57 protein-coding genes and 1 pseudogene (2 of these 58 running past the window's edge) are annotated in these 57,671 nt (G+C 34.8%); 40 read left to right on the top strand and 18 right to left on the bottom strand.

What is annotated here, in order from left to right; translation table 11 throughout:
* The 14 genes from LF887_RS14565 to LF887_RS14500 form a co-directional block, all read left to right on the top strand.
* On the top strand, nucleotides 1-401 hold the 3' portion of the coding sequence (locus LF887_RS14565) for a hypothetical protein (protein WP_236854971.1). 136 nt of this gene lie to the left of the window's left edge; only the last 401 of its 537 coding nucleotides appear in the window; its start codon lies beyond the left edge, outside the window; the stop codon is at nucleotides 399-401.
* 280 nt (nucleotides 402-681) lie between these two features.
* On the top strand, nucleotides 682-852 hold the full coding sequence (locus LF887_RS14560) for a hypothetical protein (RefSeq protein ID WP_236854970.1): 171 nt from the start codon (nucleotides 682-684) through the stop codon (nucleotides 850-852).
* On the top strand, nucleotides 852-1,244 hold the full coding sequence (locus LF887_RS14555) for a hypothetical protein (RefSeq protein WP_236854969.1): 393 nt from the start codon (nucleotides 852-854) through the stop codon (nucleotides 1,242-1,244). The genes LF887_RS14560 and LF887_RS14555 overlap by 1 nt, the downstream gene beginning before the upstream one ends.
* A 103-nt stretch (nucleotides 1,245-1,347) precedes the next feature.
* Complete coding sequence (locus LF887_RS14550; RefSeq protein WP_236854968.1) at nucleotides 1,348-1,887, top strand: hypothetical protein; 540 nt, start codon at nucleotides 1,348-1,350, stop codon at nucleotides 1,885-1,887.
* Between the two features lie 332 nt (nucleotides 1,888-2,219).
* The gene (locus LF887_RS14545; RefSeq protein ID WP_236854967.1) at nucleotides 2,220-3,188 is read left to right on the top strand and encodes a S41 family peptidase; all 969 of its coding nucleotides are present in this window, start codon (nucleotides 2,220-2,222) and stop codon (nucleotides 3,186-3,188) included.
* A gap of 1,585 nt (nucleotides 3,189-4,773) precedes the next feature.
* Nucleotides 4,774-6,201, top strand: coding sequence for an adenylosuccinate lyase (gene purB, locus LF887_RS14540; protein ID WP_236854966.1), 1,428 nt, complete (start codon nucleotides 4,774-4,776; stop codon nucleotides 6,199-6,201).
* Nucleotides 6,202-6,251: 50 nt separating this feature from the next.
* Nucleotides 6,252-7,229, top strand: a complete 978-nt coding sequence (locus LF887_RS14535; RefSeq protein ID WP_236854965.1) for a WG repeat-containing protein — start codon at nucleotides 6,252-6,254, stop codon at nucleotides 7,227-7,229.
* Nucleotides 7,230-7,234: 5 nt separating this feature from the next.
* Entirely contained in the window at nucleotides 7,235-8,668 is a 1,434-nt protein-coding gene (locus LF887_RS14530) for a serine hydrolase (RefSeq protein ID WP_236854964.1), read from the top strand.
* Nucleotides 8,669-8,737: 69 nt separating this feature from the next.
* Complete coding sequence (locus tag LF887_RS14525) at nucleotides 8,738-9,766, top strand: YhcG family protein (protein WP_236854963.1); 1,029 nt, start codon at nucleotides 8,738-8,740, stop codon at nucleotides 9,764-9,766.
* Between the two features lie 25 nt (nucleotides 9,767-9,791).
* A complete protein-coding gene (locus tag LF887_RS14520) occupies nucleotides 9,792-13,487 on the top strand; it encodes a phosphoribosylformylglycinamidine synthase (RefSeq protein WP_236854962.1) in 3,696 nt (1,231 codons plus the stop codon).
* Nucleotides 13,468-13,881: a ribonuclease inhibitor gene (locus LF887_RS14515; protein ID WP_236854961.1), complete on the top strand. Its 414-nt coding sequence runs from the start codon at nucleotides 13,468-13,470 to the stop codon at nucleotides 13,879-13,881. Before LF887_RS14520 ends, LF887_RS14515 begins: the two co-directional genes overlap by 20 nt.
* Before the next feature lie 120 nt (nucleotides 13,882-14,001).
* The gene (locus tag LF887_RS14510; protein ID WP_236854960.1) at nucleotides 14,002-14,631 is read left to right on the top strand and encodes an SGNH/GDSL hydrolase family protein; all 630 of its coding nucleotides are present in this window, start codon (nucleotides 14,002-14,004) and stop codon (nucleotides 14,629-14,631) included.
* On the top strand, nucleotides 14,631-14,963 hold the full coding sequence (locus LF887_RS14505; protein WP_236854959.1) for a gamma-glutamylcyclotransferase family protein: 333 nt from the start codon (nucleotides 14,631-14,633) through the stop codon (nucleotides 14,961-14,963). Before LF887_RS14510 ends, LF887_RS14505 begins: the two co-directional genes overlap by 1 nt.
* Nucleotides 14,964-15,167: 204 nt before the next feature.
* Nucleotides 15,168-15,626 carry a GyrI-like domain-containing protein gene (locus LF887_RS14500; protein ID WP_236854958.1) on the top strand — a complete coding sequence of 153 codons (459 nt, stop codon included), beginning with the start codon at nucleotides 15,168-15,170 and terminating at the stop codon, nucleotides 15,624-15,626.
* A gap of 70 nt (nucleotides 15,627-15,696) precedes the next feature.
* Here LF887_RS14500 and LF887_RS14495 read toward each other — a convergent pair whose 3' ends face one another.
* Both LF887_RS14495 and LF887_RS14490 read right to left on the bottom strand, forming a co-directional pair.
* Nucleotides 15,697-16,155 (bottom strand): lipocalin family protein, encoded by a 459-nt coding sequence (locus LF887_RS14495; protein ID WP_236854957.1) that lies wholly within the window; start codon nucleotides 16,153-16,155, stop codon nucleotides 15,697-15,699.
* A gap of 106 nt (nucleotides 16,156-16,261) precedes the next feature.
* Nucleotides 16,262-16,615 (bottom strand): diacylglycerol kinase family protein, encoded by a 354-nt coding sequence (locus LF887_RS14490; protein ID WP_236854956.1) that lies wholly within the window; start codon nucleotides 16,613-16,615, stop codon nucleotides 16,262-16,264.
* Between the two features lie 262 nt (nucleotides 16,616-16,877).
* On the opposite strand from LF887_RS14490, the gene dnaN reads away from it, so the two are divergent.
* The gene (gene dnaN / locus LF887_RS14485) at nucleotides 16,878-18,008 is read left to right on the top strand and encodes a DNA polymerase III subunit beta (RefSeq protein ID WP_236854955.1); all 1,131 of its coding nucleotides are present in this window, start codon (nucleotides 16,878-16,880) and stop codon (nucleotides 18,006-18,008) included.
* Between the two features lie 46 nt (nucleotides 18,009-18,054).
* Here dnaN and LF887_RS14480 read toward each other — a convergent pair whose 3' ends face one another.
* Entirely contained in the window at nucleotides 18,055-18,447 is a 393-nt protein-coding gene (locus LF887_RS14480; RefSeq protein ID WP_236854954.1) for a helix-turn-helix domain-containing protein, read from the bottom strand.
* Between the two features lie 109 nt (nucleotides 18,448-18,556).
* Between LF887_RS14480 and LF887_RS14475 the strand changes: the two genes are divergently transcribed.
* From LF887_RS14475 to LF887_RS14460, 4 genes and pseudogenes are all read left to right on the top strand, one after another.
* On the top strand, nucleotides 18,557-20,596 hold the full coding sequence (locus LF887_RS14475) for a hypothetical protein (RefSeq protein ID WP_236854953.1): 2,040 nt from the start codon (nucleotides 18,557-18,559) through the stop codon (nucleotides 20,594-20,596).
* A gap of 458 nt (nucleotides 20,597-21,054) precedes the next feature.
* Nucleotides 21,055-21,285: pseudogene (locus tag LF887_RS14470) on the top strand (DUF417 family protein); the annotation flags it as partial.
* Between the two features lie 261 nt (nucleotides 21,286-21,546).
* A complete protein-coding gene (gene pheT, locus LF887_RS14465) occupies nucleotides 21,547-23,949 on the top strand; it encodes a phenylalanine--tRNA ligase subunit beta (RefSeq protein ID WP_236854952.1) in 2,403 nt (800 codons plus the stop codon).
* 207 nt (nucleotides 23,950-24,156) lie between these two features.
* Nucleotides 24,157-24,567, top strand: coding sequence for an META domain-containing protein (locus LF887_RS14460; protein ID WP_236854951.1), 411 nt, complete (start codon nucleotides 24,157-24,159; stop codon nucleotides 24,565-24,567).
* A 51-nt stretch (nucleotides 24,568-24,618) separates the two neighbouring features.
* Here LF887_RS14460 and LF887_RS14455 read toward each other — a convergent pair whose 3' ends face one another.
* From LF887_RS14455 to LF887_RS14425, 7 genes are all read right to left on the bottom strand, one after another.
* Nucleotides 24,619-24,858 (bottom strand): hypothetical protein, encoded by a 240-nt coding sequence (locus LF887_RS14455; protein ID WP_002977986.1) that lies wholly within the window; start codon nucleotides 24,856-24,858, stop codon nucleotides 24,619-24,621.
* A gap of 51 nt (nucleotides 24,859-24,909) precedes the next feature.
* Nucleotides 24,910-25,800, bottom strand: coding sequence for a 3-hydroxybutyryl-CoA dehydrogenase (locus LF887_RS14450; protein WP_236859510.1), 891 nt, complete (start codon nucleotides 25,798-25,800; stop codon nucleotides 24,910-24,912).
* A gap of 10 nt (nucleotides 25,801-25,810) precedes the next feature.
* Nucleotides 25,811-26,233 carry a hypothetical protein gene (locus LF887_RS14445; RefSeq protein WP_236854950.1) on the bottom strand — a complete coding sequence of 141 codons (423 nt, stop codon included), beginning with the start codon at nucleotides 26,231-26,233 and terminating at the stop codon, nucleotides 25,811-25,813.
* A gap of 44 nt (nucleotides 26,234-26,277) precedes the next feature.
* Nucleotides 26,278-27,156 (bottom strand): CGA/CIA family class A beta-lactamase, encoded by an 879-nt coding sequence (gene bla-A / locus LF887_RS14440; protein ID WP_236854949.1) that lies wholly within the window; start codon nucleotides 27,154-27,156, stop codon nucleotides 26,278-26,280.
* 65 nt (nucleotides 27,157-27,221) lie between these two features.
* A complete protein-coding gene (locus LF887_RS14435; RefSeq protein ID WP_236854948.1) occupies nucleotides 27,222-28,952 on the bottom strand; it encodes a cellulase family glycosylhydrolase in 1,731 nt (576 codons plus the stop codon).
* 41 nt (nucleotides 28,953-28,993) lie between these two features.
* On the bottom strand, nucleotides 28,994-29,734 hold the full coding sequence (locus tag LF887_RS14430; RefSeq protein ID WP_236854947.1) for a hypothetical protein: 741 nt from the start codon (nucleotides 29,732-29,734) through the stop codon (nucleotides 28,994-28,996).
* 1 nt (nucleotide 29,735) lies between these two features.
* Entirely contained in the window at nucleotides 29,736-30,698 is a 963-nt protein-coding gene (locus LF887_RS14425) for a Gfo/Idh/MocA family protein (protein ID WP_236854946.1), read from the bottom strand.
* Between the two features lie 116 nt (nucleotides 30,699-30,814).
* Between LF887_RS14425 and LF887_RS14420 the strand changes: the two genes are divergently transcribed.
* Nucleotides 30,815-31,465, top strand: coding sequence for a protein-L-isoaspartate(D-aspartate) O-methyltransferase (locus LF887_RS14420; RefSeq protein WP_236854945.1), 651 nt, complete (start codon nucleotides 30,815-30,817; stop codon nucleotides 31,463-31,465).
* A 22-nt stretch (nucleotides 31,466-31,487) separates the two neighbouring features.
* On the opposite strand, the gene LF887_RS24245 is transcribed toward LF887_RS14420, so the two are convergent.
* On the bottom strand, nucleotides 31,488-31,619 hold the full coding sequence (locus LF887_RS24245; protein ID WP_262912472.1) for a hypothetical protein: 132 nt from the start codon (nucleotides 31,617-31,619) through the stop codon (nucleotides 31,488-31,490).
* Between the two features lie 194 nt (nucleotides 31,620-31,813).
* Here LF887_RS24245 and LF887_RS14415 point away from each other — a divergent pair, with 194 nt between their 5' ends.
* The 3 genes from LF887_RS14415 to LF887_RS14405 are packed head-to-tail and all read left to right on the top strand — an operon-like array spanning nucleotide 31,814 to nucleotide 33,141.
* Nucleotides 31,814-32,038 (top strand): hypothetical protein, encoded by a 225-nt coding sequence (locus LF887_RS14415; protein WP_236854944.1) that lies wholly within the window; start codon nucleotides 31,814-31,816, stop codon nucleotides 32,036-32,038.
* Nucleotides 32,011-32,799: a 2-hydroxyacid dehydrogenase gene (locus LF887_RS14410; RefSeq protein ID WP_317207810.1), complete on the top strand. Its 789-nt coding sequence runs from the start codon at nucleotides 32,011-32,013 to the stop codon at nucleotides 32,797-32,799. The genes LF887_RS14415 and LF887_RS14410 overlap by 28 nt, the downstream gene beginning before the upstream one ends.
* A gap of 48 nt (nucleotides 32,800-32,847) precedes the next feature.
* Nucleotides 32,848-33,141, top strand: a complete 294-nt coding sequence (locus tag LF887_RS14405; protein ID WP_236854943.1) for a hypothetical protein — start codon at nucleotides 32,848-32,850, stop codon at nucleotides 33,139-33,141.
* Nucleotides 33,142-33,323: 182 nt separating this feature from the next.
* Here the strand turns inward: LF887_RS14405 and LF887_RS14400 are convergent, their stop codons facing one another.
* Together LF887_RS14400 and LF887_RS14395 are read right to left on the bottom strand one after the other, a co-directional pair.
* On the bottom strand, nucleotides 33,324-33,704 hold the full coding sequence (locus LF887_RS14400; protein WP_236854942.1) for a hypothetical protein: 381 nt from the start codon (nucleotides 33,702-33,704) through the stop codon (nucleotides 33,324-33,326).
* Nucleotides 33,691-34,236, bottom strand: a complete 546-nt coding sequence (locus LF887_RS14395) for an RNA polymerase sigma factor (protein WP_236854941.1) — start codon at nucleotides 34,234-34,236, stop codon at nucleotides 33,691-33,693. The genes LF887_RS14400 and LF887_RS14395 overlap by 14 nt, the downstream gene beginning before the upstream one ends.
* A 104-nt stretch (nucleotides 34,237-34,340) precedes the next feature.
* Here LF887_RS14395 and LF887_RS14390 point away from each other — a divergent pair, with 104 nt between their 5' ends.
* The 7 genes from LF887_RS14390 to LF887_RS14360 all read left to right on the top strand — a co-directional run bounded on the left by LF887_RS14390 (nucleotide 34,341) and on the right by LF887_RS14360 (nucleotide 42,865).
* Complete coding sequence (locus LF887_RS14390; protein ID WP_236854940.1) at nucleotides 34,341-34,673, top strand: DUF6249 domain-containing protein; 333 nt, start codon at nucleotides 34,341-34,343, stop codon at nucleotides 34,671-34,673.
* A 210-nt stretch (nucleotides 34,674-34,883) separates the two neighbouring features.
* Nucleotides 34,884-37,028, top strand: a complete 2,145-nt coding sequence (locus tag LF887_RS14385) for an outer membrane beta-barrel family protein (protein WP_236854939.1) — start codon at nucleotides 34,884-34,886, stop codon at nucleotides 37,026-37,028.
* Nucleotides 37,029-37,173: 145 nt separating this feature from the next.
* A complete protein-coding gene (locus LF887_RS14380; protein ID WP_236854938.1) occupies nucleotides 37,174-39,159 on the top strand; it encodes a urocanate hydratase in 1,986 nt (661 codons plus the stop codon).
* 23 nt (nucleotides 39,160-39,182) lie between these two features.
* Complete coding sequence (locus LF887_RS14375; RefSeq protein ID WP_236854937.1) at nucleotides 39,183-39,719, top strand: Crp/Fnr family transcriptional regulator; 537 nt, start codon at nucleotides 39,183-39,185, stop codon at nucleotides 39,717-39,719.
* Nucleotides 39,720-39,893: 174 nt separating this feature from the next.
* Nucleotides 39,894-40,655, top strand: coding sequence for an MBL fold metallo-hydrolase (locus LF887_RS14370; RefSeq protein WP_236854936.1), 762 nt, complete (start codon nucleotides 39,894-39,896; stop codon nucleotides 40,653-40,655).
* A gap of 40 nt (nucleotides 40,656-40,695) precedes the next feature.
* Nucleotides 40,696-41,466: a hypothetical protein gene (locus tag LF887_RS14365; protein ID WP_236854935.1), complete on the top strand. Its 771-nt coding sequence runs from the start codon at nucleotides 40,696-40,698 to the stop codon at nucleotides 41,464-41,466.
* A gap of 181 nt (nucleotides 41,467-41,647) precedes the next feature.
* Nucleotides 41,648-42,865, top strand: coding sequence for an IS4 family transposase (locus tag LF887_RS14360; RefSeq protein ID WP_236854934.1), 1,218 nt, complete (start codon nucleotides 41,648-41,650; stop codon nucleotides 42,863-42,865).
* Between the two features lie 107 nt (nucleotides 42,866-42,972).
* Here the strand turns inward: LF887_RS14360 and LF887_RS14355 are convergent, their stop codons facing one another.
* From LF887_RS14355 to LF887_RS14345, 3 genes are read right to left on the bottom strand one after another with little or no spacing between them, the layout of a single operon-like run.
* A complete protein-coding gene (locus LF887_RS14355; protein ID WP_236854933.1) occupies nucleotides 42,973-43,224 on the bottom strand; it encodes a hypothetical protein in 252 nt (83 codons plus the stop codon).
* Complete coding sequence (locus LF887_RS14350) at nucleotides 43,221-45,530, bottom strand: ATPase (RefSeq protein ID WP_236854932.1); 2,310 nt, start codon at nucleotides 45,528-45,530, stop codon at nucleotides 43,221-43,223. Before LF887_RS14350 ends, LF887_RS14355 begins: the two co-directional genes overlap by 4 nt.
* Before the next feature lie 15 nt (nucleotides 45,531-45,545).
* Entirely contained in the window at nucleotides 45,546-45,746 is a 201-nt protein-coding gene (locus tag LF887_RS14345; RefSeq protein ID WP_236854931.1) for a hypothetical protein, read from the bottom strand.
* A gap of 338 nt (nucleotides 45,747-46,084) precedes the next feature.
* Here LF887_RS14345 and LF887_RS14340 point away from each other — a divergent pair, with 338 nt between their 5' ends.
* Together LF887_RS14340 and LF887_RS14335 are read left to right on the top strand one after the other, a co-directional pair.
* Nucleotides 46,085-46,786, top strand: coding sequence for a DUF6261 family protein (locus LF887_RS14340; protein WP_236854930.1), 702 nt, complete (start codon nucleotides 46,085-46,087; stop codon nucleotides 46,784-46,786).
* 273 nt (nucleotides 46,787-47,059) lie between these two features.
* Nucleotides 47,060-47,647 (top strand): hypothetical protein, encoded by a 588-nt coding sequence (locus LF887_RS14335; protein ID WP_236854929.1) that lies wholly within the window; start codon nucleotides 47,060-47,062, stop codon nucleotides 47,645-47,647.
* Between the two features lie 197 nt (nucleotides 47,648-47,844).
* On the opposite strand, the gene tpx is transcribed toward LF887_RS14335, so the two are convergent.
* Entirely contained in the window at nucleotides 47,845-48,414 is a 570-nt protein-coding gene (gene tpx / locus LF887_RS14330) for a thiol peroxidase (RefSeq protein WP_236854928.1), read from the bottom strand.
* Between the two features lie 419 nt (nucleotides 48,415-48,833).
* Here tpx and LF887_RS14325 point away from each other — a divergent pair, with 419 nt between their 5' ends.
* The 7 genes from LF887_RS14325 (at nucleotide 48,834) to LF887_RS14295 (ending at nucleotide 55,610) form a co-directional block, all read left to right on the top strand.
* Nucleotides 48,834-49,967, top strand: coding sequence for a PCMD domain-containing protein (locus LF887_RS14325; protein ID WP_236854927.1), 1,134 nt, complete (start codon nucleotides 48,834-48,836; stop codon nucleotides 49,965-49,967).
* A gap of 1 nt (nucleotide 49,968) precedes the next feature.
* Nucleotides 49,969-50,757: a porin family protein gene (locus LF887_RS14320; RefSeq protein ID WP_236854926.1), complete on the top strand. Its 789-nt coding sequence runs from the start codon at nucleotides 49,969-49,971 to the stop codon at nucleotides 50,755-50,757.
* Between the two features lie 275 nt (nucleotides 50,758-51,032).
* Nucleotides 51,033-52,661 carry an NADP-dependent glyceraldehyde-3-phosphate dehydrogenase gene (locus tag LF887_RS14315; RefSeq protein ID WP_236854925.1) on the top strand — a complete coding sequence of 543 codons (1,629 nt, stop codon included), beginning with the start codon at nucleotides 51,033-51,035 and terminating at the stop codon, nucleotides 52,659-52,661.
* A 153-nt stretch (nucleotides 52,662-52,814) separates the two neighbouring features.
* Entirely contained in the window at nucleotides 52,815-53,327 is a 513-nt protein-coding gene (locus tag LF887_RS14310; protein ID WP_236859508.1) for an RNA polymerase sigma factor, read from the top strand.
* An 11-nt stretch (nucleotides 53,328-53,338) separates the two neighbouring features.
* On the top strand, nucleotides 53,339-54,154 hold the full coding sequence (locus tag LF887_RS14305) for a hypothetical protein (protein ID WP_236854924.1): 816 nt from the start codon (nucleotides 53,339-53,341) through the stop codon (nucleotides 54,152-54,154).
* Nucleotides 54,155-54,495: 341 nt separating this feature from the next.
* Nucleotides 54,496-54,996 (top strand): RNA polymerase sigma factor, encoded by a 501-nt coding sequence (locus LF887_RS14300; protein WP_236854923.1) that lies wholly within the window; start codon nucleotides 54,496-54,498, stop codon nucleotides 54,994-54,996.
* Nucleotides 54,997-55,019: 23 nt separating this feature from the next.
* Complete coding sequence (locus tag LF887_RS14295) at nucleotides 55,020-55,610, top strand: hypothetical protein (RefSeq protein ID WP_236854922.1); 591 nt, start codon at nucleotides 55,020-55,022, stop codon at nucleotides 55,608-55,610.
* A gap of 65 nt (nucleotides 55,611-55,675) precedes the next feature.
* Here the strand turns inward: LF887_RS14295 and LF887_RS14290 are convergent, their stop codons facing one another.
* Nucleotides 55,676-57,211 carry a S41 family peptidase gene (locus LF887_RS14290; protein WP_236854921.1) on the bottom strand — a complete coding sequence of 512 codons (1,536 nt, stop codon included), beginning with the start codon at nucleotides 57,209-57,211 and terminating at the stop codon, nucleotides 55,676-55,678.
* A 220-nt stretch (nucleotides 57,212-57,431) separates the two neighbouring features.
* Here LF887_RS14290 and LF887_RS14285 point away from each other — a divergent pair, with 220 nt between their 5' ends.
* Nucleotides 57,432-57,671, top strand: the beginning of a protein-coding gene (locus LF887_RS14285) for an MBL fold metallo-hydrolase (protein WP_236854920.1). Its footprint extends 858 nt past the window's final position; 240 of the gene's 1,098 nt are visible here — the first part of the coding sequence; it begins with the start codon at nucleotides 57,432-57,434; its stop codon lies off the right edge, out of view.

The raw sequence follows: 57,671 nt of genomic DNA, 5'->3' as shown, positions 1-57,671 counted from the left end.
AACAAAATACTCTTAATCAAGATTTTGGATTTACAAAAAAAGGAAAAGAAATTGATGAACAAGTAGTCACATATTTGGGGAATATCATCACCTCTAAAAAAGATACTCTAAAAATTTTAAACTCTGTTCATTATACAGGTGTTTATGATGACTCGAAGAGAGGAAGTGGACAAGTGTATATTTATACTGCACATAATAAGCTTTTAGGCTTTTATAATTTAGGTTCTGCAGATGCAGTACCTAGCAATATTGAGAATAAAGAGTTGATTTTTAAATACAACAATGAGAGTTGTAATCAAACTACCAAAATAAGTTTGAAAGATAGTATTCCAAGACAAATATTTATACAATGTACAAAAGAAGGCGGAGATATATATAATTTAGAAACTGCTCATAACTAAACTAAAGCCAACTCAATTTGAGTTGGCTTTGTTGTTTTATAAAATGCTTTGCAATTTAGTTTGCTTAAGAAAAGCATCAAGGAGAGCGAAGACGTGTTGTCTATCGTTCTCTTTTAGTTTTTGTATATCTAAAATTTTAGCGACAATATTTTTATCCAGTAGGATATCCGTAGACCCTACCTCTCGATTAGGACATGAGTTAATTCATGGATACAATAAATTTAACGACAGTGAATATTCTAATAGAAAAAAAGATGTATCAACCAAAGGAGATAAATCAATGATTACTCCGGATGGAAGAGATTTATCATTTAAAAATAAGGAGGAAGCATATACTACAGGTGTTGCAAATCAAATGAATGTTAAATTAGGTGAAGATAAAAGAACAAATTATGGTATAATACCTTATACCGTAGAAAGTGTAACATCAACTAAGAAAACAAAACCATAATGAACAGAATATTTTTATTATTAGTTACAATGATAGTTTTATCTTGTACCTCTAAGGAAGTTCTTATATACAAACATGATAATACCAAAAATGATGATGGAGAAATTTTTGGTTCTAATTTAAAGTCTTTTTTTAATAAGAATCCTAATATATATACAGTTTCAATTAATTCTAAAGAAATCTCGAAGAAACTTTTACTGATAAAAGAAGAAATAGAAACTGTAAATAATAATGTTAATCCAGATGATAGCTATTATGAGTATGCATTTATAATAAATAAAAAGGATACTTTGTATACAGATTATAGGTTAGAATTTTGGAGATATGGTAACAATGGGATATCATACACATTAGATGATGTGACAAAAAAAATAATAATAAGTAGTCATTAAAATACCAAAGCCATTCGTTTGAGTGGCTTTTATATTACATAATAGATTGCAATTTAGTTTGCTTAAAAGAATGAAAAGAAAAAGCACAAAAAATATGTGAATTATGATAGTCAAAAAACAGATTTTGAATAAAATATTGTCATTGTTGTTCGTGACATTGATGCTTTGCAATTGTTCCGCTCAAAAAATCAATTTAAATAATGTTGTAGATACATACATAAATTATAATTCATCTAAGAACAAAATGTTTAACCCAGCAAATATATATTTACTGATGGGCTTATTTTCCGAACAAGAAAATTTACAAAATAAAATTCTTAGCCTTTCATATAGTTGTTTTGAATGTAATGGAAATGTTTCAGATAAAGAAACAGTTGTTCAATACAAGGGATATAAAGTGGTAATAACTACAGATAATACAGATAACAAAGCAGTTTTGCTTAAATATTTTAAAAATATAACACCTGATAAAACATTTCATATGTTACCCTTTGATAAGAATATTATATATGATTCTCCTGCTCATTTGGGAATTAGGTTTGATAACAAAGGAAAAGTTTATTTTGTTTGTATGGGAGGGGAAACGAAAGAAATAAAGCAAATGTTAGGTTTTAGGAATGATTTAGAAGATTGCCAACAATAATTATTTACTCTGCTGCGCAAAGTTTGTAACTTTGAGTAGATAAAAATGAAGACTTCATAAAGATCACCTTGATAGGCAACTCTATTTTGTACACGAAAAGCTATATATTATTTTGAGAACATAAGTATATTTACCATTATAAAGATCATTTAAGAAATACAACGCTGAACTTTGAGGTACTCTTGAAACAGCTAATGACTTTAAAAACAGGTAAGTTTACAATTTTTCCAGATAAGATAAAGTTATACATTCCTGCAATTCAAATTATTAATTATACAAATAAATAGATAGATTTGCATTTTAACCGTTACATTAAAACCTAGCATTGAAATATGAAACTTTTATATACTATAATAATCTGCTTTTTGTTTTGTAATCAGCATATTAACGCTCAGGATAATCCAAAAAAGTATGTTGCAGATGCGATATTGCTTATGAAGCACCATTCAGTCAACAAAGGAAAGATTAACTGGGATGCCGTTACTGTCGAGGCAATGAATGCAATAAAAGGGAAAAAAACAAATAAAGAAGCCTATCCGGTGATTGTTAACAGTATTAAAAGTTTAGAAGATCATCATTCAGGGTTTTATCCTCCTGAAATGGTTCAGTCTTATATGAAAACGTATAAAGAATCCGGTCTTGAATTCCCGTTTCCCAAAGACAGTCTGATTAATGGAGACCTTGGGTATATCACCATACCGGCCATTGGGAATCTGAATAATGATGACTGGAATCTCTATGTGCGTGATTTTTATGAGAAAATAAAACTTTTGGACACCCATCAACTTCAAGCCTGGATTATTGATCTCCGTGAAAATGATGGTGGTATGTTTTCTCCAATGTTCAGAGCCATTGAGCCTTTCCTTGATCAGCAGAATGTGGTAGGATCCAAAGACAATGAAGGTAAAGTGGGGTATTACAAATATAAAGATAAAAATATACTGTTTGATAATACCATAATTGCCACAATTAATGTAGAAAAAATCAAGCTTAAAAATAAAGATATTCCGGTTTTTGTACTGGTAAGTAAGAAAACGGCAAGTTCCGGAGAGTTTGTGACAGCGGCTTTAGCAGGACAGAAAAATGTTAGAATAATAGGGGCTAACACGCAAGGGCTAACTTCTGATAATTCTGAATTTAGATTGTTAGACGGAGCGATATTGAAACTTACTACAGGTATTTTAATTAACAGAAAAGGAGAGGAATACCGTGAGATTGGCAAAGGAATTACTCCTGATATTATTACTAAGACCAATAATTTATCCTATTATATTGATGCTGTAAAGAGTGCTCTCAACTAAATTCAAAAAAGAAAAGTTGTTTGTTGCTTCATCATATCCGACTTAGGAATCAGGAGCGTTAATAAAATTTAAATTTAAACCGTTAAAAAATTTCCATTGTCTGAGCATGGGCTGATATATTGAATCGAAGTAGTACTGTCTGATCCATGCGAGTTTGGAAATTTTAGGATTAGATTTCAATTTTTAGTGTATGATTCCCGTCTTGAACTTTTGTATACTTTTGCTTAAATGCAAAAGTATAGTTTTAAAATAGGATGCATCTGCCGGAACAAATCTCTTTGAATACCACATACAGAACATAAATTTAAAACAGAAAAAGTTGTTTGTTGCTTCATCATATTCGACTTAGGAATCAGGAGCGTTAATAAAATTTAAAATTTAAACCGTTAAAAAAATTCCATTGTCTGAGCATGGGCTGGTAAATTGAATCGAAGCAGCACCATCTGATCCATGCGAGTTTGGAAACTTTAGGATTAAATTTCAATTTTTAGTGTATGATTCCCGTCTTGAACTTTTGTATACTTTTGCTTCAAGGCAAAAGTATAGTATAAAATAGGATGCATCTGCCGGAACAAATCTCTTTGACTGCCACATACAGAACATAAATTTAAAACAGAAAAAGTTGTTTGTTGCTTCATCATATCCGACTTAGGAATCAGGAGCGTTAATAAAATTTAAAATTTAAACCGTTAAAAAAATTCCATTGTCTGAGCATGGGCTGGTAAATTGAATCGAAGCAGCACCATCTGATCCATGCGAGTTTGGAAATTTTAGGATTAAATTTCAATTTTTAGTGTATGATTCCCGTCTTGAACTTTTGTATACTTTTGCTTCAAGGCAAAAGTATAGTATAAAATAGGATGCATCTGCCGGAACAAATCTCTTTGACTGCCACATACAGAACATAAATTTTAAACAGAAAAAGTTGTTTGTTCATATCCGACTTAGGAATCAGGAGCGTTAATAAAATTTAAACCGTTAAAAAAATTCCATTGTCTGAGCATGGGCTGGTAAATTGAATCGAAGTAGTACTGTCTGATCCATGCGAGTTTGGAAATTTTAGGATTAAATTTCAATTTTTAGTGTATGATTCCCGTCTTGAACTTTTGTATACTTTTGCTTCAAGGCAAAAGTATAGTTTTAAAATAGGATGCATCTGCCGGAACAAATCTCTTTGAATACCACATACAGAACATAAATTTAAAACAGAAAAAGTTGTTTGTTGCTTCATCATATTCGACTTAGGAATCAGGAGCGTTAATAAAATTTAAATTTAAACCGTTAAAAAATTTCCACTGTCTGAGCATGGGTTTGTAAATTAAATCGAAGCAGTACTGTCTGATCCATGCGAGTTTGGAAATTTTAGGATTAAATTTCAATTTTTAGCGTATGATTCCCGTCTTGAACTTTTGTATACTTTTGCTTCAAGGCAAAAGTATAGTTTTAAAATAGGATGCATCTGCCGGAACAAATCTCTTTGACTGCCACATATCCGGCAAAAAAAATAAATAAAAATCATAAAAACAGGATTTTCAACTCTCAATGAAAAACCGTATTTTTGTACATCTAAAAAGTAAAAGAACGAATGAATTCCTACAAAAATCCATTGGAAGAACGCTATTCCAGTGAAGAAATGTTGTTTAATTTCTCACACAATAACAAATTCCATACCTGGAGAAAGCTTTGGATTGCTTTAGCTGAGATCGAAAAAGACCTTGGTCTTGACATTTCAGACGAGCAGATTGCAGAACTGAAAGCGAATGCTGAAAACATTGATTATGATAAAGCAGCAGAATACGAAAAGAAATTCCGTCATGATGTAATGGCTCATGTTCACACATATGGTGATGTGGCACCTTCAGCAAAAGGAATTATCCATTTGGGAGCAACTTCAGCTTTTGTAGGAGATAATACAGACTTAATTCAGATCCGTGACGGACTTTTGATCTTAAAGAAAAAGTTGGTCAATGTGATGAAAAACCTAGCAGACTTTGCTATTCAGTATAAAGATCTTCCCACTTTAGGATTTACTCATTTTCAGCCTGCTCAGTTAACGACAGTGGGGAAAAGAGCTACCCTTTGGTTACAGAGTTTGGTTCTTGATATTGAAGAATTAGACTTCTTCCTTGAGACCCTTCGTTTCAGAGGTGTAAAAGGAACTACAGGAACGGCTGCAAGTTTCCTTGAACTTTTCAATGGTGATTATACAAAAGTAAAACACTTAGATAAAGAACTTTCAAAAAGATTCGGCTTCGAAAAAGTTTTCGGAGTTTCCGGACAGACTTACGATAGAAAAATTGATGCTAAAGTAGTTGCTTTGCTAGGTAACATTGCTCAATCTGCACATAAATTTACAAACGACTTACGTTTACTTCAAAACCTTAAGGAAATTGAAGAACCATTCGAGAAAAACCAGATCGGTTCATCCGCAATGGCTTACAAACGTAACCCCATGAGAAGCGAAAGAATCGGGGCATTGGCAAAATATGTAATGTCTCTGACTACAAGCTCTGCAATGGTAGCTTCTACACAATGGTTTGAAAGAACATTAGATGACTCTGCTAACAAGAGATTGACAATTCCTCAGGCATTTTTAGCTGTTGATGCTATTCTATTGATCTGGAATAATATTATGAACGGAATTGTAGTATATCCGAACAGAATCAACAAACATATAATGGAAGAACTTCCTTTCATGGCAACAGAATACATTATCATGGAAGAAGTAAAAGCTGGTGGTGACCGCCAGGAAATTCACGAAGTGATCAGAGTTCACTCTATGGAAGCTTCCAAGAAAGTGAAAGAAGAAGGAAAAGAAAACGATCTTATCGAAAGAATCTTAAATGATGATTCTTTAAAGCTGGACAAATCAAAACTGAAAGAAGTTTTAGATCCTAAAAACTTTATTGGTTTCGCGCCGATTCAGACGGAGGAATTCATCCAAAATGAAGTACAGCCGATTATAGACCAAAACAAAGACTTAATAGGATTAGAAGCTGATCTTAAAGTATAAAATGATATGCAGTCTTTTCGGCTGCATATTTTATTTCCAACCCAATGAATATGAAAAAACTGCTAGTAGCCATTCTGTTGACACCAGTCATTTCTTTTGCTCAGGTAAAAGAAACTTTATATTATTTTAAATCCAAAGATTCTCTGGTTGGAGTAAAAAATAAAGACGGAAAAATCATTGTTCCTGCACAGTTCAAAGTCTTTTCATACCTTAAAGACGGAGATCCAGTAGACGGAGAGACCATTCATTTTGATGGAACTAAAGCAGGAGAGGAGCATGAGAAATATGCATGGGGATATATTTATGACAGAAAAGGAAACTATTTGTATCAGCCATTTATGTATGATAACGGAGCGGATTATTTTTCTGAAGGATTCAGAAGATTGGTTAAAAACGGTAAAATAGGCTTTGCAGACCGAAATGGAAAAACAGTCATTCAGCCTGAACATGATTTTGCGGTCCCCTTCAACTATGGATATGCTGCATTCTGCGATGGCTGCGATTGGGAAAAGACAGATGATGAACATAAAGCTGTTGTAGGTGGAAATTGGGGAATAATGAATACCCAAGGAAAAATCGTTCAGCCACTGGCAAAACACTCTGAGAAAGATGTAGAAATTGATGGGAAATATTATCCAAATCCCTTTCAATACAACGAAAAAGAAAAAAATATTCTTAAGTTCTTTGAAAAACAAAATAAAAAGCTTTCAGACCTGTATCATGTGAATGTCTACAACAAATTGTCTGATAAAGAAAAGAAACTCTTTTTTGAAATCGTAGAAAGACCCAAAGAAAACTTTCCTTATTATCAGGTAAATACCTATAATCATGAAAAAAATGAATTGGATATGCTGTATCGATTTAAATTTATGGTTTCAGAAGATGGCAGCACATTCTATGCATTAAATAGTTATAATGAGGAAAAAATTCCTTTTGCAGAATGGCTGAAAGATGAAATAAAAAATGCCAAAGACTTTCAGAAAGAACATACAGATAACCCGAACAAATTCATGAACGAACAGAATTAAACTTAATGAAAAAAAGTATATTGGTATTTGCACTTGCTTTATTAACATTCATAAAAAACTATGCTCAAAATGATAAAGCAATTTATTCAATAATGGATGCAAACGCTCAGCAGCTTGCCCAAAAATCTGGGGCGTATTCAGTTTCTATAGGAATTTTGAAAGATGGCAAAACCTATACTAAACATTTTGGTGAAGTAGATAAAGGGAAAAGGAATAAAGCAAATGACGATACCTATTTTGAAATAGCTTCTGTGACCAAGCTTTTTACAGGCCAGCTCCTGGCTAAAGCTGTTTTGGACGGCAAGATCAGCCTGGAAGATGATATCCGTAAATATCTTAAAAATGATTACCCGAATCTGGAATATAATGGTACACCCATTAAAATAAAGAATGTTATATCTTATACAACAGCATTACCTCGAACTCTGCCTGATGATGAGAAATTATATCAAAACTTAACTGACGAGACTCCTTTTTTAATCAATAAGCTGGCAGCCGACTATTCTAAAGAACAGTTTTTTAAAGACCTAAAAAACGTTAAACTAGATACAATTCCCGGTACAAAATATAAATATAGTAACTTAAGCCTTGAATTAACAGGAGTGATTTTAGAGAACGTATATGGAAAAAGTATCGAAACAATTTTTGACGAGAATATTTTTTCAGGATTGGGAATGAAACATACTAAATTTACATTAGATAAAAATGAATCACTGGCAAATGGATATTGCTGTGGTAATCATCGTTTAATGCCTCATTTCAATTCAAATCTCTGGAGCTCTACTGGAGCAAAAACAAAATCCAGTTTGGGCGATTTGATGAAGTTCATGAAGGAAGAACTTAACCCACAAAATAAAATAGCACAGGAATCTCAAAAAAATATAGAAGGAAGCAAAGAAAAATGGCATGGGTATTTTTGGGATGATTATTATGTAACTGAAAAAGGAAAATCAGGATTCAAACATGGTGGGGCGTATGGTACACAAACCATGTTTATGATATACCCTGAATTGAATGCCGGAATTTGTATGATTATAAACATCAGCAATCCGGAAACACTTGGTATACTCCATAGTACAGCGACAAATTTGATTGAAGATCTTACCAATACTTCAGATAAAAAACAGGTATACGGATATTCCGTTAGAGGAAATAATGCTGTTTTTTCTTACGCCCATCCTGAGAAAATGGATTCAAAACTCATCCACTCTGTTTCCGTAGCAGGTAGTTTCAATGACTGGAATCCCGGAAACAAAGAATATCAGATGAAGAAAAAAGGTGAAAATCTGTTTGAATTAGAAGTTCCGCTTACCAAATTTGAAAAAGGTAAGATATATTCTTTTAAATTTGTACTCAATAAAGAGAGTTGGATGACGACTCCTAAAAATGCGTCCAATATTGACGGAACAGAAGATAATAATTTAGTTTTTATGCTTTAAAATAAAGTATTCAACCTAAAAAAGTAAAAATAAATCTAATAATATAATCTGGCATCTAATTTTTTGATAATGTTACAGAATCATAACCATCAGTTAATTACCGATCTCAAAGAGCTGGTAGACAAGACAAGAAGTCAGGTCGCGGCTCAGGTAAACTCGGCTATGGTGGTTTTGTACTGGAAAATCGGACAAAGAATCAATGAAGATGTTTTAGAAAATAAAAGAGCAGAATACGGCAAAGAGACCATTTTACAGATTTCTGACCAGCTTACTGTAGAATTTGGAAGTTCATTTTCTGAAAAAAATATCAGAAAAATGATGCAGTTTGCTTCTGTTTTTAATGATTTTGAAATTGTCGCATCAGCGATGCGACAATTATCATGGACTCATTTCTTAATTCTGATTCCAATTTCAGAAGATACCAAAAGAAACTTTTATCTGGAAGTTTGTAAAATTGAAAACTGGAGTGTCAGAATTTTAAGAGAAAAAATTAATTCTCTGCTTTTTGAGCGTACAGCAATAAGTAAAAAGCCTGAAGAAATTATTGATAGAGAACTTAAGAATTGGTCTGAAAATAATATTTTAAATCCAGATTTGGTTTTTAAAGACCCCTATTTTCTTGATTTTTTAGAACTGAAAGATACTTTTTCTGAAAAAGATTTAGAAGAAGCAATTATTGTGGAACTTCAAAAATTTATTTCTGAATTAGGAAGTGATTTTGCATTTCTTTCAAGACAAAAAAGAATCACTATAGATAGTAGAGATTATTACTTGGATTTGCTTTTCTATCATCGAAAACTAAAATCCTTAGTAGTGATTGAACTGAAACTGGGAGAGTTTGAAGCAAGCCATAAAGGCCAGATGGAACTTTATCTCTCTTATCTTAATAAATATGAAAAAGTAGAAGGTGAAAATTCACCGATTGGTTTAATTCTTTGCTCCGGAAAAAATTCTGAACATATAGAATTAATGAATCTGGAAGGGGATAACATAAAAATTGCAGAATATTTGCTTATCCTGCCCTCAGAAAAAGTTTTGCTTGAAAAATTGCATCGTTCAATAGAGATAGCAAGAAATAAATTTGAAAATAAAAAATAAATCTAATATTAAAATCTGACATCTAATGTCTAATAACAAAAGAATTTTCGTAGAAAAGAGAGGTATTTTCGATGTTGAAAGTCCAAAAATTTTTGATGAAGTAAAAGCAGTTGTTCCGGCTGTTCAGAGTGTGAAAGTATACAATGTATATGATATTTTCAACCTGAATGACGGAGAATTCGGAAAAGTGGTAAACAACACTTTTGTAGACCCGGTTACTGATATTTTACACACAGAAAACCCGGCAAAAACAATCCATTTCGGAATGGAGTTTTTACCTGGCCAGTATGACCAGAGAGCAGACTCTGCACAACAGTGTATTGCTTTGCTGACAGAAAATGAAAAGTCAAAAGTAAGAAGTGGAAAACTGATCGAATTTGAAGGAGTTTCAGAAGCTGATTTGGTGAAAATCAAAGACCTTTTGATCAATAAAGTGGAATCTCAGGAAAAGGACCTGTCTATCTTAGATATTCCAGCTGATGAAACACCATCCAAGGTGTTAATTCACGAAAATTTCATCAATTTCAATGACGCTGAACTTGAAAAATTCTATAATAATCATGGTTTTGCATTAGGATTAGATGACCTGAAATTCATTCAGGAGTACTTCAAAACTGAGGAGAGAAACCCTACAGAAACTGAACTGAAAGTATTAGATACCTACTGGAGCGATCACTGTCGTCATACAACTTTCGAAACAGAATTATCAAACATTCAGTTTGAAGGAGCATTCAAACATACATTGGAAACCATTTTCAATGACTATATCGAGAAAAGAAAATTCTTAGGCCGCGAGCTGAAGCCGATTTCCTTAATGGATCTGGCAACAGTATGCGGTAAATATTTCCATAAAACAGGAAACCTGGATAACCTGGTGATTTCTGATGAGATTAATGCATGTACCATCCAGATTGAAGCAGAATACGACGGTAAAAAAGAACCCTGGTATTTACTATTCAAAAACGAAACACACAACCACCCAACAGAAATTGAACCTTTCGGTGGAGCTTCTACTTGTTTAGGAGGAGCAATCAGAGACCCTTTATCTGGAAGATCTTTCGTATTCCAGGCAATGAGATTAACGGGTGCTGCAGATGTTTTAGAATCAGTTGACAAAACATTACCAGGAAAATTGCCTCAGAAAACTATTACTAAACAGGCTGCCAACGGATATTCATCTTATGGTAACCAGATCGGCTTGGCGACTACGATGGTTTCTGAAATCTATGACGATGGCTACAAAGCCAAGAGAATGGAAGTAGGTTTCGTTACCGGAGCCGTACCTGTAGAATGGGTAAGACGTGAAAAACCTGCAAATGGCGATTCAATCATTATTTTAGGAGGTGCAACAGGTCGTGACGGAGTAGGAGGAGCAAGCGGAAGCTCAAAAGAGCAGGACGAAACTTCTATTCACACCATGAGTTCTGAAGTTCAGAAAGGAAATGCTGTAGAAGAACGTAAAATCCAAAGATTATTCAGAAACGCTGAATTAACAAGACTCATCAAGAAATCAAACGATTTCGGTGCCGGAGGTGTTTCTGTAGCTATTGGAGAAATTGCAGACTCTTTGGAAGTAAACCTTGATGTATTGCCATTAAAATATGAAGGATTAAATGGAACGGAGCTGGCTATTTCTGAATCTCAGGAAAGAATGGCTGTTGTGGTAGATCCGAAAGATAAAGAACAGTTCATCAAATTCTGCGAAGCTGAAAATATTGTTGCCGTAGAAGTAGCAAAAGTGACAGATTCAGGAAGAATGCAGATGTTCTGGAAAGGAGACAAAATTGTAGACCTTTCAAGAGAGTTCCTTGATACGAACGGATGTTCAAAATCTCAGGAAGTGAAGATCACCCATCTTGAAGAAGTAAAAGAAGAAACAAAAGTATTCACGGAAGAAAACTTCCTGAACATCTTAAAAGATAAAAACGTAGCTTCCCAAAAAGGATTACTGGAAATGTTCGACTCTTCCATCGGTGCAACTACTGTAGCGATGCCATTAGGAGGAAAATATCAGCAGACTTTGATGGAAGGAAGTGTTCAGACACTACCTGTTTTAGGCGCAAAAGATATCAAAACCGTTTCTCTGGCAAGCTGGGGATTCGATGCTGAAATTTCAAAACAAAACTCATTATTAGGAGCATCGTATGCTGTCGTAGAAAGCGTGGCGAAGATTGTTGCGATGGGTGGCGATTACAAAAATATCAGACTGAGCTTCCAGGAATATTTTGAAAAACTGGGTCAGTCTCCTGAAAAGTGGGGGAAACCTTTAGCTTCTCTTTTAGGAGCTTATGACGCTCAGATCAACCTTGGTCTGGCTGCTATAGGAGGAAAAGATTCAATGAGTGGAACGTACCAGGATCTGAATGTTCCGCCGACATTGATCTCTTTTGCCTGTGCTAATGGAGAAAAGCAAAATATCATTTCTCCGGAATTTAAAGCAGCTGGGAACAAAATTTATTTCTTTAACCACGTTGCTCAGGAAAACGGTCTCCCTAACTATGATGCTTTAAAAGATGTTTATGAATTCATCTTCGAAAACATCAAATCCGGAAAAATCATTTCTGTAAAAACAGTGAAAGATGGTGGAGTTGCTGTAGCATTAGCGAAAATGAGCTTCGGAAACAGACTGGGTGCCGAGATCAATGCTGATGAAAACACTTTATTGGCTAAAAATATCGGTAGCTTAGTCATTGAATCAAAAGAAGAATTAAGCTCAACAGCTCTTCAGTTGATCGGAGAAGTAAAGGATTCAGGAATTTTGAAAATCAACAGTCTTGAATCTAGTATCTTGGATCTAGTATCTGCTTATACAAATACATTCGAAAAACTTTTCCCAACAGTAGAAAAAGAAAAGATTACGGTTGAAATTGATGCTAAACACAACTCCATCAACCCAAGAAATATCATCATTAAAAAACATGGAATTGCGCAACCTAAAGTTTTTGCTCCTGTATTCCCGGGAACCAACTGTGAGTATGATACTTTGAATGCATTCCAAAAAGAAGGTGCTGTAGTAAGCAGTTTACCTTTAATTAATATCAGCCACCAATTGCTTGAAGAAAGCATTGATGCCTGGGTGAAAGAGATTAGAACATCTCAGATATTAGCTTTCTCAGGAGGTTTCTCTGCAGGTGATGAGCCTGATGGTTCTGCAAAATTCATTGTCAACGTTCTGAAAAATGAGAAAATGAGAAATGCCGTTCACGAATTATTAGACAGAGATGGAATGATCATCGGAATCTGCAACGGTTTCCAGGCATTGGTTAAATCAGGATTATTGCCATACGGAAGAATCAAAGATCTGGATGAAAACTCTCCAACTTTGGCCCACAACGCCATCAGAAGACATATTTCCCAGATGGTGACGGTAAAAGTGGTGAATGACGAAAGCCCTTGGTTAAAAGGAATGAAAGACCAGACATTCACAATTCCGATTTCTCACGGTGAAGGACGTTTTATGGCTTCAGAAGAAGAAATTAAAAAGTTGTATGAAAACGGGCAGATTGCAACCCAATACATCGATTTTGATGGAAACATCGCCCACGGAATGCCTTTTAACCCCAATAACTCATTATTCGGAATCGAAGGGGTCACAAGTTCATGTGGCAAGATCTACGGAAGAATGGGACACCCGGAAAGATTTACGGATGGTCTTATGAAAAACATACCTACTGCGAATTATCACAATATATTCAAAAACGGTGTTGAATACTTCAAATAACAATACAAGAAAAATGATCGTCATCCATGGCGGTCATTTTTCATCTCTGGCGGGTTTCTATGAAGAAATTTCCAATGTCCTGATGAAAGATACAGATTGGAAAGTAGGAACTTTAGACGGTTTTGATGATATACTCTACGGAGGTTTTGGAGTCTTTGAAAATAATGAGGAAATTGAAATCATCTGGAAAGAGTCACAGAAATCAAAAGAAAATCTGGGCTTTAATGAAACTCGTGAATTTTACGAAAATAAACTCAGACAGGGAAAACCTTTCAACATAGAACTGATTCAGCAGAAACTGGATAATTTGATGGAGGGGAAAGGGCAGACGCTGTTCGATATCCTGATTGAAATTATTCAGTCACATATTAATATTACGCTGAAACTGCATTGATAGATCATAAGTGCGGGAACTAACCATTTAAGGAAAGTGAAGATTTTAAAATAAGTTAAGTTGTATCAGAAATTCCTTTATTCTTAATATTTTTACCGGAATAAAATAAGAGTTGATTACATGAAGAAAATGATTTACGGACTGTTCTTTGGCGACAGTATTACTTATGGAGAATATGACGGAGTTTTTGGAGGCTGGGTGGATATCCTGAAAAGATACGCTTTGCAGAAATTTCATGAAGGAAACGGTGATGAGTTGATTCTTTATAACCTAGGAATTGGAGGAGAAACTACAGAAGGATTGCTTAAAAGAATGCCTCATGAATTAAGTGCGAGAAATTCACCAGATGGAAACCTTGTTTTTATCAGTTATGGAGCGAATGACCTTGCCATCAAAGAAGGAGTACAAATCGTAAATCCCGAACAGTTTAGAAATAATATTAAAACAGCCGTTCAATTCGCGAAGCAATTTTCCAACGATATTTACCTGGTTAGCATTCTTCCTTTTGCACGGAAAGTGGATGGAGTAGTGGTAAGTTCTGGCAAGCTGAGAACCAACGAAGATGTCATCCTTTATAACCAGATTCTTAAAGATATTGCCGCTGGTGAGTCTTTGACATATATAGATTTCTATAGTGCTTTTGTAGAAGATAAAGAATTTTTACTTTCCGCAGACGGAGTTCATCCGAATGAAAAAGGCTATGGAATGATGGCTGAAGTCGCAATCCCAATCATTGAAAAATATTTATAATGCCTAAATTATTCTCCTACGGAACCCTGCAGAAAGAGCAGGTACAGCTTGAAACCTTTGGACGTATTCTAAAGGGAACAAAAGATATTCTTTCCGGGTATCAATTGAATATGATTGAAATAACCGATCCCGAAGTGCTTCGTAAAAGCGGACAGAAGTATCATCCTGTGCTTACATTTTCAGGAAATGATAATCATAAAGTGGAAGGGGTGCTTTTTGAAGTAACAGAAGAGGAAATCCTTCAGGCAGATGAATATGAGGTGGATGACTACAAAAGAATTGAAACTGTTTTTAAATCTGGCAATAAAGGATTTATTTACGTAGGAAAATGATTTTTTAGAAATACAAATTCTTTTCTTCAATAAAACATATCAAACATCAATAGTGGCGGGCTTTAGTCCGCCTTTAGTTTAAATTCCACCCATTGGCTTTAGCCACAACTTTTAAAAAGCTGTTTTAAAATCAATATCAAAAAGCTACTGACATACACATGTCACAATCTGTTATTATCTTTATTACCTAAAAGAAAATAAACAATGGACAACATCAAAGTAGAGCCTTTTAACATCATCGGAATCTCAGTAAGAACTACCAATGAAAATAACCAGGCGGCAAAGGATATCCCTCTGTTATGGGAAAAACTGATAAACGATAATGTTCTTAATAATATTCCAAAAAAAATAGATGATACAGTATACTCTATTTATACCGACTATGAAAAAGACCATACAAAGCCCTATACAACAGTATTAGGATGCAGGGTTGAAAATCTGGACGATATCCCCGAAGGAATGGTAGGCAAATCTTTTGACGGGGGGAATTACATTAAGTTTACAGCAAAAGGAAATCTTGCAGAAGATTTAGTCATTAATGAATGGTTTAAAATATGGAATATGGATCTGGACAGAGCATTTACAGCTGATTTTGAACTCTATGGGAAAAAAACACAAAATCCTTCAGATGAAGAAGTGAATATATTAATTGCTGTGAAATAGAACTTGATATTTAATAAAAAAAGCCTGCCAGTCACTTTAGACAGCAGGCTCTATATATTATTACAAAGATTTACTTATAAAAAACTGTTTTTATATAATCATTAATACCATCACCATTGAAGTCCTGAGTGTCCGCTGCCAGTATGGTAAGTTTATTGGCAGATAGATCCAGTACTTCTGAACTGCTGTTATTAATGGTTAGTTTCATTTGAACAGGGTCATACTGATATGATGATGTAGTTTCAGCTTTTACACAATTGCCATTAATTGTGTTATAATCAATCATATAATATTTTCCGTCATTTCTGAACTCATACGTTCCTTGCTTTTTACAATCATCAGGAAGAGTTTCTTTAATAACAGTTGTCTTGTCAGCACCTGAAATTTGATATTGAGTTTGTATCTTCCATACTCCTACAACCATTGTATTGTTGTTCTCATTATTCTCATAAGCAGGCAATTCACTATCACCCATATTGCATGATGAAAGAACGCCTGTAAATAAGATTCCTGCTAAAACCTTTTTCATAAACAATTTTTTGGCGAACTTAATGAAAATTATTAAATTATTTAAACCATTCTTTAAATTTTATAAAAAATTAAGAAAAATAAAGCCGTAGCCGTATACTACATAACTAAAAAATATATTTCCTGTAAATAAGGATTCCAGCAATAACAGAAGTTAATGCCATCAGCACTACTGCTCCGGCAGCAATATCTTTAATAAAACCTATTCTTTTGTCAAAATCGGGTTGAATGACATCACATATCTTCTCAATGGCTGTGTTGAAAATTTCAGCACTTAAAACGGCAAATGAGACCATAAGAATAAGAACGGCATCCATACTGCTGACCTGTAAATAAAAAATTAAAAACAGATTGACGAAGAAAGCCACCAGCTCAATCTGAAAATTCCTTTCTGTCTTTATCATCATGGCAATACCACGGAAAGCATTGAGAAAACTTTTATGGATAGGTGGTTTTTGCATGACTTTTTCTACTTTAACAGCAAAGATAGGTTTTGTATTTTGATTATAATTTTTAATATGCTATATTTGGAATACAGGATAAAAAAGAAGGTTGAGTGATTCCAGCGTCCATATTTTTCTCAGGAAGAATAAAAACTATAGAATCTGTACATAATATCCACTCTGCAAACAGATTGATGATGTTTGTTAAAAACTCCTCCCTATTATTTTTTTCTTTGTTATATGTATTTATTATATTTGTAGAAACTTATTTTATAAATCTATGAAATTTATTATTTCAAGTGGTGAACTGCAGAAGGCTTTGCAAACTGTAAGTGGCGTAATATCAAGCTCTCAATCGAGACCGATTTTAGAAAACTATCTTTTTGAATTAGACGGAAATAATGTGACCATTACAGCATCTGACGGTGAGACGACTCTTGTAACTTCTTTGGAGGTGAAGTCTGATGACTCAGGTAAATTTGCTGTTCCTGCTAAAATTTTTCAGGATTTTATCAAGACTTATGGTGAACAGCCTTTGACATTTGTTGTAAAGGACAATGCGGAAGGAACTGGAAGCCAGCTTGAGATTTTAGATGAAAAAGACAATTTTGCAGTAGCATTAGACAATGCAGACGATTACCCTGAGCTGCCGGAATTTGACGCTTCTCAGAGTGTAACAATGTCAGCTGGAGTTCTGTCTGAAGCTTTAACCAATACATTATTTGCTACAAGTAATGACTCTCTTCGTCCGGTAATGACAGGAGTTCTCTTCCAGTTTGGAGAAAATGAAACCAATTTTGTTTCTACAGATTCTCACAGATTGGTAGTTTACAAAAGAACAGATCTGATGAATGCTGAGCCAATGGAGTTTATCATGCCTAAAAAACCTCTGAATATTTTCAAAAATATTCTGGCAAGCTCCAATGAAGACGTGAAAATCGACTTCAATGAGAATATGGCTAAATTTACTTTTGATAAACACATCTGGATCTGTAGACTGATCGATGGAAAATATCCAAACTATACAGCGGTAATCCCTAAAGAAAACCCGAATGTATTAACGATCAACAGGAACCTGTTGTTGGGAGCCATTAAAAGAGCATCTATTATGTCTAATAAATCAACCAATCAGGTAAGATTTAAGCTTTCAGGAAATATACTTCACCTTCACGCAGAGGATACAGAATATGCAAACAAAGCAGACATGCAGATCCCATGTGACTATAACGGTGAAGATATCAATATCGGTTTTAGCTCGAAATTCTTAACTGAAATGTTAACAATATTAGGCTCTGACGATATCACCATGAAAATGTCACAGCCAAACAGACCAGGAATTATCGAACCTCTTGACGGTCTTGAAGAAAACGAAAATATTTTAATGTTATCAATGCCGGTGATCGGATTGTAACATTAAATCAATAAAAAAGAAAATAAGAGCTGGATTTTTCCAGCTCTTATTTCTTTATTAAGTTGATAAGACTTTGTAATTGCTCAATCATTTTATCTTTATCTTTGAGTCTTTCTTCATACAAAGACTCTATCTTTCCTGTTTTGTCTTTATTTTCCTGATATAAATTTTGAATTTCTTGGTGGCCAACAGAAGTATCATAAAAATTTTGCTGATTATAAATATTATTTGGAATTGTATCCAGTAATCCATAAACAGGAACTTTTAAGATTTCAGCGATCTGATATAATCTGTCAACAGTAAGTTTGGTTTCATTCTTTTCTATTTTGCTGTACGCAGCTTGGCTTATGTGTAATTCTTCGGCCATATTTTCATGTGAAAAGCCTTTCTTTTTACGGTATTCTTTTATTTTTTCGATGATAACTTCCATGGTATCCATAACTAAAGATTATAATTATAATTACAAAAGTAATATTTTTTTCGAAAAAGTTATGGTGTAAGTTGGGGTAATATCTCTATTCTTGTATCATATAAAAAATCACAAATAAATGAAAAATTTTAATTATCTGATTATTATAACATTATTGTTATTATTGGGCTGTAGAGATGAAAACCTACTTGTTGAAAATAACAAAACGGAAGAAGTTGCCAAACAGGAAAATATTCACAACAGGTTTTCTTCTTCCTTTGTAAGTATCAAAACCCTTAAAACCCTACTTAAAAACTCAAGGGTAAAATTATCTGTAGATGCTTTGGCAGAAGGAAGTAAAAAAAATGAAACAGATATTCTGTTCTACGAAAAAGTATATGATGCAGCCAAAGATGTTACTACCTTTACACTTCCTTTAACTGATTATTCTAAACAAAGTCCCTTTATACTCAAACATATTATCACCATAGAAAATGGAATAGAGAAATATGGCTTTCTTAAGATCATTCCTAATAGTACACCGAAGGGCAATATACCTATTCTAAGTGATTTTTCGGGTACTATTCAGATCTTGGGAGAAGATTTAAAAATTTTTAGCCAAAGTGAATACCTCCATGGAAATCCAGTTTCTCCCAAGTCCACTTCCACTGTTTCTTCAAAATTTGACTGCTGGAACCAGACAATAGTTATTGTTCATAATTGTAGTAACGGGGGTAATCATCCTCCCGGTGTTTCCTGTAATGCGCCAGATGTAAATGACGGATATTATGAAATTTCCACTAAAATGGTTTGTGGCAGAACACCCAATTATCTTGAAGGCCCGCCTGAAGCCCCTACTATAAGTAACGGAGGTGGTTACAGCCCATTACATAAGGTTTTAACCAACCCTAATTTTATGTATACATCATACATTACCGAGCCGAATCATCTTTATTTATTGAATCATACTGCATACTGGGCAAGCATGGTTTCTGATCCTTTGACCAGTGATGAGGTAAATATTCTGAACGAGAAAATAGGCGTATTTGTGAACAACGATAGTATTTTTGAATTGATTGATGATTATTATACCCAAGTGTATACTTCCGGAACCAATTATCTACAGGGAGTATATAATGATTCTAAAATAAACAACCTGTTGAAATATCTTTTTGATACCCCTACACAGAAAAATGCTGATTTTGTGAAATGGGGAATTCAATTCTTAGCTCAAAACCCTACCGTTTCTTGGGAACGATTTCAGTCGATGTTAACATTTGCTCAAGACTTCTTACAACAAAATCCAAATACTATTAATCCAGAACAAATTTTTTCAAGATTAAAAGTATTAGATGATGCCTTAACCCAAAATCCTAATTTATTAATAGACATTCCTTGTAGTCAATTGCCTAAATGGAAAGATGTAGCTACTCATCAAGTGCCTCAAAGTGTTAAAACAAAAATGCAAAATATTAAAAATCAAACTAACTATTATGATAATTGGGCATTAACGGATTTGGACAATGGTTTAGGTGTAAAATTAAATATGGATCTATTTCCTGTCAAAATTACAAGTCTCCCAAATAAACCGGGAACAAACGTAAAATATAATCCTGTTGAATTTTTCGATTTCTTTAGAAAAAATATAAATCTTTTTGCTGAAAAATTCAATCCAACTGTTGATAATTATTATGGAATAAATGACACAGCACTATGGTTTTCTAACAACCCATTAGGGGCTTTGATTCATATTGATATTACACCTGATGATGGAACGGTTGTGTGTTCCGGATACTGGACGAATTCATGGATGTTTACAACCGTGAAAGCTCCTAAGTCTTGGTCTTATGATGGTATACATCCCGTTGCAGGAAATAGGTTATTTAGTTATTATACTGATCCTAATGATAATACTATGTATATTTACACCCGGGGAGTTGACCGGGTTTCTTATAATTATTCAGATAATTCTACAATTTTAAATTCCATAATACAATCATTGGCATTTTTAGGTGCTGATAATTTATGGAAAGGTATGCAAGCTAAATTGTCAACATTTATTGTTAATAATGGGGGATATGCAGACAAAGTTACTCCTGAAATATACAGACCAAATTATAATAAAATAAAAAATTACATTAAAGGAAATGCTCCGTTAAGTTCGCTAGGTTGTAATTAAAAATACTATGACTAAAAGAATAATAAACAATTTATTTAAACTTGTAGTAATATTATATATATCTATAATTTTAAAAAATATTTTACAAATTTTGTTAGGTACTATTTTCAACTATTCAAAAGTTGCGAAGCCTTATGGATTAATAAATCTAAATAAGGAATTTACATTTGAAACAAAAATTGGGTTAATAGAATTGATGTTTTTATATGATTTTATATTTTTTGCCATAATATTTTATTTTTGGGTTTATCTATTGTTATATTTATTTATATCGCAAATAGGCAATAAACTTTGGTTTCACATAATATATTTAACTATTATTTATTTGATAACTATTTTGTATTTTGATCACTTTCATCCTAATATTTTATTTATCATGATTATTGGGGTTTTAGGTTTTACAAATTGGAGGATGTTTAAAAAATGGATTAAATAAGTCGGTAATTAGGTAAACTTCCCTGTCTTTCGTGACCCTATCCTTTCTGCTTACAACTCCGGAAGTATATGTTCCTGAACTTGGCGGAGACTATCCTTCACCTCAATATGGATTTCCTTATCTGTCAGGTGCTGGAAGGCTTGTTTTGAAGGATCTCATTATGACGGCTGGAGGCTTGGTACTGTTTTCTGACAGTCTGAAGAAAATAGTCAGACCAGATGGTGAATATACTCATAGCCAGAATCTATTATAATCTTAGCTTTCTTAAATTTATTTTTAAACTAACTGATGAGAAGCAGTTGAAAGTTTTATCAATTTCAGAAGAGAGCTGTTAATGAAAATTAATTATCTTAAAATCGTTTCGAAATTTCTCTATTTATCAAAAAAACACGACATTTGTAGCTCGAAAAATCATACCGAATAAAGGCGTGGAATTTCAAGTAAAAGTTTCAAAATAAAGCAGAAGAAACCCTCGGTTTCCTCTGACCAACTAAAAAAGTAGATAGATAAACAAATGAAAATATCAAACAACTGGCTGAAGGACTTTGTAAAAACGGAATTGAAAACTGAAAGAATCGGTGAATTCCTTACAGACATAGGTCTTGAAGTTGAAGGGATAGATAAATTTGAAAGTGTAAGAGGCAGTCTGGAAGGAATTGTTGTAGGTAAGGTTTTAACTTGCGAAAAACATCCTAATGCTGATAAACTGAAGAAGACAACAGTAGACATAGGAAACGGAAAAGTGTTAAACATTGTTTGCGGAGCTCCTAATGTAGAAGCGGGGCAGACGGTTCCTGTAGCCGTTGTCGGAACCAAAATCTATGACAAAACAGGAAACTTTTTTGAAATTAAAGAAGCAAAAATCAGAAGTGAGGTCTCTCAGGGAATGATTTGCGCTGAAGATGAACTTGGCCTTAGCGAAGATCATGGAGGAATCATGGTTTTAGATGAAAGCAAATATGAAGTAGGGAAGAACTTTGCAGATTATTTTGAACTTACCAATGATGAGGTTTTTGAAATTGGATTAACACCCAACAGAACAGACGCAATGTCTCACTATGGGGTTGCCAGAGACTTGCATGCCTATCTTTCTACCAATCAACTGAAGTCTCAGTTTAATAAAGTAGCATCTGAAGTTTTAAATAACGAAGGTTCTCACGATTTTAAACTGGAAATTGAAGATGCAGAATTGTGCCCAAGATACATTGGTGCTGTCATTGAGAATGTAAAAATTGCAGAATCTCCAAGCTGGCTGAAAGACAGATTGAAAGCAATCGGACTAAGCCCTATCAATAATGTTGTAGATATTACCAACTATATCCTTCACGGATATGGACAGCCTCTTCATGCATTTGATGCAGATAAAATTGCAGATAAAAAAGTAAAAGTCGGAACAGTAAACCCTGGAACGAAATTTACAACCCTGGATGGTGTGGAAAGAACTCTGAACGGTTCTGAAATCATGATCAAAGATGGTAAAAATAATCCAATGTGTATTGCAGGAGTTTTTGGAGGTGAAAACTCAGGAGTATCTGAAACTACAAAAACAGTATTTCTGGAAAGCGCATATTTTAACCCTATTGCAGTAAGAAAAGGAGCAAAAGCCCACGCTCTGAATACAGACGCATCTTTCAGATTTGAAAGAGGAGTTGACCCGAATCTTACAAGAACAGCGATCACTCATGCTATCAAAATGATTCAGGAAATTGCTGAAGGGAAACTGATAGGAGAGTTGCTGGAAGAATATCCTAAGAAAATTGAAGATAACTATGTGATTATCAGATTTTCAAAAATCGAGCAGATTTTAGGAACAAAGATCCACAGAGAAAAAGTAAAAGAAATCTTAAAAGCACTGGAAATTCAGGTTTTAAATGAAATTCCTAATGGTTTTGAAATCTCTGTTCCTGCTTACAGAGCAGATGTAACAAGAGAAATTGATGTCATTGAAGAGATTTTAAGAATCTATGGCTATAACAAAATAGATGCTCCTCAAAAATTCTCATTTACACCGGTTAAACTGAGCGCAAACGATCAGGATGAACTGGAAAACAGCTGGGCAAGAGCTTTACAAGGTCTTGGTTTCAACGAAGTAATGAACAATTCATTAACTTCTGTAAAAGATGAAACAGATGCTGTAAAACTGTTAAACCCTTTGAGCGGAGATTTGGCATTCATGAGAAAGTCTTTATTAGAAGGACTTCTTCAGAATACGGTATATAATATCAATAGAAAAAATCAGGATATCAAGTTCTTTGAATTCGGGAAAATTTATCATAAAAAAGATAAATATGAAGAAAGAAAGCAGCTTGCTGTTTTGGTATCAGGAAGAGATGTTGCTGAAAACTGGCTTCAGCCAAAATCTGCTGTAAGTTTCTACAACCTTAAAGCTTATGTAAAAGTTTTATTGGAAAGACTTGCTGTAGATTATAAAGAAGTGGCTTTATCTGATGAGAGATTTTCAGATGCTTTGGTATACGAAGCAGATGGAAAAGCTTTAGTAAGAATCGGAAAAGTAGCTTCTTCACTATTGAAAGACTTTGATATTGATCAGGACTGTTTCTATGCTGAGATAGAACTGGAATATGCTCAGGAACTCCGTTCTAAAAATGAATTGAAATTCAGAGATATCCCGAAATTCAATAAAATCAGAAGAGATTTAGCTTTATTGATTGACAAAAATATCAATTATCAGGAATTGTATCAGACTGCGAAAAAGAACAAATCCCCATTCATTAAGAGCATCAATTTATTCGATGTATATGAAGGTAAGAATCTTCCTGAAGGCAAAAAGTCTTATGCAATGAGTTTTGAGCTGTTAAACGAAGAAAAGACGTTAGAAGAAAAAGAGATTACCGAAGTAATGGATTCCCTTATCAAGTCTTTCCAGAAAGAATTCAATGCCGAATTGAGATCTTAATTGTAAACAAATATTTATTATCATAGTAAACGGACTCTTTTGAGTCCGTTTTTTGTTTTTAAAGAGGTTGGCTAAAGGGATGTTACTATTGAATAATAGTATTTAAAATAAAGTATAAATACCAGATGTTAAAGGATAATAAAATTCTTTCCAGACCGTTTAAATAATATAATTTCCGTAAATTTGGGTTAATTCAAAAAGAAAAAAATGAAAAATCTTTTTTTAAGTATATGTACAGCAGCAGTATTGGCTTCATGTGGAACTATGAGCAGCCCGTCTGCATCTAAGGTAGGAAAAGCACAGCCAGCTCTTGTAAATACAAAATGGACATTGGCTGACAATGTAAAAGGGAAAATTCCAACATTAAATATTGAAGGGGAAAAGATCACAGGAAATGCAGGATGCAATAACTATTTTGGAACAGCATCAATAGATCCTTCCACAGGAGGTTTTTCTGCAGGTCAGATGGGGTCTACAAAAATGATGTGTAATAACATCGGAGTAGAGCAGAATTTTATGGATATGATGGGAAAAGCAAACAAATATGTGATTACCGGAAATACCTTAGAGTTATATAAAGACAATCTTTTATTATTGAAATTCAATAAATCAGAATAAAAAACAAAAGGAACTCAATTGAGTTCCTTTTTTATGTTTAGAGTGTAATTATTAATCTTCCTCTTCCTCGTCGTACTTAGCCAACTCCTCGTCGCACCATTTGAATGCTGCTTCTACTACTTTCGTAGCTTCGTCTGCCATCGTTTCTTCATCATCACCTTCAAGATCATCTAACCACTCAACTTCTTCTTCCTCAACGTTTAGGATAAATCTTGGATATTCTGTATGAACTACGAATAGATCTTCTGGAAACTCCGAATTATCTGCTAATAAAAACTTTGGTAATTTCATTTTTTTAATGTTTTAACTTTCTCAAAGATAAATAAAATTATTGATTTAAAATTACTTCAAAAACATTTTTGAAACTTTTTCAGCTTTTTTGCTTTCTGAATAATCATAGAAGCCTTCACCAGATTTAACACCCAGTTTTCCAGCCATTACCATATTTACAAGTAATGGATTCGGAGCATATTTAGGATTTTTGAAACCGTCATACATTACATTCAGGATGGCAAGACATACATCAAGGCCAATAAAATCTGCTAACTGAAGCGGTCCCATCGGATGAGCCATACCTAATTTCATTACCGTATCAATTTCCTCTACACCCGCTACTCCGTTATAAAGTGTTTCAATAGACTCATTGATCATTGGCATTAAGATTCTGTTGGCCACAAAACCAGGATAATCATTAACCTCTACCGGAACTTTACCTAATGTTTTGCTCATTTCATAGATCGAAGCAAAAGTTTCTTTAGAAGTAGAATATCCTTTGATGATTTCAACAAGCTTCATGATAGGAACAGGGTTCATAAAGTGCATTCCGATTACTTTATCTGCTCTTTTTGTTGCAGCAGCGATTTTAGTGATAGAAATAGAAGAGGTATTGGTAGCAAGAATACAATCTGCAGGTGCCAGTTCATCCATTTGCCCGAAGATCTTTAATTTAAGATCAAGATTTTCAGTAGCCGCCTCTACAACAAGATCAGCAGACCCTACAGCATCAGTAAGTGCTGTAAAAGTAGTGATGTTTCCTAAAGTTTCAGCTTTCTGCTCCTCCGTAAGATTTCCTTTCGCAATGATTCTGTCAAGATTGGTAGTGATGGTTTTTAAACCCTTATCTAAAGCGTCCTGAGATACATCTACAAGATTTACTTTAAAACCGCTTTGTGCGAAAGTATGGGCAATACCGTTCCCCATAGTTCCCGCTCCGATAACTACAATGTTTTTGATCATTTTTCTTTTATTTTTTATAGATAGTTAAATTTTTTGCATTCATGAGATCAGATTGATTGACAACAGTAGCCGAATCAAAATTGACATTCCCCTTATTGCTTTGCTTTTTGTTGTTGCTCTGATTTTGGTTCTGGTTTGAAACAGTAGCCATAAGCCCGCGTATAAGACGGTTTTTTTGATTTTTTGTAAGATAATCCGTGCCTATATATAAAGCAAATTCACCCTCTCTGCCTAAACCGCTCTGTTTCAGGATTTCCAGACTCTTGATCTGGTTTTTTTTCTTAAACTCTTTCAGGTAACTCATGACAGGCTGGTCAGATGGCGGACCACAACATATGCTTGCATAGCCGATCTCTAAATAGTTTTGATTCTTCTGAGAAAAGACAAGTGCAAAACAAAACACAGCAGCAGCCGTTATTATTTTTTTCATAAATGATGGACTCAATTCTAGGCGCTAAAATTAAGGTTAATATTTTACTTATTAAAATATTCCCATACCGTCCTGGAGATATCAGAAATTATTTTGCAGTTTACAGTTTCAGATTCTGAAGAATTACTTACAAATACAGCAATTGCGTAATGTTTTCCATTGGGTAAAGTAACAATTGCAATTTCATTTTCTGCACCGGTTATACCTTCCTTATTTTTGCCTGAAGATCCTGTTTTTCTTGCCACCGGAGTGTTTTTGGGAAGTTGTTCTACCATTTTATTCAATCCCGTTGACGTAGACCACATTACTTTCATCAGATAATCTGTAGATTTCCTAGATAATAATTTTCCGTCATAGAATTTTTTAAGAACATCAACCGCTGATTTTGTAGTACTATAGTTTTCATACTGAGCATTCCAGGCTTTATGCATAGCCTCTTCATTATATTTGATCTTAAAACCTTTTATCCCCTTGGAATCCATAAACTTCTGCACAGTCTGCGTTCCACCCAATAGCTTGAGAAGAATATCACAACCATTATTATCACTTAGGGCAACAGTATATTCAATCACCTCACTTAATGGGATTTCAACATTTTTTCCTGCATATTGATCATGAAGTGGCGACCATGTGTTCTCAAGCAAGTTTGATTCATCCAATTTGATTTTCTGATCCAGAGATAGTTTTCCCTGATCTACAGCATTCAAAACTGCAACGGCAATGTGAAATTTAAATACACTTTGCATCGGGAGTTTTTTATCTGCATTTTGATCATATTTAAAACCATTTTCAAAACCCAGGACAGAAACGCCTACTGTTGCTTTTTTGTTTTTAAGAATTGAATTTATTTTCTGTTCCAAAAGCGAAGTCTGAGCAAATGAGAATGCAGAGATCAGAAGAAAAAGAAGTGCTGTTTTTTTCATAATATTAAAATTAAAAAGTTCTCTTCCGGTCTTCGAAAGAGAACTGTAATTTAAGATAATTATTATTACTTTACTTCAAAATAATTCAGGTTGACCCCGTCATTTTCAAAGAATATCCTGATTTTATTTTCTCCTTTCTGAAGAGGAATATTTTTTACAGAAAACGTTTTCCAGTTTTCTTTTCCTCCGCCGGAAGGCAGCAATACAGAGGCTAATGATTCTCCTGAAGGTTTTTCAATTCTTATTTTTGAATCCTTATCAGCAGCATATCTGATATCAAATGTATAATTTTGGGCTGCTTTGGAGTTGACAGTATATTGAAGCCATTCTCCGGATTCTGTCTTGCCTACATAATAATGATTAGTTACCTTGTCATTACATTTATAAAGGTCTACACCATCATTTCTCATCTGCTGGCCGGAGTTCCATTCTGACCTTTTAGCCGGGTCACTTACCCAGAGATTGATGAAGTCTTTATCCTCATAGGCAGCACCTATTCTTCCCAGGTCATATTCCGAAGCAAATACTCTTCCGGGAACCTGATGATTTCTGAATGGCTTTGTAGAGGCATCTGTAACCTGTCTGAACATGGCATCAATAACATCGGTTTTAATTTCCGTGTTATTAAGCTTATAATGGTCTGCAATCTTCATCAAAGCCTTCCTTGCATATTCCTTCGAAGGTTTCTCACCGCCATTTTTCCAGTAATCCAGCAGCTTCTCATATTCTGGGGTTATTTTTACATTCGCAATCCCTGCGATGTTATCTATCTTTTTCATCGGCCAGAATGCATAGCCGATATTATGCTTATCCAATAGCTGGATCAGCTCAGTGAACCAGACATTGGAATTTTCACCGGTTTCTCCAAGCCAAATCGGTATATTGTGTTTTTCTCTTAGATCCAGTACAGACTTCAGGGTAGAATCGTCATTATAATTCCAGTATTTATGAAAACTGAATGCCATATTATGATCCCAGATAGCCGGTAAACCGTTATAATTATTTCCCCAGGCATTTCCTTCTATGAAAATAATGTGTTTCTTATCCACTTCCCGAATGGCCGCTGTAATATCTTTCTGAAGCTTCCAGAGAGGAGCATTGGACATTTCATCAGTTCCGTTTGGATTCTTCCCTGTGAAGTTAATATTAGGTTCGTTGATCAGGTCATAACCTCCAATCCACGGACTGTTTTTGTAACGTTCTGCCAGTTTTTTCCAGAGTGCTATCGTTTTTCTCTGGTTCTCTTCACTATCCCAAAGTGATGGTTTGGATTTATCATTGTCCGAAATGTTAGCATCGTTTCCCTGACCGCCCGGAGCTGCATGCAGATCCAGTATCAGATAGATTTTATTATCTGCACACCATTGAAGCAGGTCATCAGTCATTTTAAACCCCTCGTCCAGCCATGTGTCTTTACCTTTTACAGGTTCTTTTTCAATAGGAAGAGTGTACAGATTATAATGCATCGGAAGCCTGATAGAATTGAAGCCCGCTTTTGCAAGAAAATCGATGTCCTGTTTTGTAATTCCGTTTTTCAGATAGGCTTTATAGAATTCATTCATTCCCTCTTCTCCAATCAGGTCAGTTATTTTTTCCTTGATTTTATACTGAGGTCCTGCAAAATCAGCTGTTTTTAGCATATAGCCCTCCTGAAGCATCCAGCCGCCAAGACCAAGGCCTCTCAACTGAATATTTTCACCTTTATCGTTAACGATTTTTTGTCCGGAGGTTTTTAATAATTGTGATGTCCCAAATTGAGACAATAATAAAGCGGATAATAGGATTGTTCTTTTCATAGTATTTCAATGGTTTAAAATAGAAGGGAAATAATTAGAAATTAATCATAATGAATGCTGACATCATAATATGAATCTACATTGAGACCATTTATTTTGCCAGGTATCCATTCGGTCTGTAAAACAAAATTTTCCAATTGTGTATTGAATTGTTTTTCAAATATATTGTTTTTTTTGTTTTGAAATTCACTATCTATTGTTAATTCTTTAATTTTTCCGTTTTTGGTAAGAACAAAAGAAGCGGAAGTATAAGAAGAATGTTCATCTTTATTCTTTTTGATGTACTTCGAAGGAGAAGGATATTTTATAAAGTAATCCTGGCTGATTTTCTTGAACTGATTATCTGCTGTAGAATTTGGGTAGCGGGATATATCATCACATTCCTGATAAGAAAATACTTCGTCCGGATGATTTTCTATAAACCTCTTGTTAGCAAGGTATTTCAAAGAGTCAATAAAGCCCTTGCCAAACTTTTGCCGGATAAGGCGGTTCATCTCAATCTCACGACAGTTTTCATACCTATCATTAGCGTATCTCATACAGGACAACGGGATGTCTATCGTTTCTATATGATTTTGGTTTAGCAGTATGATGAATTCCTCTCTACCCAGAATGTAACCGCCCTGCCCAGAGAAGATGGTCCATGTATATTTTTTATAGTTGAAGTCATTTTGAGCCTGTTTTTTTTCATACTCACAATCTATCTCGTAACCATTTTTTTTCTGATTACAAGATAGCATTGTGAGTGCTGCTAAAGAAAATAAAGCAGACTTTATGGTCATATTAACTTATAAGTTTCATAATCTCTAAGGCCACTTTCAGAGCTTCAGTTCCGTCTTCAAGAGAAACTTCTACATTTTTATCGCCTGTAATAGCATCAGCAAAAGAGTTTAATTCGTCTAAAATTGCATTATTAGGCTGAATATTAGGGTATTCAAACAAGATTTGATTCTTTTCTCCCTCAGCATTTTCAATAATCATATCAAATGGAGTAGGGTTCTCAGGTGCATCTTTCATCTTGATAACCTCTGCTTTTTTCTCAAGAAAATCAACAGAAACGTAAGCATCTTTCTGGAAGAATCTGCTTTTTCTCATCGCTTTCATAGATATTCTTGAAGTGGTAAGATTGGCAACACATCCGTTTTCAAACTCTATTCTGGCATTGGCAATATCAGGAGTCTTACTCACCACGCATACACCACTTGCATGAATATTTTTCACTTTAGATTTCGCGATACTTAATAAAATATCCAGATCATGGATCATAAGATCCAAAACAACAGAAACGTCAGTACCTCTCGGATTGAACTCTGCAAGTCTGTGGATTTCAATAAACATCGGATTCTTGATATATTCCTTAGTCGCAATAAAAGCCGGATTATATCTTTCTACGTGTCCAACCTGTGCTTTAATACCGTTTTGCTGGCATAAATGCAAAATTTCTTCCGCCTGTTCCAGAGTTTGAGTAACCGGTTTTTCAATAAAGAAATGAAGTCCCTTATCGATAGCCTTCAACGCATAATCGTAATGATAAATAGTAGGAGTGACAATATCTAGCATGTCGATCTGCCCAAGCAATTCATCAAAGTTTTCAAAATATTTATATCCGAATTCGGCTTCTAATTTCTTTCCGTTTTCAACATCCTTATCATGGAAACCTACAAATTCGTATCTATCTGACTGATTAAGAAGTTTTAAATGTATTTTTCCTAAATGTCCGGCACCTACCAAACCTGCTTTTAACATAGCTGTATTAAATTTTTGTAAAGATAAGAAAGAAGTTAGATTGCAGAAGTAGTTTTTGTGGATAATTCTTTCCCTCAATCTCTGGAATCTAAAATCTAATTTCTTACTTTTGTCCTATGCAGGATTCGTTTGTACATAAAGGAAAAAGAAAGAATTTAGTAGAATATCTCCGCTATAGAATCGGGATTTCAGATGAAAAGGTACTTTCGGCAATGAATGAAATTCCGAGACACCTTTTTATAGAAAGTATTTTTGAAGATTTCGCTTATGAAGACCGGGCTTTCCCCATTCTGGCGCATCAGACTATTTCACACCCATCAACAGTAGCAGAACAATCTGAACTGCTCCAGGTAAAAGCCGGCGAGAAAGTACTGGAAATAGGCACAGGATGTGGATATCAGACTGCCGTTTTGGTGGCGATGAAAGCTTTGGTGTATACCGTTGAGAGGCAAAAAGATCTGTTTGACTTTTCAAAAAAGAAACTCAGAGAGATCCATCTCAGTCCAAAATTTCAGAGTTTTGGAGATGGCTTTGCAGGGCTTCCTACTTTTGCTCCTTTTGATAAAATTATCGTTACCTGTGGTGCATCCACTTTACCTACAGAACTCTTGAAACAGCTGAATATTGGAGGAATAATGGTTATTCCACTGGGACCTACAGATGAACAGGTTTTGTACAGATTTACCAAAATAGGCCCTACAGAATTTGAAAAAGAAGAATTTGGAGCTTACAAATTTGTTCCGATGTTGGGAAGCACCAATCAGTAGTACCATTACTTTTGATTGAATTTTAAAATAAATTACCGGAATTGGCAGCAGTACTGGTCTCAAACACCAGTTCTTCAATAGCAGTTATCTTCTTAATAGAAACGAACTTTACTCCGTTTTTAATAAAAGATAAGATTCCCTTGGCTTTATCCAAAATTTAAAATATTTTAACCTATTTCGGAACGGAAATTGGATTCAGGTAAAACTCACTATTCAATTTTTATCAATCAACATGATGATATCCAGAACAAAACATTCGGATGAAAAGAAATATTTTTAATATTAAAGTTACATAACCTTACTTTTTGCGAGTGAGGTTTTTTATTCACCAATCATTAACAGACGACAATGAAAGTTTTTGTAAACAAAAGAATTCCGGAAATCGGAATCGAAATGCTGAAAAAAGCAGGCCTGCAGGTAATACTTCCGGAAAATGAAAATCTCTCCTATGAAGAATGGATAGAATATTGTAAAAATACAGATACCATCTTAAGTGTAGGCGGAGATTTTAAATACGATAAGAATTTTTTGATGCTTGCCCCAATATTAAAGCTATTGCTCTATATTCCGTAGGGTTTGACCACGTTGATATAAAAGAAGCCATCCACAGAAATATTCCGGTAGGAAACACACCGGATGTTTTGAGCAGGGCAACTTCTGACATAGCCTTTCTTTTGATGCAGTCTGTTGCCAGAAGAGCAAGCTATAATTTTCAGAAAGTGAAAGAAGGAAACTGGAATGATTTTGATCCTTTACATGCCCTAGGACAGGAGCTTTACGGAAAAACGCTGGGTATTTTTGGGCTGGGAAGAATAGGTTTTGAGATGGCTGAAAAAGCAAAAAAGGCTTTTGATATGAATATTATTTACCATAACCGAAACCATAACGAAGAAGCCGAAAAAGAATTGGGCGCAAAATATGTTTCCTTTGATGAGCTGATAGAAAACGCAGATGTTTTGAGTGTGCATGCCAATTTTACTCCTGAGCATAAAGAACTGTTTAATTATTCGGTATTTGAAAAGATGAAACCTGATGCGATTTTTATCAATACTGCAAGAGGCGGATTCCATAATCAAAAAGATCTTTACAGGGCATTGCTTGATAAGAAAATTTGGGGTGCAGGTTTGGATGTTACCAATCCGGAACCTATATCTCCGGATGATCCTATCTTAGAACTTTCAAGCGTATGCGTGCTTCCGCATATTGGGTCCGCTACTATTGAAGCCCGAAACGGAATGGCAAAACTGGCAGCCGGAAATATAATCGCTTTCTCAAAAGGCGAAAAAATGCCGCATTGCACTAATCCTGAAGTTTATTCTCGCCATTCATCATAACTTGGAATTATTTTTGTTCTATCTATATCAACCAAAAAACTTAAAAGTATGGCACCAGAAAATAATACCAACGAGCAAAACAAGAAGTTAGAAGAAATGGAGTACAGTCCCAGCGAAGATATATTTAAGAAAGAAAAACATATTTCGCTGGACGGAGATGGTAATCCTATTTTAGATGAAGATCTTGAAGATGACAAAATTGATAAAGGATTGGATATTCCGGGAGCAGATGACGACGATGAAATGGAAGATATTGGCTCCGAAGACGAAGAAAACAATTATTGGAGCCTAAGTGATAATGATGATGACCATGAAGAAGAAAATGATGATGTTTTAACGTAAATCCTACAAGCTTACATACATTCCTTACTGAATTTCAGTAAGGTTTTTTTATTCCCTAAACACCGATAGATGAGTAAGAACAACATTCCACCCCTCCAGAAGAGCGGAATGCAAGTTATTTTTCAAATATAGACAATTAATGAAAAGCTAGCATTGAAGAATGCCTTACGTTATTTCGGAATTCAGTCAATTTTGTTTTTTGATATCAATTGATCGCTGAAGTGAATAAGGATCACACCTGCTAATACCATTACAACCAGTAATTTATACTTCAGAAAAGTTGATAACAACAGCGTGAAAAACTCCTGATCCATAAAACCTATAAAAAATGGAATACCTATCAGTATTAAGATTGAAGCCAGACAATAGATTTTTATATTAAACCTGCGTTGTTGTTTAGCTTCAATTTTTTGAATGATATTTTTTGAAAATCCTAAAGAAAAACCATCGGTGTTTTTTTCCTCGAGACGAGTGTAGAGTAATTCATAGGCGTTCATATCATTTTCAGAAATATCCTGATATTCCTTAAGATCGTCCACTATTTTCTTTCTATTGGTATCCATCTTTTTGTAATTTTTCTTTTAATAATTTTCGTGCCCGGAACAGATAGCCTTTCACGGTTCCTTCCGGAAATTTTGTAATCTCAGAGATTTCCTGAACACTAAACTCATCCCAATGATAAAGCGTTATCACGGTTCGATATTGTAGAGGCAGTTCGGAAATCAGATGATTCAGATAATCAGTAAGCTCTTTTCCGATAAGCTTTGTTTCAGGGTTTTCCGGTGTAGAATGAAATTCAAAACGATCATCAATATCATCAAAATGATTCCTGTTTTCTTTTTTCAGATGATTGATGGTTACATTATATGCAATTCTGGCAATCCAGGTAGAGAGTTTTGACTCTTTTTTAAATTTTTTTAGGTTTTCATACACCTTTATAAAAACTTCCTGACCAATATCTTCAATGTCTTCATTGTTGGCCAGCATTCTGTTCAAAATAGAATAAACCAGGTTCTGATACTGTTTTACAACCAATTGAAAAGTATTCAGGTTGCCTTTTAGTATATCATTAATGATTTTTTCTTCATCGAACATATCCTATTAGACAGTATTTTTTTAATTCAGTTACAATTTTTTAATTTGTTTAAAATTTTGTAACCCATGCCGTATTTTTTTGTCTATTGGTAAAATCATCTAAAATGAAGCACCTTGCACCTTTTATAGTAATCATTGCCATCCTTATTGCAATCTCTGTTATTATAGTAGTAATGACGAATTACGACCTGAAAAAGAAAATTCTGAACAAAGAACATATTGATGAAAAAATGTTCCTTATTCTAAACAACCTTACCGGCCTTGGGTCTGAAATGCTGAAATGGGGAATCATTTTAATGTTTGGAGGAATAGGGCTCATCGTTCTGGAGTTTCTTCCGTATAATGAAAACTCTCCGCTCCCTTACGGGGTAGTTACTGTCTTTGTATCATTAGGTTTTCTGACCTATTATTTTCTGATGAAAAATAAAAAGAAATAACTTCAGGAAGGTCACAGGCAGCTTATCATTCGATATTCAGTAAACTATATAATACTTCGGCTACTCTGAAGCGAAACCCTTACCGGTAAGGATTGTCAGGCTTAGTAAACAAACGGAGAATTGTAACAATCAATAGTAAATTCCATCATTTTTAGGGACAGAATAATACGGTCCTTAGAATTCTTATGTCTTTTTTTAAAAACAATAATTATGAGAAAATATATCATTTCAGTATTCGTTTTCCTTTTCTTCCTTGGTCATTTAAAAGCGCAGGAAGTACAGAAAGATTCGGTTTCTTCACAACAGGAAACAAACATTAAGGAAGTTACCATCAATTGGAAAAAAGGACTTATAAAATCCAAGATCGATGGATTGGTCTATAACATCCAGTCTGATCCTGAGAGCAATTCTAAAAATCTCCTTGAAATGATGAAGAAAATGCCCTATCTGTCCGTTGACAGCAATGAAAATATACTTTTTAAAGGAACAGGAAATTTTAAAATACTGATGAACGGGAAAGAAACGCAGCTTCTTAATAACAATGCAAAAGACATTCTCAGAAACATCCCTGCGAATACAATACAAAGCATAGAAATTATTACCAATCCATCCTCAAAATATGAAGCAGAGGGAGTTGCCGGTATCATTAATATTATTACCACTAAAAAGATGAGAGATGGCTATAATGCCTCTGTAAATATCGGAGCCAGATTTCCAAAGCAGGAACAGAATCTTGGTTTTTCCCTGAATCTGAAGCAGAATAAAATTGGAATTTCTGCTTACGGTGGAGCATTTCTGAGAAACAGTCCGGAAACAGAAAATCAGAATAAACAGCAGACCAGTTCAGACAATCTTCTGCAAAATGGAAAGATAAAAGAAAAAGGAAAAGGAGGATATTTGGGCACCATTGTCAGCTATGAAATTGACAGTTTAAAATTGCTGAGCATACAGCTTGCAGGAAATGTTTCAGGGAGCAGAACTGAAAATCAATTGGATTCTTATTTCTACGGACAGGATATACCTTGGGAGAAAAGCTTTTCAGACATCCATTCAAAAAATAATGACAGAGGATTCGAAGTTTCTGCCAATTATCAGATGGGATTCAAAAAGAATAAAAGCCAGCTGCTTACATTTTCTTACAGACTGAGTGATAACAATAATCATTTTGAAAGCTCTTCAGCTATTTTTAATGATAAGGTTAATACTCAGAATCAAACTACCCAGAACAATCAGAATGAAAACAATGAACAGACTTTTCAGATTGATTTTGTGAAAAATATTAATAAAATCTTTTTAGAAACAGGGCTTAAAGCGATTTTCCGAAAAAATAGAAGTGAATACGCTTCAGTACCGGAAAATTTGAATAACTCCGATGAATATCTGAATCACCAGAATATCTACGGAGCTTATCTTTCAGCAAGATATACTTTGCTTGGCTGGAATTTTCAGACAGGGTTACGATTGGAGAATACCACCAATAAAGCTGATTTTACTTCAACCAACACCGCTGTGAATCAGGATTATTTTAACCTCATTCCGAATGTTTCCATTAATAAAAACTGGAAAGAACATCACAGTATTAATTTCGGGTTTTCGCAGCGGATAAAGAGACCGGGCATCAATCGGCTGAATCCTTTCGTGAATACTGCAAATCCTTACTTTGAAATCAGCGGGAATCCTTATTTGAAGGCTGTTATCAACAATGATATAATGACGAATTATTCATACAATAGTAAAGTGAATTTCAATATTGGGCTTGGCTATTCTTTTTCCAACAAAATTGACCTGAAGGTTTCAACTTATGACCCCGCAACCCATATTACCAAAACAACCTATGAAAATTCAAGCAAAGTAAGCAGATTCGGACTGGATTATAATCTGAATTATCCGGTGACAAAGAAACTGACCTTAGGAATTAACGGAAATTCTGCCGTTTTCCTGATCACTGGAAAAGCAGAGGGTATTGAAGTAAAGAATAATCTTTTCACCTATTATATCTACCTGTCAGCCAACTATCAGCTTGAGAACAGCTGGTCAGTCAATTCTAATCTGGAAATTAACAGCAAAATGCCGGCAGGATTACAAAATAACACCAATGCGTTTACAGGAACATCTTTCAGAGTCAGTAAAAGCCTGTTGAATAATCAATTTTCTATTTCGGGCTATATCAATAATCCTTTTAGTAAATTCAGGACTATAATAACAGAAACTGCAGGTGCCAATTTCTATCAGAACAGCTATATGAAAGACTATTACAGATCATTCGGAGTAAATGTTACTTATAAATTCGGAAAATTAAAAGAAGAAATCAAAAGTACAAGACGCAAGATCGAGAATAATGATGTCGCCAATTAAATCCGATAAAGACTGTTTGTTTGCCTTTAAAGTCCTGAACTTTTTCGCTTCTCCAGCTTTTCTCCCGTTTTGTTGCAGATATTTTATAATTTGAATATCTTTAAAACTTCAAACATTGTTTAAACATAGAACTTTCAATAGCAATATGACATTTCAAGAACAGATACAACAGGGGATACCCGGCCAGCTGCCACAGCCTAAACCATACGAGACCAATATCAACCATGCTCCGAAGCGTAAAGAAATTTTAGGAGAAGAAGAGAAAAAACTGGCATTGAAGAATGCTTTACGTTATTTCGAACCTCAGTTTCATGCAGAACTGATTCCTGAATTTAAGCAGGAATTAGAGGACTATGGAAGAATCTATATGTATCGTTTCCGTCCGGATTATGAAATGAAGGCAAGACCTATCACAGACTATCCCGGGAAATCTGAGCAGGCAAAAGCAATTATGCTGATGATTCAGAATAACCTGGATTATGCAGTGGCACAGCACCCTCACGAACTGATTACGTACGGAGGAAACGGAGCTGTGTTTTCTAACTGGGCGCAGTACCTGCTGACGATGAAGTATCTGTCTGAAATGACCAATGAACAGACCCTGGTCATGTATTCAGGACATCCGATGGGATTGTTTCCATCTCATAAAGAGGCTCCAAGAGTAGTGGTAACCAATGGAATGATGATCCCGAATTATTCAAAACCGGATGACTGGGAGAAATTCAATGCATTAGGAGTTACCCAGTATGGGCAGATGACTGCAGGAAGTTATATGTATATTGGCCCGCAGGGAATTGTACACGGCACAACGATTACAGTTTTAAATGCTTTCAGAAAAATTAAGAAAGAACCGAAAGGAGGATTATTTGTAACCTCAGGATTAGGAGGAATGAGCGGTGCTCAGCCAAAAGCAGGAAATATTGCAGGATGCGTTACCGTATGTGCGGAAGTGAATCCGAAAATCACAAAAATACGTCATGATCAGAAATGGGTGAATGAGATCTATGAAGACCTTGACGCATTGGTAAAAAGAGTGAGAGAAGCTCAGGAAAACAAAGAAACCGTTTCTCTGGCTTACCTTGGAAATATAGTAGAAGTTTGGGAGAAATTTGATCAGGACGATTTAAGAATTGATATCGGTTCAGATCAGACTTCACTTCATAATCCATGGGCGGGTGGATACTATCCGGCCGGACAGAGTTTTGAAGAATCCAATATCATGATGGCTGAAAATCCTGAATTATTCAAAGAAAAAGTTCAGGAAACTTTAAGAAGACACGCTGCAGCCATCAATAAACATACAGAGAAAGGAACTTATTTCTTCGATTACGGAAATGCCTTTTTACTGGAAGCATCCAGAGCGGGAGCAGATGTAATGGCAGAAAATCCTACATTGGGAAGAGAATTCAAGTATCCTAGCTACGTTCAGGATATTATGGGGCCTATGTGCTTTGATTACGGCTTCGGGCCGTTCCGTTGGGTATGTTCCAGCGGAAACCCGGAAGATTTACAGAAAACCGACAATATTGCCTGCGCAGTATTGGAAGAAATGGTGAAAAACTCTCCTGAAGAGATTCAGCAGCAGATGAAAGACAATATTCAGTGGATCAAAGGAGCACAGGAAAATAAACTGGTTGTTGGTTCACAGGCAAGAATTCTCTACGCGGATGCTGAAGGTAGAATGAAAATTGCCGAAGCTTTCAACAATGCCATTAAAAACGGTGAAATCGGACCCGTAGTATTGGGTAGAGACCATCATGATGTTTCCGGAACAGATTCTCCTTACAGAGAAACCTCCAATATCTATGACGGATCAAGATTTACAGCAGATATGGCCATTCACAATGTCATTGGTGACAGTTTCCGTGGTGCTACATGGGTTTCCATTCACAATGGAGGCGGAGTAGGCTGGGGAGAAGTGATCAACGGTGGTTTCGGAATGCTGCTGGATGGTACTGAAGATGCTGACAGAAGATTAAAGTCTATGCTTTTCTGGGACGTTAATAACGGAATCTCAAGAAGAAGCTGGGCCAGAAATGAAGGCGCTGTTTTCGCTATTAAAAGAGCCATGGAAGCAGAACCTAATCTGAAAGTGACCCTTCCTAACTTTGTAGATGAAAATTTACTGTAACTGATAACTATTCAGCATTGATAATGATTAATAAAAAACTGTTTTCACACCTGAATGTAGAGGATAGTGATCCTGTCTGGGAAAAATTGATCAAAGTTGAATTTTCAAAGAAAAATATATTTACGGATCATAAAGCCTATCTTCTTGAAGATGGGCTTGTCCGTAAATATTACCTTCATAATACCTCAGATACAGACACCCAGATCTGTGCAGAATTTTACTTTCCGGGTGATATCTTCACCGTTGGTGGGGATGGATCCGAGGGAATCTATGAGTCTATTAATAAGGGGCTGGCATGGGAAATTACCATGGATGAGGTCAAAGAAATGTTTGCCGTCAATCCTGAATGCCGTTTCGTACAGAATTACTATCTGAGCAGGAAACTAAATGCTGCCATGAAGAGAGAAATGCTGTTGCTGAAAAACAGCCCGCAGAATCTCTATGAATACCTTTTGAAGAACAGGCCCCATTACATCCAGAATATTCCTCTAAAATATCTCGCTTCCTATATTGGAATAACGCCGATTTCCCTAAGCAGAATAAGAAAGAGAATTTCTTAATTTCAATTTGAAAATCCCGGAATAAAGACTTGATAGTACAGTCTTTTATATACTATCCCTACAGAAGATCTGATATCTAAAATCTAATATCCATCACCCTATACCCCTCATTAATTATCTTTTGTTTATTGACTGGCCTTCCATAAGTTTCTTCCTTTGTTAAAAAAAGAAAATATGGAAATTCAAAAATTAAACTGGGCAGGTATCAAACTTACGTCCCAAAACAAAACCATTCTGATAGACGCTGTAGAAGACTTTTCCTATTACAAACCCGTTTTAGGAGATGCTTTGGAAAAACTAATCGTATTTTCTGATGAGGTACAGGCAGATTACATTCTTTTCACCCATATGCATCTGGATCACTTTGACAAAAGCATCATTGAAAAATGTCTGAAAAAAGACGGAAAACTGATCGTGTACTCAGGGCTGGAACACTTCGTGCGAAAATATGCAGAGAATGTAGAAATGATTGTTCTGAATCTTAATGAAACTTTCACCGAAAACAACATTACATTCAAACCTGTGTATGCAATGGACGGAGTAGGAGAGATCCAGAGTTCATGGATTGTGGAAGATCAGGAAACCAAAATATTTCATGGAGGAGATACCATCTGGCACAATCAGTTCTGGAAGATCGGAAAAGAAAACCAGCATATTGATTACGCTTTTTTACCTGTGAACGGAGTGGTGGTAAACTTTGAGGTCATTGGTTTGGAATATAGCCCTGTTCCGGCTTCTCTTAATCTGAAGGAAGCTTTTGCCGCCGCTCATTTATTACATGCCGGAAAACTGGTTCCTATTCACTATGGGTTGTTTGCTCATGAGAAGTTCTATGTGCCCCAGTTATTTGATGATAAGGACCTGAAGGAAACTTCAGAGAAGATAGGACAGGCATATTTTATTTTAAAAGACGGAGAGGTGCTAATAGATTCTTAGGTTATAGTTTGTTTTAGCAAATAAATTGATAAATTTATGAATGAAAAAAATTGGAATTATAGGTTGTGGCTGGCTGGGCGGTCATATTGCGGAAAAACTCTCAGGTCACTATGAAATTTTCGTAACCACCACTACCGACTCTAAAGTAAAAGACTTATCAACCAAGGGATATTATACTACGCTGGTTGATTTTCCGGACGAAGATATTTCCGAGACAATGACGGTATGGAAAGTAGCATCCCAGTTGGATGCAGTAATTATTACGGTTCCTTTTTCAGGAGTTAGAGGAAGTGAAATCCCCATGTATGACAGGGCTAAGAATCTGCTGACATTTCTGGGCGATTATAAAGGACAGGTATTCATGATGAGTTCTACGGGGGTGTATCCTAACATAGACAAAGAATTTACAGAAGATGACCGTTCTCCCGATGATGTTCCCAGTGAGCATATTATAAAAAACAGGTTTCCTCAGGTTAATATTTTAAGATTGGCAGGCTTAATGGGCGATCAGAGACTTTTAAAGAATTATAATATCTCCAATCTTGATCTCCTGGTTAACCATATTCACTATGCGGATATTTGCGCAGTAGTTGAAAAAATGCTGGAGAATAAATCCCAATCCAAAGTATATAATGTAGTAGCGCCTGTGCATCCGAATAAAGAAGAGATTATCAATGCTCAGAAAGATTTACCCTATGAAGGGGATCGTACCAATGAGGGAAGAACCATATCTCCTGCAAAACTAATTTCAGAGTTAAATTTTGAATTTCAATATCCCGATCCAAGATATTTTCATCTTGCAAAGGCGTAGGGATAATGATATTTTTAACAATAAAAAACCTGCTGTGAGGCTAGTGATGGTCGGAAGATTTTTCTTCCGACTTTTTGTTTTTAGGCATTCAATATTATTGTTTTAATTAACTGATTATCAGTTAATTAATTTGTTTTATTGCTTGTTTTTTTGTATCTTTGCTACTGATAATCAATTGTTTATGTCAGTTTTTAAAGATCACAAGATATCACTTAAAAATGTTTTAGAATTTATTCCCGAAGCCCTTTTAAGCCATCTTTCTGCTACTACTAAAGTAGATTATTACAGTAAGGTTCTGCATGGCAAAAAAATGTTCTACTTGCTTTTGTTCTGTATTTTCGATAACGAAAAATTAAGTCAGAGAACTTTGGAAGATACTTTTAACAGCAGCGGATTTAAGGCATTATTTGGCTTGGGAGAAGAGGAAAAAGTCCGCAGGAGTTCGATTTCAGAGCGGCTTTCAAAAATCGATTCTAATTATTTCAAAGAAATTTATGAACAGATGTACGGAAAATTTTCGGAACTTTATCCCAGGACCGAAATCGAAAAATATAACTTAATCCGGGTTGACAGTACTATTGTTGCCGATACCTGCAATAAGCTTAAGGAAGGCATCGATCAGAAAAGCGGTAAAAAATTGGTGAAATTCAGTTTTTCCTTTGATGGAGTTCTACCATCGGCAGTAGAGATTTTTACGGGGCAAAAGTATTCGGCAGAAGACAATGCTCTTGCTGAGGCTATTTTGAAGCAGGTAAAAAAAGAAGAACACCACGATAATATTTATATCATAGACAGGGGCTTACAATCCACCAGAACCATAAAAGAATTTGAAGAAAAAGATATAAAATTTATTGTTCGCTCTAAAGAAAACAGAAAATTTGAAGAGATCGAATCTTTTCTTAAACCGGAAAGTACTGTAGAATGGGATAGCTGGAAAGCTATTAAAGACAGTAAGGTAAAACTTTACACGGGAAAACCCATCCAAAACAAACGTGGAAACATCCATCATCGGGAAGAAAAAGTGGAAACACATTTTAGACTGATGGTCATAAAAAACGAAAAGACAGACAAAGAGTTCTGGTTTATCACCAACGAATTTGAACTTTCTGCCAAAGAAATATCGGATTATTACAGTAAAAGATGGGATATTGAGGTGTTCTTCAGGTTTATGAAACAAGAGCTCAATTTAAGTCATCTTGTTTCACTTAATAAAAACGGAATTGAAGTGATGGTCTATATGACGATGATCGCTTCTATGTTGTTATTGATCTACAAAAAAGCAAACGACTTAGGATACAAAACGGCAAAGAGACGCATTACTATGGAACTTCGCGATATGATTACTGCCATTCTAATCCTTTTTGCAGGTGGTGATCCTGCTAAAGTATTCAAAACATAAACACAAAAAATATGGCCGGAATTTCTTCCGACCATAACTGGCTGTGAGGCAGGTTTTTATTCTTAAAGAATTTATCTTTATTTACATCATAGCTTACAAGATTATAGTTAATTAATCTCATTTTCTGAGTTAGAATTAGAGCCTTCTTCTTCAGTGAAAATTTTACTAATCTCATCTAGCATCTTTATTATTTTGGCTTTTTCATCCTCTTCGAAACTATCAGAATAAACATCATCAATTTTTTTATTTTCTATCAATTGTTTTACCATTTCTATATAGCTAAAATCTGTAAGGACTGTACCTGTTTGAATTTGTACTTTAATATCGTTATTACTCTCTTTTGTAAATACTAGTTTCATGATTCATTATATTTTTTTAAATTATACTTTTTTACTCGTTTCTTTATAGAGGATTTTCCACCATCAGTAATTTCAGCAATATAATCAACAACATATTTATCTCCGATTTTACCTTCAAGCTCACATGATGTAATAACAATTTTATTATCAATATTTCTACATAGAATTATATTTTGAGCATCGGCAAGCATCGGAATAGTTGCATTGTGCGAAACCAGAATAACTTGCTTTTTTGCTTTAATTTTCTTAATTGCATTAACAAGTCCTTTATTAATATAATTAGTTGCTAAATTATCTTCTGGTTGATCAATTATTATAGGAGAAATATCTTCTTCATAACCCAATATCAAATCTAAAATCACAGATGTTTTCCATCCTGGACTTAAAGAATCAAAATCTTTACCTTCTTGTGTTATAATTTTATAGTTTTTTCTATTTAAATTTTCAAAATCGGTATATATTTTCTTTTCGAAATCATCATATCCGTGGACCTTGGGGTTTTTTCCTTTATGGTTAGTTTCAAATAATAAATTAGGTGTGATATTTTCGAATCTATCAATTTTGATTTTTAGATAGTAATTTACAATCTCAATAAACTTTTCTTTGTCAAGTTTAAAATCATTTTCAATATAAAGTTTATGCCCCATGGATTCAATAACTTCAGATCCAAAATTTAGATTGTAACTGGAAATTTTAGATAGTATTTCATTAAATCTTTTATAAGCTTTTACATATATCTTTAATGTTTCAATTAATTTTTCAAAATGTAGTTTTTTACTTTGATCTTCAGAATTATTTTCTCTTAACAAATCATCAAATTCTTTTTTGTAACTATCGACAATTTTTCTTGTTGAACTTTCGTTAAAAAAATTATTATAAGCCAATTCTAATTCTGATTTCAACTCTTTTATAAGATCTAAATTATGCTTGACAAAAGGATATCTGCTTAAGAATTCTTCTACCTCATCCAAACTTAAATTATAATTATCATATTTTGATTTAGAAAATTCTAATCTTGATTTTTCTAAATCACTTGGTTGTAGACTCTTAAAAGGATTTGATTGTAAATTATCATTAATTATAAGTCTTGAAATAACTGGTATGTTGTTAAAATTTTGAATTTCTTTATCAATTATCCGTACTTGTTTTATTAAAGCAATGACATCTTTTTTAAATTCTGCTAATCCTCTAGTAATTTGCTCTTTTACTTCGTCATCACCCGGAAAAACATTTTTAATAATATCAATATCATCAATTTTATTTTCTGATACATTATTTACTACGCTCATTATATAATTTTGAGATAAAAAATGAGGGGTCATACCGGAGGGGTTTTTAATGACTACTTTATCTATTTCATATTGACTTAAATATATAGATTCAGCTGTTGTTGTAGTTATATTTTTATATATTGAATCTACAAGTAAGGATTTACCACTTGATGAGCTACCAATAACAACATTTAAACCAGATTTAAATTTTACATCAATTTCAATATTTGCCTTATTAAGCGAAATACTTTCAATGTTTTCTGACCAAAATTCGGGTTTAGTTTCGGAATAAATTAATCTTGAGGACTCGGATAATGATAATCGTAACCCATTAAAAGTGGGCAAGGCCAGCATCCAAGTTGGTATATAGGGATTTTGATCTTTTCCATTGGGATATACTGTCGGATTATAATTATCACTACAGGTTATTAAATTTACGAATTCATTGATTCCAAGTTTTATAAAGTATTCTTGTGTTCTTTCTAAACCTCGATTACCTCTCGCAGTAAAACCATCAAACTGATTGTAGTAAATGCTTTTTTCCAAAGTTGTATCAAATTTAACCCCTTCTGGAATAGATGTGTCAAATGTTGCATGTGATTGTCCTCCGTGAGGTAATAAAATAAATTCGTAATTGTCGAACTCATTTATTACTTGTTGAATTGTTGGTATAGTGGGATCCAATTTTTCGACAACCTTCTTAGGGTAAAGTTTATTTAATTTTGCATTAATATCAACAAGTGTATTTTGCGTTATTTCATTAACATCAAAATAGATATGGCAATGATAAGCAGGACAGTCTTCATAATTTTTTATATGCAGTTCAACACCTAAAATGATGTTTACTCCTAATTGTACAGCCTTCAAATAGGCGTTCTCATTAATAGTGTTATGATCGGTTAAAGAAATTAGAAAATCCGAATCATTAGTAAATTCTTTAATTTTACTTATTAAAGTTTCAACTGGGTAATTTGAATTTAGATTATCTGGATCATCAGAAGTATGAATATGTATATCTACAAAAATTGGTTTCATAATGGTATTATTTTTTTAAATATTTTTCATCATTTTTTTGGTTTCTTCTGCAATAATGCTTTTGGATTTCTTAAATAAAATAGTTCTGAAATCTTCACAGCATGCTTTAATTTCAAACTCTTTCTGGGTTTTTATAAATTGTGGTTTCTCATTATGTTTAGAACATTTTTGGCTTTCAATCTTTCTTTTTATTAAAGAATTATCTAAATCACTCATGGTTGTATCTTTTTTAATTAATTATCAAATTTGTAGAATTTCACTTAGTTTCAATTACGGTTTACCGTATGTAATCAAAAAAAATTTCCAATCTCAAAACAACCCTGTTTGCAACCTCCACAACCTCTCCGGAACTCACATTCACTAGTAAAACAAACCTCCCGAGCGCTCCGTTGGTTTAAAACAATAGTGTTTGTGACTTCCGGAGCGCTCCGGAAGTCTCCTGCAAGTTGTGGGAGACCTCCCGAGCCCTCCGGAGATTTGTTTTAAGGGTGTTTGTCACTTCACGATTTTTTTATATATTTGATTTCTAAGTAATTAATTAAAAACATAAATCGATGAACATTGCACTCACCAAACTGAGTACTAAAGATCTTGCGACTTTGGCTCAGAGAATTATTTCCAATTTCCATTCAGGAAAATATCCTGTAATTACTAATCATCCTCTTATTGCCACTTTGGAAGCTTCCTATGCTGAATATGATAAGGTGTACGTGAAACATATATACAGTGGAAAAGGAAAAGATGTGGCAGCCCTGGATCATGAAAGGGATCTCGCTTATAGCAATATAAAAGCCTTTTTGAATGGCTATCGAAAACTCACTTTAATGGCCAATTATAACGTGGCAGAAGAACTTTATCAGGTGTTTAAAACTTTCGGATTAGACCTTGATCGTCTGAGCTATTCTTCCCAAACTGCCCAGATGAAAAAGCTGATCGAAACACTGGAACTTCCGGAAAATAAACAGAAGATGAAAATCCTTTCGCTGGATGAAGCTTTTGAAGAAATGAAAACAAAACATGAGGAATTTGAATCTGTATTTGCAGAACAGGCAGAAGCGAACGCAGGCCTCCGCCTTATGTCCAGTGCTTCCGCTATCCGCAAAAATCTGGAAAAGAATCTTAAATCCTATATCAGTCTGCTTACCATAATGAAAGATGTCCCGGGTTGGGAGCTTTTTTACACAGATAGTAATGAACTGTTAAAGGCGGCAAAGAATTCTTCTACAGGAACCCCCAAACCGGAAAATCCATCTTAGAAATCCATAAAAAAAACTCAGCATTGCGCTGAGTTTTTGTTTTTATAGTAGATAGAATCCTTGCGTCTTTGCATGCTTCCAATTTGCCTATTTCTTGTTGGAGAATCGCAAAGATGCAAAGGTTTTTTTAAAATAACTTAATTGTACTTCATATTCACAAAGCTTGAAACTTAAAAAAGGCTTAAGTGTTCAAAACTTTTGTGCTTTAAACAAAATAATTTAAAAGTTTCCAACCCTTTTCATTATTCGAGCATCTTTATAGAAAAAGAGACTATGAAAATTACGATACCAAAGCCGTGTCACGAAAACTGGGACGGCATGTCCCCCGAAGAAAAGGGTAGATTTTGTTCTGTATGTTCAAGAACAGTGCATGATTTTACTGCTTTTTCAGATGAAGAACTGATCAGTCGTTTTAATTCTGATGAAGATCTGTGCGGACGGTTTCGGGAGGATCAGCTGGGGAAAAATCTTAATTTTTCAATAGCCAGTACAATGGCATTGGGACTATTAGCTGCCGGAGGTTTTATAACAACAGCCAATGCACAGGAAACCAAGCCTCAGGAAATAAAGATTACAGATGCAATTACAGGATACATTGGTAAAGTGGCTCTGACGAATACGGAATATAAACCTCAGCCGATCAGGGTAGGAGCGTTTTCTTCAAAACCGGCTGCGAACCCTTTAATTATCTTAGATAATAAACAGATTTCACAGGAAGAACTGAGAATGCTAAAACCGGAAAATATAAAAACAGTTAACATTCTGTCTGCCGAAGAAGCAATCCTGCGATATGGTAAGAAAGGTAAAAATGGAGTAGTGGAGATTACTTCCGAAGAAAAGAAGTTTAGAAAGAAGAAATGAAAATATAAATAGGATTCGGAATAGAGATTTTAGAACCAAATAAAAAATAAAAAACCCTCTAAAAAGAGGGTTTGCTATATTATGTTTTACAAGTTTAAGTAAACATCCGCATCCGCAATTATCGATATAATAATATTATCGATATAATAATATTATCGATATAAAGAATTAATTACATTAAAAGCTGTAAAGTTTTACTATTTCACAGCAGCAATTGCTGCTTCATAATTAGGTTCCTGCGAAATATCAGCTACCTGCTCTTCATACACAATCTTTCCTGAAGGATCAATAACTACAACAGCTCTGCTTAAAAGACCTTTCATAGGAGAATCTATCAGCTCTACCCCGTAGTTCCATCCAAAATCTGAACGGAAATCCGAAAGCATCACCACATTTTTGATTCCTTCCGCACCACAAAATCTTTTCTGAGCAAAAGGAAGATCTTTAGAAATACATAGAACTACCGTGTTCGGAAGATTACCTGCATTCTCATTGAAATGATGTACAGAAGCAGAACAAACCCCCGTATCTACACTTGGGAAAATATTAAGGATTACATATTTACCTTTGTAAGAATCTAAAGTCTGCTCCTTCATATCAACATCTGTGAGCGTGAATTTAGGGGCAGGCTTATCCACTGCTGGTAATGCAGAATAGGTATGTACCGGTGTTCCTCTCATCAAAATGGTATTGGCTTTTTTAGTATTCTGTGCGAAAATAAATGCTGAGCAAAATAATAAAGTGCTGAAAACTGCTTTTGAAAACATGAAATTTTATTTTTCAGTAAAATTATTCTTTTTTTACTTGCCGACACTGATTTTATTTAAAGAGCCTGTCTAAAATTTTATAGGTTTCCAATTCTTTAGCTACAATGAAATTTATATAACCTGTCATTTTCAAACACTTTACTTCACTTTAGGACGTTAATATACTTTTGCATAAGTAAGTCCACTTTAGAAAGACATCAAAGATTTTCACAAAACTTCCTTCTACTTTATATCCATGGAGCCTAAAACTTAAAATAACTAAAGTGTTAAAAAAACTTTTGTGTCTTTTAACTTCGTTGAATCTTCGATTTGTAGTTAAATTCAGATGAGTTTAAACAGACTTAAATTACATTTAATAAAGTCTGAATACCAGAAAAAGTAGGTGGGTTCTTACCTGTATCAGGAAAAAAATTCATACCTTGAAAACAGGCTTTTCAGAACCTGGCCTTGTTTTTATACCATCACCTATGAAGAACATCAGCTATATCTTACTGTTTTTAAGCAGTTTCCTTTTTTTATCCTGCATTCAGGCTGAACTTCCCAATGCAGAAGCAGATATATTATCCTGCTCTGTAGATCCGGATATCTTGCGAAAAGATCCTATTATCCAAAATGACCGTATCCAGATTCTGGTGAAGTCTTCCACAGATCTTACCCAGCAGGCTCCCGTTTTCACCCTTACACCGGGTGCTGCTATTTTTCCTGCAAGCGGAACAGTGCTTAATTTTACAAAACCTCAAACTTATACAGTAACTTCAGAAGACCATCAGTCTCAAAAAAAATATGAGGTTTCTTATGTGATCTCAACCATAGGTTCCAAATTCAGCTTTGAACAAGTACGTCTTGAAAACGGAAAATTTGATGTGTTTTTTGAAACCGATCAGAACAATCATAATATTATGGACTGGGCCAGTGGGAATCTGGGTTTTGCTCTTACCGGAGCCTCTTCCACTCCGGAAGGATATCCTACAGCACGCTGGGCAGAAGGGAAAGTTGGGCAGGCCGCAAAGCTGACCACTCAGTCTACCGGAAGTTTGGGAGCGATAATGGGTAAGCCTATGGCTGCGGGAAACCTCTTTATGGGAGAATTTGATTTAAGCGCTTCTATATCAGATCCCTTAAAAAGCTTACATCTGGGAGTGCCTGTAGATCTGGTACCTAAGGGAGTAAAAGGGTTTTTCAAATATAAGGCCGGACCGGTATATAAACAAGGAGGAGTGGTGCAGCCCAATAAAAAGGATACATGGGATATCTATGGTGTATTTTTTGAAACAGACTCAAACCTGAAATACCTTGACGGAACCAATAAATTTACCCATCCCAATATTGTCTCTATTGCCAAAGTGACCCCGGCACAACGGATTGAAACTTCAGAATGGACCTCATTCTATATTCCTTTTGATATTGTCAATAATAAAACGATCGACCCTCAGAAGCTAAAAGACGGAAAGTACAATCTGACACTGGTGTTTACCTCAAGTATTGATGGAGATACCTTTGCAGGAGCAGAAGGAAGCACACTTTTAATAGATGAGATCGAAATAACACATTAAAATGAAAAACAATTCCAATCTTCTTTTTATCTCTTTTTTAATTTTTCTTGGAGCAGGAAATTCATTAATCTTTTCCCAGGACTTAGGTCCTGATAAAAAAGAATCAGGAAAAATGGTGTATCAGGTGCGGGCCGGAATTAATATCGGTGGATTTACTCCCATACCGATCCCTGCTGAAATCAGAGAGCTCAGCAGCTTCAATCCGATGCTGAACATCAGTGTCGAAGGAAATGTAACCTACTGGCTGAAACAAACTCCAAATTCTTGGGGATTCCGCACAGGAATCCGGCTGGAAAATAAGGGAATGAAAGCTGATTCCAGAGTTAAAAATTACGGAATGGAAATTATAGGAGGAGAAGGAGAGAGGGTAGCGGGAAATTGGACAGGCGGAGTGTCTACCCACGTCGCCAATTCATATATCACCATTCCGACGCTGGTTGCTTACAAAACAAATGACCGCTGGTCTTTCTCAGGAGGCCTTTTCTGGTCTCTTCTGGTGGATAAGAACTTTTCCGGATATGTATTTGACGGTTACCTTCGGGAGGGAGGTCCTACCGGTCCTAAAGTGGTTTTTGAAGGAGATAAAACAGCTTCTTATGATTTTTCAAATGACCTGCGACGCTTTTCTTATGGAATTCAGGTGGGAAGTGCATGGCAGTTTTCCAGACATCTCAATGTTTTTGGAGATCTTAGCCTGGGCTTAAATAATATGTTCAAATCTGATTTTAAAACCATTACATTTAAGATGCGCCCTGTTTATCTGAATGTAGGGGCGGGATATAGTTTTTAAACAAAATTCCTAAAAGGGAAATAGTATTCTTTGTTTAAAATAATCAGCAAAGCTTTTTAGACTTTTTTTTTGTTAACCCCTTGGAAAGATTAAAAATCTCTTTAAGTTTTTCCTCGTGTCAAGGATTGGTCATCTCGGTCTTTCAACATTAATTTTGATTCAAATACCCGTCAAATAGAGCAAATCTATCAGTGGTCTCTTTTTAAAATCAATTTTAACATCTACCTTTATTCTGTAAAATTTAAATCACACTCAATTATCAAAAAATAAAATTTATGGATTCAGTAAATACACCGTCATTTCACGATATTTTTAAAAGCGAAAACGAAATTCCGGAAGAATATAAAGTTCCGGTCATTCATCAGAGTACCTATCTTTTGAATGGTGAACTGGTAGAATGGCACGGAGAGGTTACCAATATTTATTCACCTGTTTGTATTCCTACAGAAAACGGATTGGAAAGAAAACTGCTGGGAAGTATACCCAATATAGGCCCGGATGAAGCGATGGAAGTGCTGGATGCTTGCGTGAAAGCCTATGATAACGGACTTGGAGAGTGGCCCACAATGTCTGTGGAAGGAAGAATCAGGTGTATGCAGAAATTTGTATATCTGATGATTCAGCAGCGCGATCTGGTTATTAAACTGCTGATGTGGGAGATTGGAAAAACATTGGCAGATTCTACGAAAGAGTTTGACCGTACTGTAGATTATATCAATCAGACTATTGACGCTCTGAAAGACCTGGACAGAGAATCTTCCCGTTTTCAGCAGGCAGAAGGTACAATAGCACAGATCAGAAGAGCACCGCTGGGAGTTGTTTTAAGTATGGGACCATTCAACTATCCCCTGAACGAAATTTTCACCACACTGATTCCTGCCTTAATTATGGGGAATACTATTTTGTTTAAACTTCCAAAACACGGTGTATTGGCCCATTATCCTTTATTGAATGCCTTTAGAGAAGCCTTCCCGAAAGGAACAGTAAATACTTTATACGGAAAAGGTTCGGAAATTATCACTCCAATCATGGAAAGCGGTAAAGTGAATGTGCTGGCCTTTATCGGATCAAGCAAAGTAGCAAACGGATTGAAAAAACTACACCCGAAAGTGAACCGCCTGAGAGCAATCCTTAGTTTAGATGCTAAAAATGCAGCTATTGTAACTAAAAATGCGAATCTGGATGTAGCAGTGAGTGAATGTATGCTGGGAGCGCTTTCTTTCAATGGTCAGCGGTGTACGGCATTGAAACTGATATTCGTTCAGAAAGAAATTGCTGCAGAGTTTACAAAGAAATTAAGTGAAGCGGTTTCTGCTATGAAACCCGGACTGCCATGGGAAAAAGACGTGAAGGTAACCCCGCTTCCGGAAGTGAATAAACCGCCTTATTTGAAAGAATGTATTGATGATGCCTTGCTTAAAGGAGCTTCAGTCTTAAATAAAGACGGAGGTTATACCGAAGAATCTTTTGTTTTCCCGGCTGTAGTTTATCCTGTCAATAGTGACATGAAGCTGTATCATGAAGAACAGTTTGGTCCGGTAATTCCTGTAGTGCCATTTGAGAATATAGAAGAGCCGATAGAATATCAGGTAAATGCTTCTCATGGGATGCAGGTGAGTATTTTCAGTGAAGATCCTCAGGAAGTTGCCAGGCTTATTGATCCTTTCGTAAATCTTGTGAGCCGTGTGAATATCAACTGTCAGGCACAGCGTGGTCCGGATGTATTTCCTTTCACAGGAAGAAAAGACAGCGCTGAAGGAACGCTTTCGGTTTTTGATGCCCTACGTTCTTTTTCTATAAGATCTCTGGTAGCAGCAAAACTTACAGAATCTAATAAAGAACTGCTAAATACCATCGTGAGAGAACATGATTCCAATTTTTTAAGTACAGACTATATTTTTTAACAATAAGACCTGTTTGTATTTAACATAAAATAAAAATCCTCAAAAAACATCATTGTTTTTTGAGGATTTTTTAACTTAATGCCGGGAAATTAAAGTTTTGTGTTATAATATGGTGGCATTGTGTAGATGCTGCCCAAGGATTTGTCTGTACGTATGTCTTCACTGGAAAAAGAATTTTTAGAGAAAATAGAAAAGCACAAAGGTGTTGTTTTCAAGATATCTAAAATGTATATGGATAATAAAGACGACCAGAATGACCTCTATCAGGAGATCATCTATCAGGCATGGAAATCATATGGTGATTTTCAAGGGAGAAGCGACTTCTCAACATGGCTCTACAGAACTGCGCTTAATACTGCAATTGTTTTCCTTCGAAGTGAAAAAAAACGTAGTTTTATCCGGAATCAGAATATTGATGGATTAAGCAGTCCGCAAGAGCCCTATAATGACACAGATGATAGAAATATGAAGTTGATGTATGAAGCGATCCATCAGTTGAGCCCTATAGACAAAGCACTGATTTTTTTCTTTTTGGAAGATTTTCCGGGAAGAGAAATTGCCCTTCAGCTGGGAATTACGGAAGTAAATGCCAGAGTAAAACTGAAAAGGGCAAAGGAAAAACTGAAAGAAATCATTGCAAAACAACAAAGAACAGGTTCAAACTAAAAGACAAGAGAATGGAGCTAGAAAACTTTAAAAAACTTTGGAATAAAGATACAGGGCAGGAGCCGCCTGAAATTTCTCTGGAAAAACAGCGTGAAATACACTCTCCGCTGCAAATGCTGAAAATCAATATGAAAACTGAATTTTGGCTGATGGTCGTTACGCTGCCATTACTTTTAACCAGTTTCCCATTTGCTTCTACGGATTCTAATATCAAGATTATCTCTACATTTGTCACCATCCTCACGCTTGCTTTTATAGCGTATTTCTATTCCAGGTTTCTTACCCTTTATAAGTTGCTCCAAAAGAACAGTATTAATACCAATTATGATCTGTTTAACCTCAAAACCAGGCTTCTCATATCGAAAGAGATCTATATTTCATATTACATTTCCTATATCCCTTTGGGCTTTCTGCTGTCTCTGATCAAGATCAGTTTCCATTTTGAAATGGAATATAATCTGGCAATTTTCGGAATAAGCCTTTTGGTTACGCTCCTGCTGGTTGCTTTCATTATAAAATACTGGATCTATTATATGTACGGAAGATATATTGATGATGTGGTACGTTCGGTAGATGAGCTTAACGGAATTGAAGTAAAGCCGAAAGTTGATAAGAAAAAAACATGGTTTGAGCGGACACAAAAATTCTTCATGATGAAATGGGGGATTAGAGGAAATATTCTGAATACCGTTGTATGGTTTGTTTCAATGTATATTTTTATCATCTTGTTTCTGACATTGGTTCTTCTAATCATTATTATCATCGGTGCCAAATTCGATATTCTTGATATCGGAACGTTACAAAGAGCTTTAAACAGACTGAATTAGAAATAGAAAGCCAGGAAATCTGGTTTCTATCACATTTCTTATAAAAATCCCCAAATTCATCCATGAAAAGTATAGTATTTTTACTTTTTTCCTACTAAATTTTAAATATAATCAATAGAAAAGAGAAATTATAAGCCTGATTTTAATATTTATTATGAGAATTAGCTGATCAAAATAAATTCTTTCAAAATTATTTCATGCAAATACTATTCTGAAAAATAGCAGCAGTTTAAAAAACATAATGAGAGCCTGACAATATTTTCTGTTGGGGTTTTTACTTTTTTTGCCAATATCTGTAACAATTTTTTTTAATGTAAACTAACTCTACAGAGCAACAAGCCATGACCTTATTGGAACAAGAGTTTATAAGTAAGATTGAGAAGCATAAAGGAATCATTTTTAAGATTTCTAAAATGTACATGACTGAAAAAGATGACCGCAGTGATCTTTTTCAGGAGATTACCTATCAGCTCTGGAAAGCATATCCGGGCTTCCGGGATGAGAGTAAATTTTCGACCTGGCTGTACAGAATTGCTTTAAATACAGCTATTATCTTCCTCAAATCGGAAAAGAGGAGAAGTTTTATCGGACGCGAAGATTTTACCAATAATATTATAGTTCAGGAAGATTATAACGATGATAAAGAAGAGCGGCTGTCTAAGATGTATAAAGCAATTCACCAGCTCAATCCTATTGATAGAGCCTTTATATTTTATTATCTGGAAGATTTCTCAGGAAAACAGATCGCAGATGAAATGGGTATTTCTGAAGGAAATGTAAGAGTGAAAATGAACCGGGCTAAGAATAAACTGAAAGATATCTTAAGCCAAAATACAAAGTAAAAGAACCTTAAAACAGAAGTCCAATGAATATTGATGAATTGAAAAATACCTGGAACGAAGATATTGCGGAAGAAACTCCCGAAATAAGTACAGAACAAAGAGATGGAATCAATCTTCCTCTCGAAAAAATCCGAAAAAACATGCGTAAAGAGTTTTGGGGGGCAATAGGAATCTTCGTTTTTGCTTTTATGGTTTGTGGCATGTGCAAACCGTTTAAGCTTCAATTGTATATTACAGTACTGATTGCTTCAATGCTGATTGTTACTGTTTTCTTTTTCAGTAAGTTTTTTAAACTTTACAATGAAATCAGTAACCCCGTGCTTAAGACTTCTGATGCTCTGAAGGATTTGGTAATGCAGCTGAATCTGAATAAACAGTACTATTTTTCATACTACATCAGTTTTGCTCCATTTCTGGTATGCGAAATTCTTATTGTGCTGGAATTTATCCCCTGGCCTAAACCTTTGAGCGAAATAAAGATTGCTTCAATACTAATCGGGACAGTGGTAATAGGTATGTTTTTACTGTATATGCTTGGAAAGTTTTGGTTTTACCGTTACTATGGAAGGTATATGAAACCTATAGAAAATCTTCTGGCAGAGTTGAAAAAATAAAAATCTCCGGCGGGCTGAAAGCCCGCCGGAGATTTTTATAATGAAAGGCTTAATCCAATGAATTTTTAATCCTTATCTATTTTTTCTTTAGCGATTTCATTTTTTATCCAATCCAGCTGAGGGTCTTTTTTATCAATAATATCCTGCATCGTTTCATTAATATGAATATCCGGAACGACTCCTTTTTTTGAATCTGAAAAATCAATATTCGGCTGTACAAGAAGGAGACCGATAGGAAATCTAATTTCAGAGTTGGGCAGCTTCTGATAAGAATAAAAACCAGCTACGGTTCCGTCATTGGCTCCTCCTGTTTCTTCTCCCACAAGGATCGCTCTTTTATCATTTTTGAGTTTTGCTGTGATGATAGAAGAGGCAGAGAAACTGGCTCCGTTGATCAGTACAAATACTTTTCCATGAAATGCTTCTTTATTAGGCTTTGTAGGCTTATCTGCTTTCATCTTATAATATACCTTTCCGTCTTTTTTGTAGGTGCTGAAAGCCTGGGCAAAAAAGTAACTTGGATAAGCAATACTTTTAAAAGCATATTCCAGAGGAGCGCTTTTTCTGAAATAATTGGTTCTCAGAGGTGTGCCTCGTGAAGTGACCTGAGAAGGCTTTATCAGGGTAAAAGGCTTGTCTGCTAAATAAGAATACAGATTATTGATCTCATAAAGAGAACCTCCATAATTATTTCGGACATCAATGATCAGATATTCTGACTTTGCATCTTTGATCTTTGAAAATGTCTTTTTATAGAACTCATCAGAGTAATCTCTTGAGAAGCTCTTTACTTTTATATAAGCAATAGTACTGTCTTTATCAAGGAATTTAAAACTCCGGTTGTAAGAATTGCTGGAAGCTACATAGTCATTCAGTTTCTTTTCCTGAGTTCTTTTCTGCATTTCCTTGTCCTTTTCAACGTCGGTATTTGATTTGGACTCCCTGCTTAGGGTATAAGTGCGCTTTTCTCCTTTGTAAATAGTTTCAATAACGGCTTTGCTGGAGAGACCGTGCTCTGCAGTATAAAAGTTAAAAAACAGATCCTTTAAAAAATAAGACTGGAAAGTGGTATTGTATCCGTCACTGCTGATCAGGCTTCTGTATTTTTTTATATAATCTGATACCGGAACATTATTGATGGATAAAATTTCAGTGCCTGGTTTTATATCTTCAATAGAATCTTGATTTTCAATGATGTACATTTGATCACCCTCTACGTAATATTCAAAACGGCTGAACAATCCTTTTTGATGCTCAAATTTTTTAATTTCTCTTTTGGTGAATTTTTTTCTTGGAATTCGTAAAGAAAGATGCCCTTCACGAATTCCGGCAATCACCGGTTGAAGCTTAAAATAAAACTGAAGAGGAGTAAGCGGTTCAGTGATCGTCTTTTTAAGACTGTCAAATTTAAGTTCCAATTCCTTCTTGGGAATATACCAGTACAATTGCGGGTGCATTTGCTGGAGTTTGGAATACGCGTAATCTATGTCCTCTTTAAGCTGCTCCGGGGGAATACATGAAGCCCGCTGTTCGTTATGTTTTCTGATAGATGCACATGACGACAGTATAACGAGAAGAAATATTACCGAATAATTTTTCAATATACTTTGAGTTTTTAAGCTGCTAAAATATAAAGTTTTAGGCTAATCATCATCTAAATGAATGATAAATTTTATGAAATACATGATAAAATTAGTTAAAAAGTGAGTTGTGGTACAAAGCAGTAAGAGCTTTATGTCTTTTGCTGTTTATCTTTAAAAAGTTCCCCCGGATTTTTTATTTAAAAACAAAAGTCAATACATTTGATACTTATTTTTGCAGATGATTTACTGGATTATTACAAGTGTGGTTATACTGACTATTACCTTTTTTATTGTGATCAATATGAGGGTCTTCGGTGCAGTACCAAAAGGAAAACGGTTGAAACGGATTCAGCAGTCACGGCTTTATAAAAAAAAGCAGTTTCAGAATATCAGTCATACCCCTTCTATCACTGAAGGGTATAGTATGGCCAAAGTTACTTATGATTTCATTTTAGGTAAAAAAGATCCTTTGTTAAAA

Origin of the sequence: Chryseobacterium sp. MEBOG06, from assembly GCF_021869765.1 — a bacterium.
GTDB lineage: Bacteria > Bacteroidota > Bacteroidia > Flavobacteriales > Weeksellaceae > Chryseobacterium.
The sequence above is the reverse complement of the archived record's forward strand: the minus strand, read 5'-3'. Positions and strand labels throughout refer to the sequence as shown.

Bases quoted from the DNA above. Each gene is read 5' to 3' on its own strand.
- LF887_RS14320 (WP_236854926.1), top strand. From the start codon at position 49,969: ATGAAAAACAATTCCAATCTTCTTTTTATCTCTTTTTTAATTTTTCTT.
- LF887_RS14510 (WP_236854960.1), top strand. From the start codon at position 14,002: ATGAAGAAAATGATTTACGGACTGTTCTTTGGCGACAGTATTACTTAT.
- pheT (WP_236854952.1), top strand. From the start codon at position 21,547: ATGAAAATATCAAACAACTGGCTGAAGGACTTTGTAAAAACGGAATTG.
- LF887_RS14455 (WP_002977986.1), bottom strand. From the start codon at position 24,858: ATGAAATTACCAAAGTTTTTATTAGCAGATAATTCGGAGTTTCCAGAA.
- LF887_RS14505 (WP_236854959.1), top strand. From the start codon at position 14,631: ATGCCTAAATTATTCTCCTACGGAACCCTGCAGAAAGAGCAGGTACAG.
- LF887_RS14475 (WP_236854953.1), top strand. From the start codon at position 18,557: ATGAAAAATTTTAATTATCTGATTATTATAACATTATTGTTATTATTG.
- LF887_RS14460 (WP_236854951.1), top strand. From the start codon at position 24,157: ATGAAAAATCTTTTTTTAAGTATATGTACAGCAGCAGTATTGGCTTCA.
- LF887_RS14555 (WP_236854969.1), top strand. From the start codon at position 852: ATGAACAGAATATTTTTATTATTAGTTACAATGATAGTTTTATCTTGT.
- LF887_RS14530 (WP_236854964.1), top strand. From the start codon at position 7,235: ATGAAAAAAAGTATATTGGTATTTGCACTTGCTTTATTAACATTCATA.
- LF887_RS14400 (WP_236854942.1), bottom strand. From the start codon at position 33,704: ATGGATACCAATAGAAAGAAAATAGTGGACGATCTTAAGGAATATCAG.
- LF887_RS14480 (WP_236854954.1), bottom strand. From the start codon at position 18,447: ATGGATACCATGGAAGTTATCATCGAAAAAATAAAAGAATACCGTAAA.
- LF887_RS14355 (WP_236854933.1), bottom strand. From the start codon at position 43,224: ATGAAACTAGTATTTACAAAAGAGAGTAATAACGATATTAAAGTACAA.
- LF887_RS14445 (WP_236854950.1), bottom strand. From the start codon at position 26,233: ATGAAAAAAATAATAACGGCTGCTGCTGTGTTTTGTTTTGCACTTGTC.
- LF887_RS14360 (WP_236854934.1), top strand. From the start codon at position 41,648: ATGTCAGTTTTTAAAGATCACAAGATATCACTTAAAAATGTTTTAGAA.
- LF887_RS14345 (WP_236854931.1), bottom strand. From the start codon at position 45,746: ATGAGTGATTTAGATAATTCTTTAATAAAAAGAAAGATTGAAAGCCAA.
- LF887_RS14300 (WP_236854923.1), top strand. From the start codon at position 54,496: ATGACCTTATTGGAACAAGAGTTTATAAGTAAGATTGAGAAGCATAAA.
- LF887_RS14520 (WP_236854962.1), top strand. From the start codon at position 9,792: ATGTCTAATAACAAAAGAATTTTCGTAGAAAAGAGAGGTATTTTCGAT.
- LF887_RS14550 (WP_236854968.1), top strand. From the start codon at position 1,348: ATGATAGTCAAAAAACAGATTTTGAATAAAATATTGTCATTGTTGTTC.
- LF887_RS14315 (WP_236854925.1), top strand. From the start codon at position 51,033: ATGGATTCAGTAAATACACCGTCATTTCACGATATTTTTAAAAGCGAA.
- LF887_RS14430 (WP_236854947.1), bottom strand. From the start codon at position 29,734: ATGACCATAAAGTCTGCTTTATTTTCTTTAGCAGCACTCACAATGCTA.
- LF887_RS14305 (WP_236854924.1), top strand. From the start codon at position 53,339: ATGGAGCTAGAAAACTTTAAAAAACTTTGGAATAAAGATACAGGGCAG.
- LF887_RS14335 (WP_236854929.1), top strand. From the start codon at position 47,060: ATGAAAATTACGATACCAAAGCCGTGTCACGAAAACTGGGACGGCATG.
- purB (WP_236854966.1), top strand. From the start codon at position 4,774: ATGAATTCCTACAAAAATCCATTGGAAGAACGCTATTCCAGTGAAGAA.
- LF887_RS14545 (WP_236854967.1), top strand. From the start codon at position 2,220: ATGAAACTTTTATATACTATAATAATCTGCTTTTTGTTTTGTAATCAG.
- bla-A (WP_236854949.1), bottom strand. From the start codon at position 27,156: ATGAAAAAAACAGCACTTCTTTTTCTTCTGATCTCTGCATTCTCATTT.
- LF887_RS14525 (WP_236854963.1), top strand. From the start codon at position 8,738: ATGTTACAGAATCATAACCATCAGTTAATTACCGATCTCAAAGAGCTG.
- LF887_RS14350 (WP_236854932.1), bottom strand. From the start codon at position 45,530: ATGAAACCAATTTTTGTAGATATACATATTCATACTTCTGATGATCCA.
- LF887_RS14395 (WP_236854941.1), bottom strand. From the start codon at position 34,236: ATGTTCGATGAAGAAAAAATCATTAATGATATACTAAAAGGCAACCTG.
- LF887_RS14295 (WP_236854922.1), top strand. From the start codon at position 55,020: ATGAATATTGATGAATTGAAAAATACCTGGAACGAAGATATTGCGGAA.
- LF887_RS14370 (WP_236854936.1), top strand. From the start codon at position 39,894: ATGGAAATTCAAAAATTAAACTGGGCAGGTATCAAACTTACGTCCCAA.
- LF887_RS14340 (WP_236854930.1), top strand. From the start codon at position 46,085: ATGAACATTGCACTCACCAAACTGAGTACTAAAGATCTTGCGACTTTG.
- dnaN (WP_236854955.1), top strand. From the start codon at position 16,878: ATGAAATTTATTATTTCAAGTGGTGAACTGCAGAAGGCTTTGCAAACT.
- LF887_RS14425 (WP_236854946.1), bottom strand. From the start codon at position 30,698: ATGTTAAAAGCAGGTTTGGTAGGTGCCGGACATTTAGGAAAAATACAT.
- LF887_RS14365 (WP_236854935.1), top strand. From the start codon at position 40,696: ATGAAAAAAATTGGAATTATAGGTTGTGGCTGGCTGGGCGGTCATATT.
- LF887_RS14310 (WP_236859508.1), top strand. From the start codon at position 52,815: ATGTCTTCACTGGAAAAAGAATTTTTAGAGAAAATAGAAAAGCACAAA.
- LF887_RS14435 (WP_236854948.1), bottom strand. From the start codon at position 28,952: ATGAAAAGAACAATCCTATTATCCGCTTTATTATTGTCTCAATTTGGG.
- LF887_RS14390 (WP_236854940.1), top strand. From the start codon at position 34,341: ATGAAGCACCTTGCACCTTTTATAGTAATCATTGCCATCCTTATTGCA.
- LF887_RS14500 (WP_236854958.1), top strand. From the start codon at position 15,168: ATGGACAACATCAAAGTAGAGCCTTTTAACATCATCGGAATCTCAGTA.
- LF887_RS14415 (WP_236854944.1), top strand. From the start codon at position 31,814: ATGAAAGTTTTTGTAAACAAAAGAATTCCGGAAATCGGAATCGAAATG.
- LF887_RS14560 (WP_236854970.1), top strand. From the start codon at position 682: ATGATTACTCCGGATGGAAGAGATTTATCATTTAAAAATAAGGAGGAA.
- LF887_RS14495 (WP_236854957.1), bottom strand. From the start codon at position 16,155: ATGAAAAAGGTTTTAGCAGGAATCTTATTTACAGGCGTTCTTTCATCA.
- LF887_RS14535 (WP_236854965.1), top strand. From the start codon at position 6,252: ATGAAAAAACTGCTAGTAGCCATTCTGTTGACACCAGTCATTTCTTTT.
- LF887_RS14375 (WP_236854937.1), top strand. From the start codon at position 39,183: ATGATTAATAAAAAACTGTTTTCACACCTGAATGTAGAGGATAGTGAT.
- LF887_RS14490 (WP_236854956.1), bottom strand. From the start codon at position 16,615: ATGCAAAAACCACCTATCCATAAAAGTTTTCTCAATGCTTTCCGTGGT.
- LF887_RS14380 (WP_236854938.1), top strand. From the start codon at position 37,174: ATGACATTTCAAGAACAGATACAACAGGGGATACCCGGCCAGCTGCCA.
- LF887_RS14385 (WP_236854939.1), top strand. From the start codon at position 34,884: ATGAGAAAATATATCATTTCAGTATTCGTTTTCCTTTTCTTCCTTGGT.
- LF887_RS14420 (WP_236854945.1), top strand. From the start codon at position 30,815: ATGCAGGATTCGTTTGTACATAAAGGAAAAAGAAAGAATTTAGTAGAA.
- LF887_RS14405 (WP_236854943.1), top strand. From the start codon at position 32,848: ATGGCACCAGAAAATAATACCAACGAGCAAAACAAGAAGTTAGAAGAA.
- tpx (WP_236854928.1), bottom strand. From the start codon at position 48,414: ATGTTTTCAAAAGCAGTTTTCAGCACTTTATTATTTTGCTCAGCATTT.